The organism is Clostridium sp. C2-6-12, assembly GCF_009928485.1.
GTDB lineage: Bacteria > Bacillota > Clostridia > Clostridiales > Clostridiaceae > Clostridium.
This window is the reverse complement of sequence record NZ_JAABNP010000002.1, coordinates 115,344-173,014: the sequence shown is the minus strand read 5'-3', so window position 1 is coordinate 173,014 and position 57,671 is coordinate 115,344. Positions and strand designations below refer to the sequence as shown.

Annotated in this window: 66 protein-coding genes and 1 pseudogene (2 of these 67 cut by a window edge); 60 read left to right on the top strand and 7 right to left on the bottom strand. The window is 29.4% G+C overall.

Translation table 11 applies throughout. The features are described 5' to 3' along the window. The 5 genes from moaA to GXK56_RS02450 form a co-directional block, all read left to right on the top strand. Positions 1 to 323, top strand: the end of a protein-coding gene (gene moaA, locus GXK56_RS02470) for a GTP 3',8-cyclase MoaA (RefSeq protein ID WP_160684475.1). The gene continues 658 nt to the left of window position 1, outside the view; 323 of the gene's 981 nt are visible here — the last part of the coding sequence; its start codon lies beyond the left edge, outside the window; the stop codon is at positions 321 to 323. 54 nt (positions 324 to 377) lie between these two features. Then, complete coding sequence (locus tag GXK56_RS02465; RefSeq protein WP_160684472.1) at positions 378 to 809, top strand: MOSC domain-containing protein; 432 nt, start codon at positions 378 to 380, stop codon at positions 807 to 809. Continuing rightward, the gene (locus GXK56_RS02460; RefSeq protein ID WP_160684469.1) at positions 797 to 1,288 is read left to right on the top strand and encodes a MogA/MoaB family molybdenum cofactor biosynthesis protein; all 492 of its coding nucleotides are present in this window, start codon (positions 797 to 799) and stop codon (positions 1,286 to 1,288) included. The genes GXK56_RS02465 and GXK56_RS02460 overlap by 13 nt, the downstream gene beginning before the upstream one ends. Positions 1,289 to 1,508: 220 nt before the next feature. Further along, positions 1,509 to 2,150: a Fe-only nitrogenase accessory AnfO family protein gene (locus GXK56_RS02455; RefSeq protein WP_160684466.1), complete on the top strand. Its 642-nt coding sequence runs from the start codon at positions 1,509 to 1,511 to the stop codon at positions 2,148 to 2,150. Positions 2,151 to 2,290: 140 nt separating this feature from the next. Continuing rightward, on the top strand, positions 2,291 to 3,847 hold the full coding sequence (locus tag GXK56_RS02450; RefSeq protein WP_160684463.1) for a hypothetical protein: 1,557 nt from the start codon (positions 2,291 to 2,293) through the stop codon (positions 3,845 to 3,847). Positions 3,848 to 3,885: 38 nt separating this feature from the next. Here GXK56_RS02450 and GXK56_RS02445 read toward each other — a convergent pair whose 3' ends face one another. The 3 genes from GXK56_RS02445 to modA form a co-directional block, all read right to left on the bottom strand. Then, positions 3,886 to 4,935: an ATP-binding cassette domain-containing protein gene (locus GXK56_RS02445; protein ID WP_160684460.1), complete on the bottom strand. Its 1,050-nt coding sequence runs from the start codon at positions 4,933 to 4,935 to the stop codon at positions 3,886 to 3,888. 2 nt (positions 4,936 to 4,937) lie between these two features. Next, on the bottom strand, positions 4,938 to 5,612 hold the full coding sequence (gene modB / locus GXK56_RS02440) for a molybdate ABC transporter permease subunit (RefSeq protein WP_160684457.1): 675 nt from the start codon (positions 5,610 to 5,612) through the stop codon (positions 4,938 to 4,940). A gap of 71 nt (positions 5,613 to 5,683) precedes the next feature. After that, positions 5,684 to 6,499: a molybdate ABC transporter substrate-binding protein gene (modA, locus tag GXK56_RS02435; RefSeq protein WP_160684454.1), complete on the bottom strand. Its 816-nt coding sequence runs from the start codon at positions 6,497 to 6,499 to the stop codon at positions 5,684 to 5,686. Between the two features lie 516 nt (positions 6,500 to 7,015). Here modA and GXK56_RS02430 point away from each other — a divergent pair. The 11 genes from GXK56_RS02430 (at position 7,016) to GXK56_RS02380 (ending at position 20,011) form a co-directional block, all read left to right on the top strand. Further along, positions 7,016 to 7,963 (top strand): helix-turn-helix transcriptional regulator, encoded by a 948-nt coding sequence (locus GXK56_RS02430; RefSeq protein WP_160684451.1) that lies wholly within the window; start codon positions 7,016 to 7,018, stop codon positions 7,961 to 7,963. Between the two features lie 105 nt (positions 7,964 to 8,068). Continuing rightward, complete coding sequence (locus tag GXK56_RS02425; RefSeq protein ID WP_160684449.1) at positions 8,069 to 8,689, top strand: Fe-only nitrogenase accessory AnfO family protein; 621 nt, start codon at positions 8,069 to 8,071, stop codon at positions 8,687 to 8,689. Between the two features lie 52 nt (positions 8,690 to 8,741). After that, positions 8,742 to 9,665: a hypothetical protein gene (locus GXK56_RS02420; protein ID WP_160684446.1), complete on the top strand. Its 924-nt coding sequence runs from the start codon at positions 8,742 to 8,744 to the stop codon at positions 9,663 to 9,665. Between the two features lie 509 nt (positions 9,666 to 10,174). Then, complete coding sequence (gene nifH, locus GXK56_RS02415) at positions 10,175 to 10,996, top strand: nitrogenase iron protein (protein WP_160684443.1); 822 nt, start codon at positions 10,175 to 10,177, stop codon at positions 10,994 to 10,996. Between the two features lie 170 nt (positions 10,997 to 11,166). Continuing rightward, positions 11,167 to 11,493: a P-II family nitrogen regulator gene (locus tag GXK56_RS02410; protein ID WP_160684440.1), complete on the top strand. Its 327-nt coding sequence runs from the start codon at positions 11,167 to 11,169 to the stop codon at positions 11,491 to 11,493. A 25-nt stretch (positions 11,494 to 11,518) separates the two neighbouring features. After that, on the top strand, positions 11,519 to 11,902 hold the full coding sequence (locus tag GXK56_RS02405; protein ID WP_160684438.1) for a P-II family nitrogen regulator: 384 nt from the start codon (positions 11,519 to 11,521) through the stop codon (positions 11,900 to 11,902). A gap of 18 nt (positions 11,903 to 11,920) precedes the next feature. Next, entirely contained in the window at positions 11,921 to 13,507 is a 1,587-nt protein-coding gene (locus tag GXK56_RS02400; protein ID WP_160684435.1) for a nitrogenase component I subunit alpha, read from the top strand. Then, the gene (nifK, locus tag GXK56_RS02395; RefSeq protein ID WP_160684432.1) at positions 13,507 to 14,871 is read left to right on the top strand and encodes a nitrogenase molybdenum-iron protein subunit beta; all 1,365 of its coding nucleotides are present in this window, start codon (positions 13,507 to 13,509) and stop codon (positions 14,869 to 14,871) included. The genes GXK56_RS02400 and nifK overlap by 1 nt, the downstream gene beginning before the upstream one ends. Positions 14,872 to 15,283: 412 nt before the next feature. Further along, positions 15,284 to 16,648 (top strand): nitrogenase iron-molybdenum cofactor biosynthesis protein NifE, encoded by a 1,365-nt coding sequence (nifE, locus tag GXK56_RS02390; RefSeq protein WP_160684429.1) that lies wholly within the window; start codon positions 15,284 to 15,286, stop codon positions 16,646 to 16,648. Continuing rightward, complete coding sequence (gene nifB / locus GXK56_RS02385; RefSeq protein WP_160684894.1) at positions 16,635 to 19,406, top strand: nitrogenase cofactor biosynthesis protein NifB; 2,772 nt, start codon at positions 16,635 to 16,637, stop codon at positions 19,404 to 19,406. The genes nifE and nifB overlap by 14 nt, the downstream gene beginning before the upstream one ends. Positions 19,407 to 19,702: 296 nt before the next feature. After that, positions 19,703 to 20,011 carry a 2Fe-2S ferredoxin gene (locus GXK56_RS02380; protein WP_160684426.1) on the top strand — a complete coding sequence of 103 codons (309 nt, stop codon included), beginning with the start codon at positions 19,703 to 19,705 and terminating at the stop codon, positions 20,009 to 20,011. Positions 20,012 to 20,205: 194 nt separating this feature from the next. Here GXK56_RS02380 and GXK56_RS02375 read toward each other — a convergent pair whose 3' ends face one another. Next, positions 20,206 to 20,544 (bottom strand): hypothetical protein, encoded by a 339-nt coding sequence (locus tag GXK56_RS02375; RefSeq protein WP_160684423.1) that lies wholly within the window; start codon positions 20,542 to 20,544, stop codon positions 20,206 to 20,208. 119 nt (positions 20,545 to 20,663) lie between these two features. Between GXK56_RS02375 and GXK56_RS02370 the strand changes: the two genes are divergently transcribed. The 8 genes from GXK56_RS02370 (at position 20,664) to GXK56_RS02345 (ending at position 29,756) form a co-directional block, all read left to right on the top strand. Further along, positions 20,664 to 21,656, top strand: a complete 993-nt coding sequence (locus GXK56_RS02370) for an isopropylmalate synthase (RefSeq protein ID WP_347707929.1) — start codon at positions 20,664 to 20,666, stop codon at positions 21,654 to 21,656. A 20-nt stretch (positions 21,657 to 21,676) separates the two neighbouring features. Further along, positions 21,677 to 22,456: a homocitrate synthase gene (locus GXK56_RS02365; protein WP_202127807.1), complete on the top strand. Its 780-nt coding sequence runs from the start codon at positions 21,677 to 21,679 to the stop codon at positions 22,454 to 22,456. 189 nt (positions 22,457 to 22,645) lie between these two features. After that, positions 22,646 to 25,576: a helicase C-terminal domain-containing protein gene (locus GXK56_RS02360; protein WP_160684420.1), complete on the top strand. Its 2,931-nt coding sequence runs from the start codon at positions 22,646 to 22,648 to the stop codon at positions 25,574 to 25,576. Between the two features lie 285 nt (positions 25,577 to 25,861). Further along, complete coding sequence (locus tag GXK56_RS27650) at positions 25,862 to 26,032, top strand: hypothetical protein (RefSeq protein ID WP_207710253.1); 171 nt, start codon at positions 25,862 to 25,864, stop codon at positions 26,030 to 26,032. Positions 26,033 to 26,574: 542 nt separating this feature from the next. Beyond that, positions 26,575 to 26,703 (top strand): hypothetical protein, encoded by a 129-nt coding sequence (locus GXK56_RS28490; protein WP_279283036.1) that lies wholly within the window; start codon positions 26,575 to 26,577, stop codon positions 26,701 to 26,703. After that, positions 26,681 to 28,288: a methyl-accepting chemotaxis protein gene (locus GXK56_RS02355; RefSeq protein WP_243155992.1), complete on the top strand. Its 1,608-nt coding sequence runs from the start codon at positions 26,681 to 26,683 to the stop codon at positions 28,286 to 28,288. Before GXK56_RS28490 ends, GXK56_RS02355 begins: the two co-directional genes overlap by 23 nt. A 165-nt stretch (positions 28,289 to 28,453) precedes the next feature. Further along, a complete protein-coding gene (locus GXK56_RS02350; protein ID WP_243155991.1) occupies positions 28,454 to 28,771 on the top strand; it encodes a hypothetical protein in 318 nt (105 codons plus the stop codon). Between the two features lie 259 nt (positions 28,772 to 29,030). Continuing rightward, a complete protein-coding gene (locus GXK56_RS02345) occupies positions 29,031 to 29,756 on the top strand; it encodes a CPBP family intramembrane glutamic endopeptidase (RefSeq protein WP_160684417.1) in 726 nt (241 codons plus the stop codon). Between the two features lie 535 nt (positions 29,757 to 30,291). Here the strand turns inward: GXK56_RS02345 and GXK56_RS02340 are convergent. The 3 genes and pseudogenes from GXK56_RS02340 to GXK56_RS02330 all read right to left on the bottom strand — a co-directional run. Continuing rightward, positions 30,292 to 30,672, bottom strand: a pseudogene (locus GXK56_RS02340) (manganese catalase family protein); the annotation flags it as partial. 24 nt (positions 30,673 to 30,696) lie between these two features. Then, on the bottom strand, positions 30,697 to 32,346 hold the full coding sequence (locus GXK56_RS02335) for a recombinase family protein (protein WP_243155990.1): 1,650 nt from the start codon (positions 32,344 to 32,346) through the stop codon (positions 30,697 to 30,699). Positions 32,347 to 32,425: 79 nt separating this feature from the next. Further along, the gene (locus GXK56_RS02330; protein WP_160684411.1) at positions 32,426 to 32,812 is read right to left on the bottom strand and encodes a helix-turn-helix transcriptional regulator; all 387 of its coding nucleotides are present in this window, start codon (positions 32,810 to 32,812) and stop codon (positions 32,426 to 32,428) included. 225 nt (positions 32,813 to 33,037) lie between these two features. On the opposite strand from GXK56_RS02330, the gene GXK56_RS02325 reads away from it, so the two are divergent. The 36 genes from GXK56_RS02325 to GXK56_RS02155 form a co-directional block, all read left to right on the top strand. Further along, complete coding sequence (locus GXK56_RS02325) at positions 33,038 to 33,262, top strand: helix-turn-helix transcriptional regulator (RefSeq protein ID WP_243155989.1); 225 nt, start codon at positions 33,038 to 33,040, stop codon at positions 33,260 to 33,262. Positions 33,263 to 33,323: 61 nt separating this feature from the next. After that, the gene (locus GXK56_RS02320; RefSeq protein WP_160684408.1) at positions 33,324 to 33,506 is read left to right on the top strand and encodes a hypothetical protein; all 183 of its coding nucleotides are present in this window, start codon (positions 33,324 to 33,326) and stop codon (positions 33,504 to 33,506) included. An 88-nt stretch (positions 33,507 to 33,594) separates the two neighbouring features. Then, entirely contained in the window at positions 33,595 to 33,849 is a 255-nt protein-coding gene (locus tag GXK56_RS02315) for a hypothetical protein (protein WP_160684405.1), read from the top strand. Between the two features lie 9 nt (positions 33,850 to 33,858). Next, positions 33,859 to 34,341: a siphovirus Gp157 family protein gene (locus GXK56_RS02310; RefSeq protein ID WP_160684402.1), complete on the top strand. Its 483-nt coding sequence runs from the start codon at positions 33,859 to 33,861 to the stop codon at positions 34,339 to 34,341. A gap of 10 nt (positions 34,342 to 34,351) precedes the next feature. Continuing rightward, positions 34,352 to 34,915 (top strand): ERF family protein, encoded by a 564-nt coding sequence (locus tag GXK56_RS02305; RefSeq protein WP_160684399.1) that lies wholly within the window; start codon positions 34,352 to 34,354, stop codon positions 34,913 to 34,915. Between the two features lie 4 nt (positions 34,916 to 34,919). Then, on the top strand, positions 34,920 to 35,585 hold the full coding sequence (locus tag GXK56_RS02300) for a helix-turn-helix domain-containing protein (protein WP_160684396.1): 666 nt from the start codon (positions 34,920 to 34,922) through the stop codon (positions 35,583 to 35,585). 11 nt (positions 35,586 to 35,596) lie between these two features. Continuing rightward, positions 35,597 to 36,898 (top strand): replicative DNA helicase, encoded by a 1,302-nt coding sequence (gene dnaB, locus GXK56_RS02295; RefSeq protein ID WP_160684393.1) that lies wholly within the window; start codon positions 35,597 to 35,599, stop codon positions 36,896 to 36,898. Between the two features lie 6 nt (positions 36,899 to 36,904). Then, a complete protein-coding gene (locus tag GXK56_RS02290; RefSeq protein WP_160684391.1) occupies positions 36,905 to 37,294 on the top strand; it encodes an HNH endonuclease signature motif containing protein in 390 nt (129 codons plus the stop codon). Continuing rightward, positions 37,291 to 37,635: a hypothetical protein gene (locus GXK56_RS02285; protein WP_160684389.1), complete on the top strand. Its 345-nt coding sequence runs from the start codon at positions 37,291 to 37,293 to the stop codon at positions 37,633 to 37,635. Before GXK56_RS02290 ends, GXK56_RS02285 begins: the two co-directional genes overlap by 4 nt. An 82-nt stretch (positions 37,636 to 37,717) precedes the next feature. Then, the gene (locus tag GXK56_RS02280) at positions 37,718 to 38,422 is read left to right on the top strand and encodes a Rha family transcriptional regulator (RefSeq protein WP_160684387.1); all 705 of its coding nucleotides are present in this window, start codon (positions 37,718 to 37,720) and stop codon (positions 38,420 to 38,422) included. Between the two features lie 19 nt (positions 38,423 to 38,441). After that, positions 38,442 to 38,867: a DUF1064 domain-containing protein gene (locus tag GXK56_RS02275; protein WP_160684384.1), complete on the top strand. Its 426-nt coding sequence runs from the start codon at positions 38,442 to 38,444 to the stop codon at positions 38,865 to 38,867. A 3-nt stretch (positions 38,868 to 38,870) separates the two neighbouring features. Continuing rightward, positions 38,871 to 39,236, top strand: a complete 366-nt coding sequence (gene ssb / locus GXK56_RS02270) for a single-stranded DNA-binding protein (RefSeq protein WP_160684381.1) — start codon at positions 38,871 to 38,873, stop codon at positions 39,234 to 39,236. A gap of 41 nt (positions 39,237 to 39,277) precedes the next feature. Beyond that, the gene (locus tag GXK56_RS02265; RefSeq protein ID WP_160684378.1) at positions 39,278 to 39,757 is read left to right on the top strand and encodes a xanthine dehydrogenase; all 480 of its coding nucleotides are present in this window, start codon (positions 39,278 to 39,280) and stop codon (positions 39,755 to 39,757) included. Between the two features lie 234 nt (positions 39,758 to 39,991). Beyond that, a complete protein-coding gene (locus GXK56_RS02260) occupies positions 39,992 to 40,294 on the top strand; it encodes an HNH endonuclease signature motif containing protein (RefSeq protein ID WP_243155988.1) in 303 nt (100 codons plus the stop codon). A 126-nt stretch (positions 40,295 to 40,420) separates the two neighbouring features. Next, complete coding sequence (locus GXK56_RS02255) at positions 40,421 to 40,561, top strand: aspartyl-phosphate phosphatase Spo0E family protein (RefSeq protein WP_160684375.1); 141 nt, start codon at positions 40,421 to 40,423, stop codon at positions 40,559 to 40,561. A gap of 268 nt (positions 40,562 to 40,829) precedes the next feature. After that, entirely contained in the window at positions 40,830 to 41,876 is a 1,047-nt protein-coding gene (locus GXK56_RS02250) for a hypothetical protein (RefSeq protein WP_160684372.1), read from the top strand. A 199-nt stretch (positions 41,877 to 42,075) separates the two neighbouring features. Further along, entirely contained in the window at positions 42,076 to 43,305 is a 1,230-nt protein-coding gene (locus GXK56_RS02245) for a DNA modification methylase (protein WP_160684369.1), read from the top strand. A gap of 14 nt (positions 43,306 to 43,319) precedes the next feature. Then, positions 43,320 to 43,688, top strand: a complete 369-nt coding sequence (locus tag GXK56_RS02240; protein ID WP_160684366.1) for a P27 family phage terminase small subunit — start codon at positions 43,320 to 43,322, stop codon at positions 43,686 to 43,688. Beyond that, entirely contained in the window at positions 43,685 to 45,406 is a 1,722-nt protein-coding gene (locus tag GXK56_RS02235) for a terminase large subunit (RefSeq protein ID WP_160684363.1), read from the top strand. Before GXK56_RS02240 ends, GXK56_RS02235 begins: the two co-directional genes overlap by 4 nt. A 12-nt stretch (positions 45,407 to 45,418) precedes the next feature. Continuing rightward, entirely contained in the window at positions 45,419 to 46,609 is a 1,191-nt protein-coding gene (locus GXK56_RS02230; protein ID WP_160684360.1) for a phage portal protein, read from the top strand. Continuing rightward, positions 46,599 to 47,207 carry an HK97 family phage prohead protease gene (locus GXK56_RS02225; protein ID WP_160684357.1) on the top strand — a complete coding sequence of 203 codons (609 nt, stop codon included), beginning with the start codon at positions 46,599 to 46,601 and terminating at the stop codon, positions 47,205 to 47,207. The genes GXK56_RS02230 and GXK56_RS02225 overlap by 11 nt, the downstream gene beginning before the upstream one ends. Further along, positions 47,179 to 48,531, top strand: coding sequence for a phage major capsid protein (locus GXK56_RS02220; RefSeq protein WP_160684354.1), 1,353 nt, complete (start codon positions 47,179 to 47,181; stop codon positions 48,529 to 48,531). The genes GXK56_RS02225 and GXK56_RS02220 overlap by 29 nt, the downstream gene beginning before the upstream one ends. A 106-nt stretch (positions 48,532 to 48,637) precedes the next feature. Beyond that, a complete protein-coding gene (locus GXK56_RS27940; RefSeq protein WP_207710249.1) occupies positions 48,638 to 48,829 on the top strand; it encodes a hypothetical protein in 192 nt (63 codons plus the stop codon). Positions 48,830 to 48,989: 160 nt separating this feature from the next. Then, entirely contained in the window at positions 48,990 to 49,265 is a 276-nt protein-coding gene (locus GXK56_RS02215; protein WP_160684351.1) for a hypothetical protein, read from the top strand. Beyond that, a complete protein-coding gene (locus GXK56_RS02210) occupies positions 49,262 to 49,558 on the top strand; it encodes a phage head closure protein (protein WP_160684348.1) in 297 nt (98 codons plus the stop codon). The genes GXK56_RS02215 and GXK56_RS02210 overlap by 4 nt, the downstream gene beginning before the upstream one ends. A gap of 2 nt (positions 49,559 to 49,560) precedes the next feature. Beyond that, the gene (locus GXK56_RS02205) at positions 49,561 to 49,917 is read left to right on the top strand and encodes an HK97 gp10 family phage protein (RefSeq protein ID WP_160684345.1); all 357 of its coding nucleotides are present in this window, start codon (positions 49,561 to 49,563) and stop codon (positions 49,915 to 49,917) included. Beyond that, positions 49,914 to 50,243 (top strand): hypothetical protein, encoded by a 330-nt coding sequence (locus GXK56_RS02200; protein WP_160684342.1) that lies wholly within the window; start codon positions 49,914 to 49,916, stop codon positions 50,241 to 50,243. Before GXK56_RS02205 ends, GXK56_RS02200 begins: the two co-directional genes overlap by 4 nt. Position 50,244: 1 nt before the next feature. Beyond that, positions 50,245 to 50,811, top strand: coding sequence for a major tail protein (locus GXK56_RS02195; protein ID WP_160684339.1), 567 nt, complete (start codon positions 50,245 to 50,247; stop codon positions 50,809 to 50,811). Between the two features lie 13 nt (positions 50,812 to 50,824). Then, entirely contained in the window at positions 50,825 to 51,166 is a 342-nt protein-coding gene (locus GXK56_RS02190) for a hypothetical protein (protein WP_160684336.1), read from the top strand. 14 nt (positions 51,167 to 51,180) lie between these two features. Beyond that, positions 51,181 to 51,369: a hypothetical protein gene (locus GXK56_RS02185; protein WP_160684333.1), complete on the top strand. Its 189-nt coding sequence runs from the start codon at positions 51,181 to 51,183 to the stop codon at positions 51,367 to 51,369. Between the two features lie 112 nt (positions 51,370 to 51,481). Further along, positions 51,482 to 51,940 (top strand): transglutaminase domain-containing protein, encoded by a 459-nt coding sequence (locus tag GXK56_RS02180; RefSeq protein WP_160684330.1) that lies wholly within the window; start codon positions 51,482 to 51,484, stop codon positions 51,938 to 51,940. 109 nt (positions 51,941 to 52,049) lie between these two features. Continuing rightward, on the top strand, positions 52,050 to 52,454 hold the full coding sequence (locus GXK56_RS02175) for a hypothetical protein (RefSeq protein ID WP_160684327.1): 405 nt from the start codon (positions 52,050 to 52,052) through the stop codon (positions 52,452 to 52,454). 130 nt (positions 52,455 to 52,584) lie between these two features. Further along, positions 52,585 to 55,320, top strand: coding sequence for a hypothetical protein (locus GXK56_RS02170; RefSeq protein WP_160684324.1), 2,736 nt, complete (start codon positions 52,585 to 52,587; stop codon positions 55,318 to 55,320). 11 nt (positions 55,321 to 55,331) lie between these two features. Beyond that, positions 55,332 to 56,198, top strand: coding sequence for a phage tail family protein (locus tag GXK56_RS02165; protein WP_160684321.1), 867 nt, complete (start codon positions 55,332 to 55,334; stop codon positions 56,196 to 56,198). Further along, a complete protein-coding gene (locus GXK56_RS02160) occupies positions 56,168 to 57,298 on the top strand; it encodes a siphovirus ReqiPepy6 Gp37-like family protein (protein ID WP_347707931.1) in 1,131 nt (376 codons plus the stop codon). Before GXK56_RS02165 ends, GXK56_RS02160 begins: the two co-directional genes overlap by 31 nt. A 1-nt stretch (position 57,299) precedes the next feature. Next, positions 57,300 to 57,671 carry the 5' end (the start) of a hypothetical protein gene (locus GXK56_RS02155; RefSeq protein ID WP_160684318.1) on the top strand. The gene runs 1,449 nt beyond the window's last position, so the window shows 372 of its 1,821 coding nt (coding positions 1–372); its start codon is at positions 57,300 to 57,302; its stop codon lies off the right edge, out of view.

Below are 57,671 nucleotides of genomic sequence, written 5' to 3'. Positions count from 1 at the left end.
ATAAACCTTTGGGAAATGGTCCAAGTAGTTATTATACAATAGATAATTTTAAAGGAAAAATAGGATTTATAAGTGCAGTTACTCATAAGTTTTGTGATAGCTGTAACAGAGTGAGGTTAACTTCTCAAGGTTTTCTAAAAACATGTTTACAATATGATAAGGGGACAGATTTAAGAGCTTTAGTAAGAAATAGAATAAATGAAGAAGATCTAATTCGTATTATACAAAACACAATATACAATAAACCTCTAAAAAATAATTTTTTAGAAGAAAATATATTAGAAGATTTAGAGAAGCATACCATGTCTCAAATTGGTGGTTGAAACCCAGTTAACAGTCAACAATTTAAAGTTTAATTTAATTAGGAGGAAATACAAATGGGAAAAGTTATTGCAATATGTATTAGTGAAAAAAGAGGTACAGTAAAGAAAAATATAGGTGAATGCAATATTATTGAAGGGTTTGGACTAGAAAATGATGCACATGGTGGCGATTGGCATAGACAAGTAAGTTTATTATCTTATAATAAGGTAGTTGATTTTAATGCTAATGGTGGTGATGTTCATGATGGAGACTTTGGAGAAAACTTATTAGTAGAAGGTATTGATTTTAAAACTTTGCCAATTGGAACTCAATTTAAATGTAATGATGTTGTATTAGAATTAACTCAAGTAGGTAAACAATGCCATTCTCATTGTGAGATATTTCATAGAGTTGGAGATTGTATAATGCCAAGAGAAGGTGTTTTTGCTAAGGTTATACATGGCGGAAATATTAAAGTAGGAGATGAATTAATATGTTCAAAGTAGCAATAATTACCTCTAGTGATAGTGGATATGCAGGCGAAAGAGAAGATAAAAGTGGGCCTGTTATTAAAAAAATCGTTGAAGATAATGGATACGAAGTGATACATATGATTGTATTACCAGATGAAAAAGAAATGCTGAGTTCTGAAATGAAGAGAATTTGTGATGAAAATATTGCAGATCTTATTCTTACAACAGGAGGAACTGGCTTTTCACCAAGAGACTGCATGCCAGAAGCAACCCTGGCAATAGGTGAAAGAATTGTTCCAGGTATTCCAGAAGCTATGAGAGCCTATAGCATGCAATTTACTAAAAGAGCAATGTTAAGTCGAGCAACTGCTACAATACGAAATAAAACATTAATAATCAATTTGCCAGGAAGTCCAAAGGCAGTAACAGAATGTTTAGAATATATAATAACGGAATTAAACCATGGTTTAGAAATATTAACTGGACAAGCAAGTAATTGTGCTAGAAAGTAATTGAAATATAAATACAAAATTATTTTACTAAAAATATTGATAATAAGAGCACAAAAATTTATAATTAAGTAAGGGATTAAGCAAAATTGATTATATTACTCATAAATTAACATTATTAAATAAAGACTATGGCGTCTAATTTTTATACTTAAGGGTATAGGAATTAGACTTTTTTGTTTATATAAATATTTGAATACAATAAAAGGCGAGGAGGTTTAACATGAAGAAAGAAATTGCATTATACGTAAATAGCCTTGAGCAAATTGCAGATTTTAATAAAAGTGGATTTGTAAGAATTTTTACAAAAGATAATAATAGTTGGAAACTTAAGAAGGAAACTGAGTTTGATTTTACTCAAGTAATGGAAAAAGATAATTTAGGATTAGATGCACTGAAAATTTCAAATGCTTTAGAGGATTGCAAGGTATTAGTTGCTAAAGAAATTCCTAATTTAATATATATGCTTCTAGATAATATTGGAGTAAGCATTTGGAAAATGGAAGGGGATCAATATGAAACTCTTGAATATGTATTTGAAAAGGAGCTGGAAGAGGAGGAAGAAATTAAAATTATTAATAATGTAAAAACAGACAATGAAAAAGAAAGTTTTTTACCAAAGGAGATTGGTAGTAGTGGTTACTATACTTTAAATTTAAAAAAATTACAGGAAGCTAATATTGGAATTACAACTAAGCGGGTGTTAAAACCATTTTTATTAGAAAATAAATTTAAGGAATTAGTAGTTACTTGCAGTCATATTCCATTTTGGTTAGAAAGTGAATTGGAAAGACTGAATTTAAATTTTGAAGCTTCAAAAACTGGAGAAAATGATTATATATTAATAATAAATCACAATAGATAGATAAAATAATCGGCTATGCCACAGTGCTGAACTTTCCTGAAATATCTTTTTGGATTTTTGATATAAACTGCTAATTATAAATTATTTATTGACTGAAATTATAAATTCATAAAAACAAAATATAACGGGAGGTGAATTTAATGGAGCAAATTGAAGAGGTAAACTTAAGTAAAATGAATATAACTTATTTTTCAGAAATTATTTGTAACCAATGGGATATTAATAGTGATATATTAGTAGATTATATATTTTCTAATATAAGCCTTGGTATAGCTAATAATAAAGAAATGAGAAAGGAAGTAGATAAAGTATATAATAGTGATCCGTTGAAATACTATAATGCTGTAATTGATTCGCCTTGTGCAAATCATGTGGTTATTAAACAAGGAACCTTTGAAAATGAATTTTATGCAAGAAAAGTGTTAGGGATTCTTTTGTTGGCTGAAAGTGATAATTCTATAAGAAATAAAATCATCAAACTTTTTAGAAAATATTATCCTGTTATTTTTAATACAGTTAGAAAATTCGATAAGGAAAAATTAAAGAATAAATATCTTAAAATGGACATAATAACAAGGAATATGGAAGCTAAATTAGATGCGGCCATATATTTATATTTAGCTGTATACTTATCACCAGAAAAAGTGGATCATGGTTTTGTAACTTCAATTTTAAGTGATATTGAAGATTTTGAATTTAGAAGCTTAATAAATCAAAATGTTGAATTAGAATTAGATCGATATAAACTTCAAATTCAAGAAATAAAATCATTAATAAAAAGGGAATATGGAGCAATATCAAATTATAAAGACATTATAACTAATAGAAATATAGATATTAGTAATTCAGGGAGTTTTTTTGAAGATTTATTTGCAACTAACCAAATTGATATAAATCATATTTTTTTAGATAACAATTTTATTAATATAGATAAAATAATATTATCTTATTATAGAGCAACAAAAGATAAAAACCCAGAGAAAATAGTTTCAAGTATTATTAGCGGAATATTTATTCAAATGATCATTAATGAATACAAAGCTACAAGAAATTCTTATGTTGAAAATAGTAATGAATCATTGACATATGAATTAAAGGATATAGAACATAAAGTAAGCTTTTTAAAAAATGAGAATAATGAATTAAAAACAAAGTTAACGGAATTAAATGATGAAATAAAAAATAATGAAAAAAATTTAACATATGAAATAAATAGTTTGAATAATCTTCATAAGCAGGAACTTCAAAAAATGGAAAATAAAATTAAGGAATTAGAAAAGAAATTAAAAGAAGAAGAGAATTTAAGGACAGAAATAGAGGCTTTACGAGAATATGAGCTTAGCATAATTGAAGAAAATCATATAGAAGATTTAGAGATTAATTTATATGAATACATTCAAAATAAGAAAATTATAATAATAGGTGGGGATAAGGAATGGAGGCGTAGATTCAGAATAAAGTATCCAGAAATAAGAACCTTAAATGGATTTAATGAAAATTTTGATATAAGTATTTTAAATAATTGTGATTATATATTTTTCTATACTAAATATATGAATCATTCAACTTTTCACAAAGCTATGAGTTACATTAAATTTAATAAATGTGAATTTGGCTATATTGGAAAGACTAATATAAATCTTGTAGAAAAGGAAATAATAGATAATATAAGAAAATATAATAGTCAGAAGAATTAATACAATAGTTCTTCTGGCTATTTTACTTTAAGTTATATTTAAAAATAAAATATATTATCTTGTGGAAAAGTAAGAGCAACAGTATCGTTTATTTTAAAATTCATATTCTTTTTTTCGAGTTTATATTCGATTTGGCTTGAAAGAAGGTCTTCCTTATTTTTCATGAATAAAGTAAATTCAAATGGATTTTCTACAATATTTTCTACTGTATAAAAATATGTATTTTCACAATTATCTGTGCTGCAAACTTCCATATCATGAGCTCTTATACATATATGTGTAACAGCTTCAGGAACTTCATTATTTACTTTAAATTCATGTCCCCAATCTTCAGCATAAATAGTATGATTGTCTATTTTTTTTGCTTTAGAAATATTTTTACAGCCTGTCAAAATAGCTTCAGTAAGGGATTTTGGAGACTTAAATAAATCCTTTTTTTCTCTTTTTTCTAAAGCAGTTCCATTTTCATATACTATGATATGGTCACAAACTCTATATGCTTCAGCTATATCATGAGTTACAAAAATAACATCACCTTTATAAGTTTTCAATATAGACATAAGTTCCTTTTCTAAATTATTTCTAAGATGTTGATCTAAAGCAGAAAAAGGTTCATCTAAAAGCAATATATCAGGAGCTGTTATAAGTGCTCTTGCCAAAGCAACTCTTTGTTGTTGCCCTCCAGATAACTGCCATGGATAATGTTTTTCAAGTCCTAAGAGACCTAATCTTTCAATATATTCCATACATAAAGGTCTTCTTTTAGCTTCAGGTAAATTAGAAACACCAATTTCAATGTTTTCAATTATATTCATGTTAGGGAAGAGGGCATAATTTTGAAATAAATAGCCAACTTTTCTCTTTTGAGGGCTTAAATTTATTTTATTCTTTGAATCAAAAAAAGTTTTATCATTTAAAATTATTTTCCCACTTGAAGGAGTTTCAAGACCAGATATACATTTTAAGCTCATGCTTTTTCCAGAACCAGAGGAACCTAAAAAGCCTAAAATACCTTTTTCATGCTCAAAATTTACTTTTAAGTTAAAAGAAGAAGAAAATCTTTTTTCTATATTTATTTGAAGTGACATCTTTATTTCCTCCTTCCAATAAGTTTTAATTGAATTTCAGACCAATAATTTAAAATAACAATTAAAGCTAAGGATAAGAGAACGATTATTGAAACCCAAAGCATTGCTTTTTCCATATCTCCACCTTCAGCTGCAAAAAATATAGCTAGAGGCATTGTTTGAGTTTTACCAGGAATATTTCCTGCTATCATTAAGGTAGCTCCAAATTCACCCATAGCTCTTGCAAAAGATAGGATTAAACCGCCTATAATGCCGGGCATAGCTAGTGGAATAGCAATTTTATGAAATATTTTAAATTCACTAAGGCCAAGAGTTCTAGCAGCAGAAAGAATGTTAGTATCAATTTGCTCAAAAGCAGATCTAGTAGTTCTATACATCATTGGAAAGGAAACTACTACAGCTGCAAGTATTGTGGCACTCCAACTAAAAATTATGGAAGTATTAAAGAGTTCTAATAACTTTCCTACAGGACCATTTTTACCACAGATAAGTAATAAAAAGAAACCTACCACAGTAGGAGGAAGAATTAAAGGCAGGGTAAATAATCCATCGATTAGCCCTTTAGATTTTCCTTTGAAATTTGATACTAAATAAGATATTACGAGGCCTAAAAAGAATGTAATAACTGTAGCAACTAAAGATGTTTTTATTGAAATCCATAATGGTGAAAAATCCATATTAACTCCTCCTTCTAATCTAATTTAAACAACGGACAAGCAGTAATTATTATTACTCTTGTCCATTTTTGCTATTTCGTTGCTATTCCATAACCATATTTTTCAAATATAACTTTACAAGTATCAGTAAATAAAAAGTCTTCAAATGCTTTTGCAGCATCAGGATTTTTCGTAGCTTTTATTACTCCTATAGGATAAGTTATAGGTGAATGCTTATCAGCAGCTATGGTTTCTATAATTTTTGAATTAGGGCTGCTTAAGGCATCACTTTTATATACAAAACCAACTTCAGCATTTCCAGAAGTTGACCATGCAAGTACTTCTTTTACGTCCTTAGCAAATACAAGTTTTGAGTTTACAGAATCTTTAATTCCTAGGCTTGCGAAAACTTCATCAGCATATTTTCCAGCTGGAACACTTTTAGGTTCTCCAACAGCTATTTTTTTTACCTTATCCGTATTTAAATCTGAAATACTAGTAATAGCAGTATCCTTAGGGCCAACTAAAACTAAATCATTTTTAACTAAATCTTTTACTGTATCGTCTTGAAGCAAAGCTTTATCCTTTAATGCTTTCATTTGGCTTTGACCAGCAGAAATAAAAATATCACATGGAGCTCCTTGTTCTATTTGTTGTTGAAGGGAACCAGATGCTCCATAATTAACAGTTAAAGTTACATTAGGTTTAACTTTTTTAAATTCTGCTTGTATATCTGTCATAGCTTCTTTTAAACTGGCAGCAGCAGAAACATTTAATTCTATAGCAGGCTCTGAAGTTTTAGCTGCCTCCTTTTGTGTGGAAGTTGAATCTTTTTGAGTACCACAGCCAATAGCAAACATAGATATAACCAAAGTAGTTAAAGTAATTAATACAATATTCTTTTTCATAATAAAACCCCACATTCAATATTAAATTAATAGTTATGTTTGGTTGTGTTTTGTCATGTTTTATAATTATTTTTAATCATAGTAGCATTATTCATATAAAAAAACAATACACCAATAGAAAAAAATAAATATTTTTTATATATTGACAAAGTATATTGAAACGTTGTTATATTTATATATAGTTATGTTGCGTTTGGTTATGTTTTGTTTGGAATTAATATAAGATCTCAAAGAGGAGAATACACAAAGGTATAAAACTCTTGAGGTCTTTTTTCGTGCCTATGAAAATATAAATTTATTGAACTTTGAAAAGCTTATAAAATTAAGAGTTATCATAATTAACAAATGTACAATTGACAATGTATATTTTAGATTATAACGTGCCTAATATACTTTATTTTGAGCTATGATATTGTACTTAAAAAGATAATGATTTTTATAAGGTAGTTATTTAATTGCTAGAAATTATTGCTTCTTAATGTTAGAATAAAATATACAGAGAAGGAGGGATTTCTTATGGAGAATGAAGGCTCTCTAACGGCACTTGAAGTTGCTGATTTATTGAAGATAACTAAAAATACAGTATATGAATTAGTAAAACGCGGAGAATTACCTGGCTATAAGGTAGGTAAAAAGCTCAGAATAGATAAAGAAGATGTTGAAAATTATATAAACAGTCAAAAGATTATTAAAAATAATAAGCAGCTTAAACCGTTAACTGAGGAAAATATAAGTAATATAAAACAAGTAGAAAATACAAGTGATATTATAATATCAGGACAAGATGTGATTTTAGATGTACTTGCAGAAAATATTAGAGAAAAAGTTAGTGATATAAGAGTTCTTAGATCTAACGTAGGAAGTTATGCAAGTCTTTATGATTTATATCATGATAAAATTTCTGTTTCTTCAGTTCATTTATGGGATGGAGATACTAATGAATATAATACTGCTTTTGTAAGAAAAATGCTTCCTGGAATATCTTGTTTGCTTGTAAACTTAGCCTATAGAAATGTAGGTTTTTATGTAGTAAAGGGAAATCCTTTTAAAATAAAAACTTGGAGTGATTTATTGAATCCTAGTATTTCTATGATAAATAGAGAAAAGGGCTCTGGAATAAGAATTTTGCTAGATGAAAAATTAAGATTAAATAGCATAAACAGGGAACAAATAAATGGATACAATATAGAAAGACAATCCCACTCAGCAGTAGCAAGATCTATTGCCAGGGGAGAGGGAGATGTTGGAATAGGAAATGAAAAGACAGCAAAACAAATGGAAGGAATTGATTTTATACCAATTCAAGAAGAAAGATATGATTTGGTTATTAGAGAATCTGATTTAAAATATCCAATATATAAATTAATATTAAATACTATACAAAGTGAAGAATTTAAAACTGAAATTGAAAGTATAGGTGGATATGATTTAAAAGATACTGGTAAAATACTTGCTAAAACTTAAATAATAATATAGTATAAATTTAATAAGATATTATATAAGTGCAAAGATGCAGTAAATTTACTGTGTCTTTTTTGTTATATAAAAATAATTTAAAGGAGTGATATTATGTATGAAATAGGAGTATTTTTAGAAGAAAAAGATGTTATAAGTTCTTTTGAGGAAGCAAAGTATGTAAAGATATTTGAGAAAGACAAATATGAATGGAAAACTAAAAAAGTAATTTTAATTAACAGATCAAGTGGTAATAAAGGAATTAGCGAAATAAGGCAAGAGTACAAAAGTATAGTGGATCAAATGGAAGAGTGTAAGATTATTGTTGCTAAGAAGACATTTGGTATTCCTTATAGTGTATTTTATATGGCTGATTTTAGTATTTGGGAATTAGAAGGAAGCCCTTTACAATATCTAGATGAAATTATTAAAGAAGAAATAGAACAAGAGAAGATGGACAAGCAAGAAGAAGAGGTTGGAAAGAAAATAGATGAAGGACATTATTTTATAGATTTACAAGAGTTGGAATTAACAAATCCAGAGATGTCATCTAAAAAAGCTATAATTCCATATTTGAAGCAAGAGGATGTAAAAAAAATAGACATTCATTGCTGCCATGTACCACCTTGGTTAATTAAAGAAAGAGATAAAGGAAATATTGAAATGGAGATAAAAGAAGTTAAGGCAAATGATTTTAATGTGAGAATTGTATGTAAAAATTTAATGGCAAATTAAAATTAGTATTATAAATTAATAAAAAAGATTAAATATGGAAGGATGGATAAATATGAAAACTATAAAAACTAAATATGGATTATTAAATGATGTTATTATAGCAAGTTATTATAGTACTGGAGAACCGGAAAGCTATAAAATTGATGAGGAAAGCACTCTTGATATTTTAGGATATAAACTTACACCTTTATATGGCTTTTTTGACGACAGGCGAAAAGAATTTCCATCAGTAAAAGTATATAAAAGTGGAAATATAAAAAGTATTGGATTGAATGAAGCAACTTACATTGAAACTAAAATAGGTGCATTTGAAGTAGAAAAAATAACTTTTTATGAAGAAGGTCAAATAAAACGATTATTTTTATTAGATGGTAAGTTATCAGGATATTGGTCAGAAGAAGATGAGTACAAACTAGCTAAAGTATACGAATTTAATTTTGATTTTGCAAAATTTAAAGCTAAGGTTAATTCTCTTAATTTTTATAAATCAGGAGAATTAAAAAGTCTTACTTTATGGCCTAAGGACAGAATAAAATTAAGTATAGGAGATTATAATATTGTATGTAGAATAGGTTTTTCTTTATATGAAAGTGGAAAAATAAAATCTTGTGAGCCATTTAGACCAATGACTATAAACACACCAATTGGAGATATTGAAGCTTATGATATAAATGCACTTGGAATTCATGGAGATACAAATTCTTTAAATTTTTATGAGGATGGAAGTATCAAAGCTCTTATTACCTCAAGAAATACAATAACTATAAAAACTCCAAATGGAGATAATATTTTTCATTCACCTAAAAAAATAAGATTATATTCTAACAGCGAAGTTATGGATACTATAACATTAAAACTTGAATTTAAGGAAAATACTATAATCATAGATGGACAATATGAATATAATATAAATGAAAATCATTTTGAAATAAAGAATTTTGGAGAAAAACAGTTTACTCTTTCTGGTGATTTATAGAAAAAATATAATGATATAATTACTGTGTTTGAAAAATGCAATGTTAATATAACAAGTAAAAAGTAAAGTTGATAATATATTGTTAATATATAGATATAATAATTATTAATATATTAAATGTATGTCGTTATCATTTAAGAAAGTGTATAAATGCAAAAAGAGTTTGCAAAGTTAAATTTCTGTGATATTATAGTTTCAATAGCAAAATAAAAACAGTTGCTAAATATTATAAAAAAAGGTTGCGAAATCAAATTTTTATGATATAATAAATAAAAAACTTAATGTCCTATCATAAAGGCAATGGAGTCTAAGTATTAACTCAAAGAAGAGGTTAAGGCTTAGATTTTTTTATTTAATTAATGACGAAGGAGTCTATTTTATAATAACTATTAAAAGTTATATAAAATAGATTTTTTTTATAACTTTTTACAGTTATATTATTACATTAAAGATATAAAATCCCAACGGAGTTTATATAAAATATTTTCAAATTATAAGGAGGAGTCAATATGAGACAAGTAGCTATTTATGGAAAAGGTGGTATAGGAAAATCAACCACAACACAAAATTTAACTTCAGCTTTAGCTGAAATGGGAAAAAAGATAATGATAGTAGGATGTGATCCTAAAGCAGATTCAACAAGATTAGTTCTTGGAGGTTTAGCACAAAAAACAGTTTTAGATACTTTAAGAGAAGAAGGCGATGAAATAGAATTAGATGCAATACTTAAAGATGGTTATGGATCAATCAAATGTGTTGAATCAGGAGGACCGGAACCAGGAGTTGGATGTGCAGGTCGTGGTATTATTACTTCAATAGGAATGCTTGAACAATTAGGAGCATATACAGAAGATTTGGATTATGTATTTTATGATGTATTAGGAGATGTTGTTTGTGGTGGATTTGCAATGCCGATCAGGGAAGGTAAAGCTCAAGAAATTTATATAGTTGCTTCTGGAGAAATGATGGCTTTATATGCAGCAAACAATATTTCAAAAGGTATTCAAAAATATGCAAAGACTGGTGGAGTTAGACTTGGAGGTATCATTTGTAATAGTAGAAAGGTTGATAGAGAATACGAACTTTTAGAAGCTTTTGCAAAAGAATTAGGAAGTCAATTAATTCACTTTGTTCCAAGAGATAATATGGTTCAAAGAGCAGAAATACACAAGCAAACAGTTATAGAATTTGATCCAAAAGCTGAACAAGCTGATGAATATAGAACATTAGCTAACAATATTGAAAACAATAAAATGTTTGTTATTCCAAAGCCAATGAAGCAAGAGAGATTAGAAGAAATCTTAATGGAATATGGTTTAATGGATATTTAATAAAATTATCTATAACATGAAAGAATAAAAAAATTAAACAGTAAATTAATATTGATATTTATGAATAGTGGATAATTTAGGTTCAGTTATTAAAAAATTAAATTAGAAAAATTCTTATTAAGTTAAATGTTTAAAACCGCAAAATATAGAATAAAAGGAGATAGAGAGATATGTATATGATTCGTGCAATAATAAGACCAGAAAAGGTTAGTACTGTACTTTCAGAATTATTAGATGGTGGATTTCCAGAAGTTACAAAAATGGCTGTTTATGGTAGAGGTAAGCAAAAGGGAATTAAAGTTGGTGAAGTGTACTACGATGAACTTCCAAAGGAAATGCTGCTAATAGCAGTAAAAGATGAAGATAAAGATGATGTTATAAAGATCATAATTAAAAATTCTAGAACAGGAGAAAAGGGTGCATTTGGTGATGGTAAAATATTTGTTGCACCAATTGAGGAAGTATACACTGTAAGTAGTGGTAAAGCAGGATTATAAAATTTGATTTAGGAGGAAAAGCTTTATGAAAGAAATTATGTGTATTATTCGTTTGAATAAGGTAAATAAAACTAAAGAAGCACTTGCAGAAGCTGGTTTCCCATCAATTACTTGCAGAAAAGTACTTGGAAGAGGTAAAAAATCTATAGATAAGGCCTTAATGGAAGCTTATATGGAAGCTGGAGAAGATGTACCAGCAGCATATGGTGAAAACTTATCTGAAAGAGGCAGATTAATTCCTAAGAGATTAATTACTTTAGTGGTAAAAGATGAGGAAGTTAAAAATGTTGTAGATACAGTTATAAGCGTTAATTCAACTAGTACGCCTGGAGATGGTAAGATCTTTGTACTTCCAATTAATGAAGTATACAGAGTTAGAGATGGACAATCAGGAGAAGTAGTAATTTAAAGTGTGGAGGTGAAGGAAATGAGTAAAGTAGACAGTGTTTTAGACAAATATAGTGCTAAGGTATACAAAAATAGAAAAAAGCATATGCTTGAACTTGAGCAGGAAACGCAGGAAATAGATGCAAATAGAAGAACTATTCCAGGAGTTATGACACATAGAGGCTGTTGTTATGCAGGATGTAAAGGAGTTGTTCTTGGACCATTAAAAGATATTGTAGTTTTAACTCATGGACCAATAGGATGTGGATATTATTCATGGGGAACTAGAAGAAATAAGGCAATACCTCAAAAAGGTGACGGAAACTTCATACAATATTGTTTTTCAACTAATTTAGGTGAAAGTGATATAGTATTTGGAGGAGAAAAGAAATTAAAGGCAGCTATAAAAGAAATTGTAGAAATCTTTAATCCAAAAGCAATATTTATATGTGCAACATGTCCAGTTGGACTTATTGGTGATGATTTACCAGCAGTTGCAGCAGAATCTAAAGAATTGTATGGCATTGATGTATTATCATTCCCTTGTGAAGGATATAAGGGAGTATCACAATCGGCAGGACACCATATTGCAAATAATAAATTAATAAAATCTGTAATAGGTACCATGGAGTATACACCAAAAACTCATTCGGTAAACATTCTTGGTGAATACAACATAGGTGGTGATGCTTGGGAAATAGAAAGAATCCTAAAGAAAATAGGCATAGAAGTTATATCAGTCATGACAGGTGATGCTAGCATTGACGATATAAGAAAAGCCCATACTGCAGATTTAAATCTAGTCCAATGTCACCGTTCCATTAATTATATCGCAGAAATGATGAAGATTCAATATGGTACAGCATGGTTGAAGGTAGATTTTATTGGTGTGGATTGTACTGTGAGAACTTTAAGAGATATAGCTAAATTCTTTGATGATCCTGCGCTTACAGCTAGAACGGAAGAAGTAATAGCAGAAGAATTAGAAGATTTGAAAGATGACATGGAGTATTATAGAAGCAAATTAACAGGGAAAACTGCAGCTTTATATGTTGGAGGTTCAAGGTCTCACCATTACCAAATGCTATTAAAGGATTTTGGTGTAGAAACACTACTTGCAGGTTTTGAATTTGCTCATAGAGATGATTATGAAGGTAGAGAAGTAATACCTAATATAGTAGAAGATGCAGATTTAAAGAATATTGAAACTTTAGAAGTTGAAAAGATCGAAGAAAAGTTTAAGACTGTTAAGACAGATGAAGAATTAGAAGCATTAAAGAAAGAAATCACTAATTTAGAATACTATCCAGGTATGATGCGAGATATGGATAAAGGTACAATTGTAGTTGATGATTTAAATCATTTTGAAACTGAAGAATTCATCAAACAATTGAAACCAGATATGTTCTTCTCAGGTATCAAGGATAAATTTGCAATTCAAAAGGGCGGAGTATTATCAAGACAATTGCATTCTTACGATTATAGCGGACCTTATGCAGGCTTTAAAGGTGCAGTAAACTTTGGAAAAGATTTAACTATGGGATTATATACGCCAGCATGGAGCTATACTGTAGCACCATGGAAAAAAGAATCTATATTAGAAGGAACATTTGGAGGTGAGGTATAATGTTAGATTTAACTCCTAAGGAAATTAAAGAAAGAAGTGCCATTACTATTAATCCAAGTAAGACTTGCCAACCTGTTGGTGCTATGTATGCTGCACTTGGCGTTCATAATTGTATGCCACACAGTCATGGTTCACAAGGCTGTTGCTCATATCATAGAACTGTTTTATCAAGACATTTTAAAGAGCCAGCTATAGCAACTACTTCATCTTTTAGTGAAGGTGCTTGTGTATTCGGTGGAGGCAGTAATATTAAAACTGCTGTTAAAAATATTTTTGATATGTATGATCCTGAAATAATTGCAGTTCACACTACATGTTTATCTGAAACAATAGGTGATGACTTAAATGCATTTATTGAAGATATAAATATTCCAGAAGGTAAGCATGTAATATATGCCAATACTCCAAGTTATGTTGGATCTCATATAACTGGATTTTCTAATATGGTTAAAGGTTTTATAAACCATTTAGCTGAATCTACTGGAGTGAAGAATGGTAAAATGTGTGTTATACCTGGTTTCGTAAATCCTGGAGATATGCGTGAAGTTAAAAGATTGTTAAAGCTTATGGGTGTTGATTTTACAATGCTGCCAGATACTTCTGGAGTATTTGATGCACCAATGACTGGCAAATATGATTTATATCCAAAGGGTGGTACAAAGATTAAAGATATAATTGAATTAGGCGACTGCGAAAAGACCTTAGCCCTAGGAAGTTTTGCTTCAGAGGCAGGAGCATCAGACCTTGAAAAATTGTACAAAGTTCCTTATACAACATTAAAAATGCCAATTGGGATTGGAGCTACTGATGATTTAATAATGGAATTAAGCAGATTTAGCAAACAAGAAGTTCCATATGAAATTGAAGAGGAAAGAGGACAATTAGTTGATATAATGGTAGATTCTCATCCATATTATGATAAGAAGAAAGTTGCCTTATATGGAGATCCAGATGTGTTGATTTCTTTGTCTAAATTCTTATTAGAACTTGGAATGATTCCTAAGTATGTAATTACAGGAACTCCATCTTCAGCTTTTGAAAAAGAAATGAAAGCTTTATTTGAAGAATATGGTGTGGAAGACTGTATAGCTAAACAAGATGCTGACCTTTTTGAATTACATCAATTAATAAAAAATGAACCTGTAGATTTACTTATGGGAGGAACTCATGGTAAGTACATAGCAAGAGCTGAAGACATACCATTAGTTAGAATTGGATTCCCAGTATTAGATAGATATGTACATCCATATATGCCAACTGTAGGTTACAGAGGAGCAATGAGATTATTAGAATTAATGCTAGGTGCATTAATGGATAGACAAGATAGAGACTCGACTGAAGAAGACTTTGAATTAGTAATGTAAAAATAAGTATTAATAGTGTGTAAAATAGTATAAACCAAATTGATATTTACTAAAAATATTAGAAATTAAAAGTATGTATAAAAATAAACGCATATATAAAAAGCAGCTATGTCGCAATTATGAACTTTACTGAAAAGCAAGTGGCTTTTCTTCATTAACCATTCATTATTAACCAGTACTTCTTACACAATTTAAGTTCCGTATTGTGGCATAACCACTCTTTTTATAGGTGCATAATTAAATAATTTCAATGATGAGCAATTGAACATGTATTAATAAAAAATACATGTTAGTTGCTCATTTTATTAATAAATTTAGAATTGAGAATGTAGAATGAGAAATAATGTTAAAAACATCCTGTATTCTCAATTCCAAATTTCTAATTACAAAATAAAAAGGTGGTGTGTGACCTATGGAAATGAAAATACCTAATTCGCTTCTTGAAGAAAGAGAAGAGTTTGTATGTTTTAAAGAAGGCAATAATAAACATTCAATGAAATGTGATGGAAACAGTGTATCTGGGTCAGTTAGCCAAAGAGCTTGTGTTTATTGTGGCGCAAGAGTAGTTTTAAATCCTATAACTGATGCTTATCATATTGTTCATGGGCCTATAGGATGTGCAAGCTATACTTGGGATATAAGAGGAAGTCTATCAAGTGGCGAAGATTTATATAGAAATAGTTTTTCAACTGATTTAAGTGAGCAGGATGTAATTTTTGGTGGTGAAAAAAAATTAACATCGGCTATTGAAGGTATTATGAAAAACCATAATCCTAAATTATTATTTGTTTATGCAACTTGTATTGTTGGAGTTATAGGAGATGATATTAAAGCTGTTTGTAAAATGGCAGAAGAAAAATATAAGGTTCCAGTTATACCTGTTATGGCTCCAGGATTTTCAGGGAATAAATCTAAAGGCTATAAATTGGCATGTAATGCACTTATGAATCTATTTTCAAGAAATATTTTATCTAAAACTAAAGGCATTAATATGCTTGGTGATTTTAATTTAGCAGGTGAAATATGGATAGTAAAAGAGTATTTAAAGAAGATTGGAGTAAAGGTAGTATCAAATATTACAGGTGATTCAAGCTATGATAATTTAATTAAAGCAAGCAGTGCAAGCTTTAATGTAGTTCAATGTGCTGGATCTATGACATATTTAGCAAAAAGAATGGAAGCAGAAATGGAAATCCCTTTTGTTAAAATAAGCTTTGTTGGAATTGAAGATACAAAGAATTCACTACTTAGAATTGCAGCTTTATTTAATGATGAGGAAATGTTAAATAAAGCAAAAGCATTGATCGAGGAGGAAGAAGAAAAAGTTCTTCCTGTAATAAATACTTATAAAGAAAATTTAAAAGGAAAAAAAGCAGCAATATATGTAGGTGGAGGGTTTAAAGCAATTTCTTTAATTAAGCAGTTTAATGAACTTGGAATTGAAACTGTTATGGTTGGAACTCAAACAGGTAAAAAAGATGATTATGAAGTTATAAATACATTAGTTAATGAAGGAACTGTTATTTTAGATGATGCTAATCCTTCTGAATTAGAAAAATTTATGTTAGAACAAGAGGTAGATATTTTAGTAGGTGGAGTAAAAGAAAGACCTCTTGCTTATAAACTGGGAGTTGCTTTTTGCGATCACAATCATGAAAGAAAACATCCTCTTGGTGGTTTTATAGGAGCAGTTAATTTTGCTAAAGAAATAAATCTTTCAATAAATAGTCCTGTATGGAAATATGTAAAGGAGAGTGAAGATGATGAAGAAGATTAAAAAGAGTTATGTCAATCTTACAGTAAACCCATGTAAAATGTGTATGCCAATGGGAGTATGCAATGCTTTATATGGAATTAAGAACTGCATGACAATCTTACATGGTTCTCAAGGCTGTAGTACATACATTAGAAGACATATGGCAACTCATTATAATGAACCTGTTGATATTGCATCATCTTCACTTACAGAAGAAGGAACTGTTTATGGAGGAGAAAATAATTTGATTAAGGGGTTAGAAAATTTAATAAAATTATACAATCCAGAAGTAATAGGTATTGCAACAACTTGTCTTGTTGAAACTATAGGAGAAGATGTAGTAAGACTTTCAAAGATATTTTATGAAAAACATCCAGAAAGTAACGTAAAGCTAATTCCAATAAAATCTCCAGGTTATGGTGGGTCACAATATGGTGGACATTTTACAGCTCTAAGATCAGTAGTAGAAAATGTAGAAATGAAAGCAGATAAAAATGAAAAAGTAAATGTAGTTACAGGTCCAATAAGCTGTGCAGATACTAGAGAATTAAAAGAAATCCTAGAGGATTTTGAAATAGATTATATTTTACTTCCTGATATATCTGAAAATTTAGATGGAGGTCATAGTAAAAAATACAATAGACTGCCAAGCAGTGGCACAACAATTGAAGATATAACATACATGGGAGGAGCTAAAGCTACAATAGAGATTTCTACCTTTATAAAAGAAGAATATTCTATTGGAACTTATTTAGAAGGAAAATTTGGAGTTAAAAACTATAGGATAAATGTACCAAGAGGTCTTAGAGACACAGATAACTTTCTTAAAGTATTATCTGAGGTTTCAGAAAAACCAATTCCTAAAAAATATAAAAAGCAAAGAAGCAGATATTTAGATGCTATGATAGATTCTCATAAATATAATGCAGAAGCAAGAATAGCTATATTTGGAGAACCAGACTTTGTATATTCAACAGCAAGACTTGCAGTGGAAAGTGGAATTGTTCCAATGGTTATATCAACTGGAGATGTATGTCAAAGTCTTGAAACAAAATTAAGAGAAGAAGTAGATGAACTTTCAGAACAATTATTTGAAAAAAAATGCGTAATTATAGACGAAGGTGACTTTAAAGATATAGAAAAATATGCATTAGATTTAAATATAAATGTAATGATTGGAAGCTCTGATGGCAGAAGAATAGAAGAAAAGCATAAGATACCATTAATTCGAGCTGCTTTTCCAATTCATGATAGGATTGGAGGGCAAAGAATTTTATCTATTGGGTATGAAGGTTCCTTAAATTTAAGTGATCAAATTACAAATGTTATGCTTGCAAAAACTGAATCTACCTTTAGAGAAGCTTTATACAATGAATATTATAAAGAAGAACAAATAGAAGAAATTACAGTAAGAAACGAAGAAAGAATGATAAATAAAAAAGAATTTGTAAGTGAGAAGGCAATAATAGGTGAAGGATCATTAATTAGTGAAGAAATAGAAATAAAGGAGGCGAAAACCATGGAATTAAAAGTTATTAGCAAAGAAGAAGTAGAGGAAAAAACTAAGACGCATCCTTGTTTTAGCTGTTCTTCAGCTCATAAATATGCAAGAATGCATCTTCCAATAGCTCCTAAATGCAATATAAGTTGTAACTATTGCCTCCGAAAGTTTGATTGCGTTAATGAAAGCAGGCCAGGAGTTACAACAGAAGTGTTATCTCCAGAAGAGGCTTTTGCAAAATACAAATATGTAAAATCTCAAATGGACAATTTAAAGGTGGTTGGAATAGCAGGTCCAGGAGATGCTTTAGCTAACTTTGATAGTGTTAAGAGGACCCTTGAACTTATAAGAGAACATGATCCTGAAGTTACATTTTGTTTATCAACTAATGGTTTAATGCTTCCATTTTATGCTCAGGAATTAATAAATTTAGGTGTAAGCCATGTAACGATAACTATGAATGCAATAGATACTAAAATAACTGCTAAAGTATATAAATATGTAGATTACTTAGGCGTTACTTATACTGGAGAAGAGGCCGCTCAAATTTTATTAAATAATCAGCTGTCAGGTCTTAAGTATTTAGCTGATAGAGGAATTATGGTTAAAGTTAACATTGTAATGCTTAAAGGTATTAATGATCATCATATTGAAGAGGTAACTAAAAAGGTAAAAGAACTTGGAGCAGGAATAACAAATATAATGCAGATGATACCAGTAAAAGGCAGTGTGTTTGAAAATATGCCTCTAACAACTAATAAAGAAATAATGGATTTAAGGAAAAAATGTGGTGAGCATATAGAACAAATGTATCATTGCAAGCAATGTAGAGCTGATGCAATTGGTCTTTTAGGTGAAGATCAGTCGCAAAAATTCAATAAGCCTGTTAATAAGGCTGTAGAAGAAAAAACGCTTAAATTTGCAATAGCTTCAAAGAGTGGAATTGGAGTTGACATGCATTTTGGACATGTTACTGAATTTCTTATTTATGAATATAAAAATGGAGAAGCTAAATATTTAGAGCAAAGAAAAGTAATCAAATATTGTGATGGTAAGGAGGTTTGTGAAGAGGAGGAGGATAAATTCACTAAATTATCTAGTGTTATTTCTGATTGTAATGGGATTTTGTGTCTTAGAATTGGGGACGAGCCAAAAAAGAAGCTTAAAAATATGGGCATAGAAGTATTTATGACTTGTGAAACTATTGAAACAGCAGTTGTAAAGGCAGGAGATACTATATTAAAAGGAAGTGAGGTGAAGGAAATGCTAAGAGCCTGATTTAATTAACGGTTAACAATTTAGGAATAAGTTCAAAGAGAAAATTCATGCTTCTAATATGGATTTGGATATTAACTTCTAGAATTAGAATTTGTAAGGGACTATTAAATATACACCTATATAAGAAGCTGCTATGTACCTATGAAAGGATCAGCTATGCTAGAATACTGAACTTCTCTGAACCATAGAACTTATTCACTTTTCTTTTTGAATTATTAATAAATCGGTGTTTAGTGTAAAAGATTGAGTTGGAAATATATCTGAAAAAATTTTTTTATTAAAAGGAGTTAATTAGGATGATTAATGTAAAATATCACATTTTTGTTTGTGCAAGCTGTAGAGTTAATGGAATGCAAAAGGGAACATGTTTTTCTAAAGATTCAGTTAAGGTAGTTCAAAAATTTATGGAAGAAGTTGAAGATAGAGATTTAATTAATGAAGTGATGGTTACTAATACCGGCTGCTTAGGAGTATGTAATAAAGGTCCTGTTGTAGTTATATATCCAGAAGGAACCTGGTATGGAAATGTTAAAGTTGAAGATGTTGAAAAAATCATAGAACAACATATTGAAGGTGGAAAAGTAGTAGAAGAATTGGTTATATAAAAAATAAATTTAAACTATAATTCATAATATAAATTAAAGGACAAGTTATACTTGTCCTAAACACACCTACTATATAAGCAGGTGTGTTTAAAGGCTATATTTCATTATATTCTAATTTAATAAAAATATTTTCTTCATTACCTTTTAATATATTATTTAATTGATCTCTATTAATAGGTGTTCCTAAAATAGAATTATCTAAAGTAGAAGAGTCCAGATGTATTTGCCACAGCATGATATATATATACGTCTGTTCCAAGTTTTAAATCAATATCCTTAGTTAAATATGATTGTGAATAATTAGTTAGTTTTTCTTCTATATTACAGCTTCCACTAGAGTAACCACTATCTTCACCTAAAATAAATCGTATTTTATCGTCTTTAATATTTATAGCTATAGTTCTTTCAGCACCTGTTTTTTCTTTTGTATTATCACTAAGGATATTAACTATTATTGAGTATTGTGCATTGATATTTTTAACATATATTCTAAGGACTATATTTGAACAAGAGTATAATTTTTTTGATGGCAAAGGAGCTTAGTTAATATAACATCATATAAATAATATTAAACTAGAACTTTTATTTGAAATGAATTCCTAGAATTGAAAAAGAAACATAAAATATATATTGGAAAAGGAGTGAAATCATAATGGAAAAAAAGGTGAAAATTATAGATAAGACTATAATTGCTTTAAAGGAAGTCTACGGTGATAAATTAAATGGAAAAAGTTCTGATATAAAAGAGTTAATAAAATTGCTATATATAATAGGAAGTGATTATATAGAACTTACTCAAGAACTTTATAGAGAATTGTCTCCATTACCGAAGGATATTGAATTTAAGATATTAAGTGGTAGTACGGTGGAAAGTAGGACAATTAGGAATAAATCGGTAGAATCTAGAAAAAATCTTATTAGAGAAATGGAAATAAATGAAGTTTATGATCAAAGTAGCATTCTAAAAAATGAATTATACAATAATAAATATGAATTATATGATAAAAATAATGAAAATGTTAGAATAATTGGTTTAGAAAATATTATTTTTTATGATTATCAAAAAATCTTTTCTGAAATTGTAGATATTTTTAATCCTAATATAGAAATGTGTATTAAAGATAAATATAGTTCAGCTACAGCAATGAGCTTGGAATGGATTAAGGCAGGAGGAACTAAAGTAGTGACAACCTTTGCAGGAATTGGAGGTTATGCTAATTTAGAAGAAATTTTGGGGGGAGTTTCCTTCTTAAATGGAATGGAACAAAAGGGTAACTATAAACTTTTCCCAGAAGTACTTAAGTTATTTGAAAAAATATCAGAAAGTACTCTAAATAGCAAGATGCCCTTTATTGGGAAAAACATATTTGATGTAGAATCAGGAATACATGTAAATGGAATAAACAAAAATCCAGCTACTTATGAGCCATATGATCCAAAGGAAATTGGCAGGAAAAGAAATATTGTAATAGGAAAACATTCTGGAATTAATGCGTTGGAAACCAAATTAAAAGAATTAAATATTCCATATACTAAAGAAAATTTAAAAGTTATGCTGGAGGATGTTAGAAAGCTTAGTACAGAAAATAGAAGAGGTTTGGATAATAAAGAAATAGAAGAAATCTATAAGAAATGCAGTATATAGGAATAAAAGGAGGACAAATAATGAGATTGCAGGAAGAAAAAATAAATATAGTTGACACTACTCTTAGAGATGGTGAGCAAAGCGCTGGGGTAGCCTTTTCAATAGATGAAAAAGTTGAAATAGCAAAATACATGGATGAAAATAATATATATCAAATTGAAGCTGGAATTCCAGCAATGGGAGATTTAGAAAAGGAAGCAATTAAAAGAATTCTATATAATAGAAAAAAATCTTTGATTTCCACTTGGAATAGAATGAATATACAAGATATTAAGCATTCAATAGGATGTAAGCCGGATATAATTCATATAAGTGTACCAACTTCGGATATACAAATATTTTCAAATTTAGGCAGGGATAAAGAATGGGTAGAAAAAAATCTTGCAAAATGTGTTTATTTTGCAAAAGATAAAGGCTATGAGGTTACAATTGGATTTGAAGATGCATCAAGAGCAGATATTAATTATCTTATTAACTTATGTAAAATAGTAAAAAAATTTGACGTTAAAAGAATAAGGTATGCAGATACGGTTGGAATATTAATGCCTTCCACAACAGGAGAAGTAATTAATACAATAATAAATAATACTGAGATGGAAGTTGAAATACATGCACATAATGATTTTGGAATGGCTATACCAATTTCGCTGGAAGCAGTTAAATGGGGCGCAAAGTATGTGGATTGTACTATAGGAGGCATTGGTGAAAGAGCTGGCAATTGTAACTTAGAAGAATTTTTAAAAGTATCAAATGCTTACCTAGAAATAGATAAAATCTTAAAAAAAGCTAAGGCAAAATAATCTTTTGTGGTTATTTTGTTTTAGCTTTTTTGTATTTAGGGTTCTTATTTTAGATTAAATATTTAAAGTAAAGCACATAATTAATTATATAAATGATTAAATATAAAAATTATGTTATAATTGGTTACAGAACATAAGTTTGTTATACGGATTATTAATTTTATATAAGAAAGAAAATTAGGAGAAGTTATGGTACAAGAATTATATAGCATTTTAGATAATGTAATATATTTAGATATTGAAACTACAGGGTTAGATGAAAAAAGCTCTGAAATTATAGAAATTGGTGCAGTTAAGATCAAGGAAGGTGTTATTACTACCTATAGCACTTTAATAAGACCAAGAGGTCGTGTGCCTGTTGGGATTTTTAATCTTTGTGCTGGATTAACTGAAAGAGATTTGTTAAGTGCAAGAAGTTTAAATAATGTTAAAGAGGAGGTTCTCGAATTTTTAGAGGATCTTCCATTAGTATGCCATAATTCTAATTTTGAAAGAAAATTTTTATATTATCATTTTCCAGAAATCAAAAATGAAATAATGGATTCTATGGAATTTGCAGCGATTTTAGAACCCTGGAGAAAAGAGTTTAATTTAGAAGCATTAATAAAGGAAATTACTAATATAAAAAAGACTGAAGCACATAGAGGGTTAGAGGATTCAATTGATACATTAAAGGTAGTGAATTCACTTATTTTAAGGCAATGGGCAAGAGAAGAAATAAGCAGAAAGAAAAATAATTCTTTATACACGATTATAAATAAAGATTACTCTTATTTAAAAAAATGGCCCTGGACTAAATATTTATTAAAGCCTCCATTTTTTTCAGCTGAAAATTATCCATATGTAAACTATGAGGAAAACAAAAAGGAGGAAGAAGCCCTTAAAAAAATAAAAATTGATTATTCTCTTTATGAAGACTTACTGGAAAATGAGGAGATTTGGAATAATGGCGGAGATTTTGGATATCAATATAGAAAAGATCAAAAAGAATTTTCAAAGAAAATAAGAGAAAACTTTCAAAGATCAGAAAGAATATTTATTGAAGCACCAACAGGAAGTGGGAAAACTTTTGCTTATGTAATAATAGCAGCAATAGGAACTTATTTAAATAAAGAAAAAGTAAGAAAAGATGATGCAAGCTTTATTATATCTACAAATACAAAAGAACTTCAAAATCAGCTTATAGAAAGAGATATTCCAACCATTTTAAAAAAGCTTCAACTAAATGATAAGCTTAATTATGGTGCTATGAAGGGGAAAGGAAATTATCTTTGTATTGAAAGGTTAAATAGATGTGAAAGTTTAGAATTTGATGAAAAAGGTAATTTAGCATTGCTATTTTTAAGAAGGCTTTGCGAAACAGGAGAATATGGCGATATAGAAAATATAAATTACTCAGCACAAAAACATTTTGAACTTGATAAATACATAAGAGAGGTAAATTGTGATAGTGAAAAATGTAAATTAGATAAATGCACAAGACCTTGTTATTTAAGAAAAAGATATAATGAACTTCCAGCAGAAAATATAACAGTAATAAATCATTCACTACTTGCCTGCTGGCCATATGGTGAAAAAAAGAAAATAAATCACATAATAATTGATGAGGGGCATAACTTAATGGAAAAGTGTTATGACTTCTTTGCAGAAGAATTTTCTTATTCAGAATTTATAGAGTTATTAGATATGATAGAAAAAGGTCATCCAAGCGTAATAGCTATGCTTTTAAGTTTAAATGCAAGTTATGGTTATAGAGAAACCATAGAAAAAGATAAAATAATGTATTTAGTAAATGAAATCATAGTAAATATAAATATGCTTATAAATAACTTTAAAAGTATGAGGCTTGTAACTGGAGAATATAGTTTTTCAACTGAATTTTTTATTCCAAGAGATGACTTAAAGGATATAACAAGGGTAATTGGCGCAGAAATCTCAGTTATAAAAGAAAGTATATATCCTTTGTATAAGCTTTTAAATGATTATCTTTATAATATAACTTTAGATGATGAAGTTAATGGAGATAATGATCATAAGAATTTATCAGATTATATAGCAAAGGTTAAAGGAAATTTTGATGTTTTAGATAGGTTTTTAGAAAGCTCGGTTTTCTATGCCAAAGTATTAGAAGTAGATGCTGAATACAGAGATTTCAGATTTAAGAATGTGCCTTTAAATGTTGGTGAATTAGTCAATGAACATATGCTAAAGGAAGTTAAAAGCACAACCTTTTTATCAGCAACCCTTAGAATTGAAAACTCCTTTAATAGAATGAAAAAGCATTTAGGTCAAGAAAAGGCAAAGGAATTTCTTATACCACCAACTTTTGATTTAAAGAAAAGGACTAAAATCTTTGCATTAAATGATGTTGGGAAATATGATGAACTATCTTATATTAAAAATGTTTCTAAATTTGTATTACAAACAGCTCAAAAATTAAATGGTCATGTTTTAGTACTATTTAATAATAATGCTAGGAGAACTGCGGTTCAAGAGGAATTAGAGCTGCTTACAAGAGGAACAAAAATTGAGGTACATACAAGTAAAAAATTAGTATCGGCTTTAAATGATAAGAATAGGCAAGTAATAATATTGGGAAGTAAAGGCTTCTTTGAAGGAATAGATGTACCTGGAGATGCATTATCTTGTGTAATGCTAGATAAAATACCTAATTATAGTCCAGAATATCCTATATTAAGGGCTGTTACAACATATCAGAAAAAAGGGTACCAAGATGTAAATTACCCTCAATTATGTATAAAAACTAAGCAAATATATGGAAGACTAATACGAAGCACTTATGATTATGGTTATTTTATTATTTTAGATCCAGGACAAAATTCCTATACACTAAGAAATCTTGAAAGAGATTTAGGTGGACCTAATATTGAAATTACATCAACGGGAAAAGTACTTTCAGAAATGGAGTTTGATTATAATAACTGGAAGAGAAATAATATAAACATGCTAATACAAAACATAAAAAAAGATAATAAAGATATTTCAAAGGATTTTAATAATGAGGCTAAAAAGCATAAGTTATTTTGGGAATTAGATAAGGTTGAAAATGAAGAATATCATTTTAAAAATATTAATTTTAAACTGAGTGGTAGAATATAAAAACAATCATTAATCCAAAATATTCCAAGAAAAATTATGCGATATAGTAAGAATAATGAATAAAAATATCGTTATTTGATTTATTTTCTAGAAAAAAACTTTCTATTTTTATTTCTTAAATATGTAATTTATATGTAATATATGGTATAATAAGTTCATAAAAATATATAAGTCTTTTAAAGATAATTATATTTTTAGGAGGTGTTGGGAATACTATAGAAGTAAAAGATTATAAAATTTGGTAAAGAAATAGTATTACCAATTAAATAAGAGAGGGAAGTGGTTTTGGGTATGGTAGAAAACGTAGCACAATTATTACAGGAGTACAGAAGTACAAAGGAATCATTAGAATGTGGGTTAAAATGGTTACCTAAGAATGAATATGCTAAATCTAAAATCGAAGTCATTAACATGGTTATAAGGGACTTAGAACAATTAGAAAAACAACTAAGTTAATGACTTAACATAAGAACTGCCTTGAGTAGATACAGCTACTTGGGGCAGTTCTTTTTTGCAATAATTTTAGGATTAGTAGGTTGTTTTAAAAGTACTACTTTGAGATTAAAATAATAAGTAAAACAGAAAAAAGACTGTAAAATCAAAAAACATTTATTTAAGAGAAAAAGATCTAACTCTCAATGCATACTTTGTTTTTTGTAAGTAACTTTTTGTAATAGTCACTAAATATGAATAACTTAACATAAATAATAAATATTATTTTGTAAATTAAAATTTTATATATTTTGACAAAAAAAGTGTTGTTTTTATAAAAATTTCATGTTATTATGTATATAATCAATAATTAATATTATTTAACAATAATTATTGAAATAAAAAAAGCAAAAATAGTAATTATTATAGAACCACAATAAAATTGTATATAGTTGGATTTAAATATATAGAAAAATGAAATAATGCAAAAAATTTCAACTTAGGAGTGATATAAGTTGAAGTTAAACTTAAAAATGGATAGTTAAATATAGGGAGGAATGGTTATAATGAATAATTTAAAGGTTAAAAATAAACTTTTCTTATTTTCATCAGTTATGATTTTACTAATTATCTTTATAGGTGGGGCAGGATACTATTATAATTTAAAAGCACATGACAGTATTACAAATTTATAATGAAGAATTATTACCAATACAACAGTTAAATGAAAATAGAGCTAATGCTAGAGCCATAGAAGGCGATTTATTTTATATAATTTTAAGTACAAATAACAAAGAAGAACAAAATAAAAAGATAAATGATATTCAAGAGAGAACTAAAATATTTGATGAAAACTGGCAAATGTATAAAAAAACTAAGCTAGATAAATTTGAATCAGATAAAGTATTAACTATTGAAAATGCTCTGAATAAATATAGAGAAACAAGAAATGAGATAATAGAATTAGCTATGGAAGGAAAGCAAGATGAAGCTTTTCAAAAATTCAAAGCTATTGAAAATACTGAAGAAGAATATCAAAGTTCTCTAAAAGAATTAGGTTTATATAATGCTAAGAGTGCAGCTGAAATTAATGATAAGAATAATAATGATTTTAATGCTTCAATAAAAATATTTATATTCTTAGGTTTAATATCATTAATAATAGGAAGTATTTTATCAGTAGTTATTTCAAGAACAATATCAAACCCACTTAAGGAAGCTGTAGAATCAATAAAAGTTTTAGCTAACAGAGATTTTACAGAGATTATTCCAGAAAGACTTTTAAATCGCAAAGATGAAATTGGTGAATTAACTAATGCATTATTTTTAATGAAAAATGACATCAGTGTTTTAATAAAAGAAATTATTGAAAAATCTCAAGATATTACTTCATCAAGTGAAGAACTCTTTGTTACAGTTCAAGAAATTTCTGCAAAAGCAGATAATATAGAATTGGCATTAAGAAATATTAAAAATGATGTACAAGAAACAAGTGCTGCAGCAGAAGAAATAAGTGCTTCAATTGAAGAAGTTGAATCTAATGTTACAATATTAGCTAATAAGGCAACTCAAGGCAACAGTAATGCTAACGAATCTAAAGAAAGAGCTGTAGATGTTAAAAGTAAAGGTGAATTATCGGTTAAAGAAACAAGAAAGCTATATGAAGAAAAGAAAGAAAAGGGATTAAAAGCTATTGAAGATGGAAAGATAGTAGATAATATAAAATTAATGGCAGATACTATAGCTAGTATAGCTGATCAAACTAATTTACTTGCACTTAATGCAGCTATAGAAGCAGCAAGAGCTGGAGAAAAGGGACGAGGATTTGCAGTTGTAGCTGATGAAGTTAGAAAACTTGCAGAACAATCGTCAGAAGCAGTAACAAATATAAAAGATACAATTACAAAAGTGCAAGAAGCATTTAAAAATCTTTCTGATAATAGCAAGGATGTCTTAAATTTCATACTTGAAAATGTATATCCACAATTCGAAGAAATGAAAAATATAGGAGATCAATATTATAATGATGCAGATTTTGTAACAGTTATGTCTGAAGAAATAGCATCAATGTCAGAGGAACTTACTGCAACAATAAATCAAGTAAGTGAGGCAATACAAAATACAGCAGAAACTGCTCAAAAATCATCAGAGAATACTGAAACTATAAATGAGAGCATTAATGATACAACAAAAGCAATAGAACAAGTAGCAAAAACAGCTCAAAATCAAGCTGAACTTGCGGAAAAACTAAATGAGATGATAAATAAATTTAAAGTATAATTTAATAACTAGTAAACTTTTAAACATAAGAACTGACCCAAACAGACACAGTTGTTTGAGGCAGTTCTTTTCTTTATATAGTGACTTTCTGATTTATAAGATGGTTTAAATTCGAAAGCTTTTTGTAGTATAATTTGGTTAGTAATATTGAAGGAAGTGATTATCATGTCAATGGATAAGTTTGATTCAGAAAAAGCAACTAAATCTGAGAAGATAATAGGTACAGAATTTAATAAAACAATAATAAAAATGACATTACAATATAAAGATGAAATATATAAAGTTGAAGATGTTATTATGTGCAATCTTGAAAAGGAAGTAGCTATATTCTTATATAAAGAGGGAAATAATTCAGATGATACAACTAGAGCTAGACTGATAAATAAAACTTATGGTAATGATACTATTTTAGATTTGCCAGTAGGTAGTGGTGAAATAGAATTGATAAGTATTGAAATAGAATATAAACAATTATGCACTTAAGTTAAGTTTATTATATTTTCATAAAATGCTCTAGCTTTTGCTCTACTGCAATCATATAAGAACAACAAGGTGATGTGTATGGCTCTAAACTGTACATACCAACAAATTATTTAGTTGAATTCCTTATAAATCAATCCTTTGCAGAACTAAGAATCAAGGCCTATGGATGTTTTATTGGTGACTTGTTAATTACTCTAGAAATGTGGGACTATAAGTGCTACTATATTATGGTAATTAAAAATTTAAGGAGAAATGACGTATGAACGTAGATAAAGAAATCAGAAGCATATGGAAACTTATATTTCTTCATTTGTTTCCTGGCATTGTGCTAAGCATTATGTATATATTTTTTTCAAAGATGGGAATTTTAGAGGAATATCCCAAGATAGTTATATTATGCTTTTCTACAATTTTCTCAACAATTCCTATAGAACTTGGATATCTGTTTTATGTGGCAAAGAAAGAAGAAGGAACTTTTAATATATTTAAAATACTAGGTTTAAAAGGTACGTTGAAGTTTAAAGTATTTATACTTTACTCTCTTTTATCGCTTATAGTAGGAGGGATACTTTTAATTGCTGTAAAGCCACTTGAAAATTATTTATTAAAAACTGTATTTTGTTGGATTCCAAGTTGGTATAATTTTGTCCAAGATATGAGTCTGTTTAGTAAAAAATATATCATTATAGCAATTTTAGTAAACTTTTTCATTCTTACACTTATAGTACCAATTATTGAGGAGCTTTACTTCAGAGGATTTTTACTAGCTCGAATGAAGTGGATGGGAAAATATAGTGTCCTATTTAATGTTATATTATTTTCAGGTTACCATTTTTATTCACCTTGGTCTATTATTACAAAGATTGCTACAATGTTACCATTATACTATTTTGTATATAAAAAAGACTCTCTAAAATTAGGAATATTAGTCCATTGCTTAGCTCAATTTATAGATGTGGTGTCATATATGACACTATTGATATAAGTACATATCAGGTGTAATAGATATATAGATTAGTGGATTGCATTAATGGAGTTTGCTAGCTATCTTGTGGCACTTAATGCAGTAAAACATAATAACACTCATACTTACACACCACTGCTATATATTTTATCAACGAATGCTGGGAGAGCACTATTACTACTTATGTTTATAACTTCAGCGTTAGGTTAACCTACTAGCACATTCTGAACAAAGGGAAAACACAGTAGGTTTTATCAGAAGTGTTCTACGGTTAGTAATGGTAATATAATGGTCTCTTGCTTACAACAGCCACTACTTGTGATTTAATTTTTAGCACTCACTATAAGAGCTTTCTAGTTCTAATGGGTTCTTGTTCTGTTTACAAACTTTTTTGAATGTGCCGTCAGAGAATACCCCCAAAACTCTATATTATTATTCATAAATTAAGAACTGCCTCAAACAGATACAGCTATTTGAGGCAGTTCTTTCCTTTAAAACAATTTCATTATCATATAATCTTGTTTTAAAATGAATATTTATCATTAAAGAATAAAACTTATTTTTTCATCATACATCCAGAGTCTTCTACATGCTGTAAGCATTCTCCAAATCTTTGGTAATGAACAACTTCTCTTTCTCTTAAGAATTTTAAAATTTCTTTTATTTCGTGTTCATCAGTTAAGTTAATTAAATTTTCATAAGTTGCTCTAGCTTTTTGCTCAGCAGCCATATCTTCATGTAAATCTGCAACAGCATCGCCTTTGGCTTGAATGTAAGTTGCTGTCCATGGGTTGCCTGTAGCATCTGTATAGAATAAAGCTTTTCTGTGATCAGCATAGTGTCCAGCAAGACCAGCCTTCTTTATTTCTTCAACAGTAGCATTTTCCATTAGTTGATATACCATAGTTGCAATTATTTCTACGTGTGCCATTTCTTCTGCTCAGGCGACCTAAATGCAAAGTTACCCATAGTCCTTACGCGTGAGATTAGAACCTACAGGGATTAATTCTAATTTGTTGGCATCACTATCCCAAACTACAAATTTAACAACACTAGCTATAAGTCTTTTTTTATCATCAAAATCTTCAGTAAAGTCATAAAACTTTTTAAAATTATCATATAGTTCAAATATTTTAGAAATGTCTTTTTTAACGTCAAGTATGTTTTCATTTTCGGATTCTAGTTTTATAATTTGTTCTTCTAATTTTTTATTTTCTTTACGAATTGCTTTTATTTCATCTTCATAAGTAGCGATTATTTCTTTATCATCATCGTTATCTTCATCTAATTTTGCTACTTTTCTAGAAAGGCTACTCAAAGCTTTTTTATTATCTTCAATTTGCTTTTTTAAACTATTAATCAAACCGTTGTTATTAGTTTTTATAGTAGCTTTATGTTTAGAATCTAAATAAATATCTAAAATTTCAGCCTTTGTTATATTTTTAATTTTATTAACTACGTAATCCTCAGCATCATATGCATTCAATGATATATTATCGCATCTAGTTCCAGATTTATTTTTTAAGTTGCAACTATAGTATCTATACATACCTTTATCACCATTTGCAGCTTTATATACTTGTTTTCTTGGAGCCATACCTGAGCCACAATGTCCACAAATGACCAAACCACTTAATAGAGCATTTTGACTTGTGCATTGCCTATTTGATGCTTTTAATTTAATTTCTTTGCATATGTTCTGACATTCAATCCAATCAGAGCTAGATATAATTCCAGGGTGTTCACCAATAGCGATTATCCAATCATTAATTGGAGCATAACTGCCATTTTCTTTACGACGATTATAGGGCATGATACCATTTAAACCATTAAGAGAATTGCTTAAATAAATTTCACAATTATTCTCTTTAAAAAAGTCAAGAATAGTATTATCAGCTATAACATACACAGGACTATTTATAATTTGTCTGACAAGATCTCTAGAAAATAAGCTGCCTTTACGACTATAAATACCCTGTCTATCTAATACTAAGCTTACTCCTTGAAAACTCTTATGTTTAATAAATAATTGAAATACTAGTTTAACTATATTGGCTTTATTTTCAACTATTTGAAGTATGTGTTTCTTTCTACTTTTCCCTCGTAGATCGTTATTTTCGACTTCAATAGATTCATATCCAAGGGGAGCAGGACCACCAAGCCATCTGCCAGTTTTGCTTAATTCTTTAAGATTATCTCTTATACGCTCAGCTGTTGTTTCTCTTTCAAGTTGGGCAAAAGTAGCTGAAACATTCATCATAGCTCTACCCATTGCGGTAGTTGTATCAAACTGTTCTTTTATGCTAATAAAGTCTGTATTGTACTGATTAAAGACATTCATATTATGTGAATAGTCTGCTACATTTCTAAATGCTCTATCAAGTCTATAACATATGAAATGTGAGTATTCTTTGTTTTCGATTTTTCGCATCATTTTTTGAAAGTTAGGTCTATCCGTATTTTTACCACTGAAACCTTCATCTTCATAAATATCATATTCCGTTATACCTAGATTTTTTTCAGCATATTCAATACACATTTTAATTTGGTTTTCTATACTTTCGCCTTCTTCTTTAAACTTCGATTTACGTGAGTAAATGGCAGCTTTCATAATGCACCTTCCTTATCTAGTATTTTTTAAAATGAAATGTGTAAAACAATTCTATGAGCTGATTGTATTTGCTTTATATTTAGTCATTAAAGTATTCTTCAAAAGCAACCTTAAGAATATCGAGCATTTTTTGTTTATCTTTTTCATTCATTTTTTTCCTAGCACGCTCAATAAGTACTAAGCCTTCATCTATAGTATTATTTTCACTATCTAGTTTATTACTTACTGTATCTATTTGATCATCTTGTTGAAATTTTAATAATTCAGAATAATTTATATTAAATATTTCAGATAATTTATGCAAGATTTCATCGCTAGCATTTGTTCTACCGCTTTCTATATCTCCTAAATACGAACGAGACAAACCTAATTTATCTGCTAAGTCTTTCTGGGTTAATTTTATACCAGTATTAAAGCTATAATCGCTTCTTAATTGTTTGATTTTTAAACCTAGTTTTTTACTCATTGAAAATGCTCCTTTTCTATAAGTTACTTTTATAATAGTATATTACGTCATTTACGTCATTATGTCAATAAACTAATAGAAATATAAGAAAATAAGAGAAATACTACAATTCACCATATAAATGACGTAATATGACGTTGGAGCAAATTTGTATTTTGCGACAAAAAGACGTAAAGTGTATTTGTAAGTCAATGACAAGTAAGTAAACAGAAAAGAGGTGAAAAAATGATAGAGGATTTAATAAAGAACTTACCTTGGTATAAAAAATTAGAAGTCCTTAGGACAATAAAAGGATGGAGTCAAGGTGAAACAGCGGAAAAATGTTTTACAGGACAAAAAGCATATTGGGCATGGGAAAAGGGAAATATTTATCCACGTAAAAATAGCAGACGAGCTATATCTCAAGCTTTCAATATTGGAGAAAAAGAAATTTTTGGAGATGAATCGTAAGTTGTTAACAAAATGATTAAAAAAACATATTATATAATGCACAAATTAAAAGGTGACTGTTATGAATAATAAAACTAGGACTAAAAATAAAAGAATAATCACTGTAATTATGCATCCAATAGATGATGAAAAATTGTATTTCAGAAGTCTTGGAACGACAATGCTAGATATAATGGACAAGCAATTAGGTCAAGATGGACTAGCATTAGTAATGGAAGAATTAAGAAAACAATTAATAAAATAACGAATGATTAATAGGCTAAAAAGCCTAAATTTTCTAACTAACATAATGATATTTAAGTATGACCATAACACATAATGGAGGAAATTTAATGATAGATAAAGATATTGTTAAATTAATTTTAGAAATTGAAGAATTGGCTCTAAATATATCAGCTAATACAGAACATGACATATTCTTCAATTATAGTGGACACGTTAAAAAAATTGAAGTTGGTTACTGTGAACATGGATGGACAAAAGACAAAAAAATAATGAATATTTTAGATATATTTCTAGACATTAACGAAGATCCAGAAAAAGAATTAATTAATGCTAAAGAATTTTTGAAAACTTTATTAAGTTAGGAGAAAGAAATGAAATTATATGAACTCACTCAAAACTATATGAATTTACAGGCTCTTTTAGAAGATGAAACAATTAGCCAAGATCTTATTGATGCAGCGATGAAAGAAGTTGGAGAAGATATTGAAGAAAAGGCTCAAAATTACGCTGTAATAATGAAAAATTTAGAAGCAGAAGCAGATGCATTAGAGAAAGAAGAAAAAAGACTAGCAGCAAGAAAGAGCAGCTTAAAGAATAGAAATAAAATTTTAAAAGATAATTTAGAAAATAGTATGAAAGCAATAGGAAAAACAAAATTTAAAACTAATTTGTTCTCATTTAATATATGCAAAAATCCGTCTAGCGTAAATATAGATGATGAAAATCTAATTCCAGATCAATATATTGTATACACTAAATCAGTAGCTAAAAAAGCCATATTAGATGATATTAAGCAAGGTGTAATAATTCCAGGTGTTTCATTGAAACAAACAGAATCATTAAAAATTAGATAGGGAGGATCATATGAGTGTATATGAAAAATTATTAAATGTTCAAGCTAAATTAAAAGCTCCTAAATCTCAATTTAATAGTTTTGGAAAATATTCATATAGAAGTTGTGAAGATATTTTAGAAAGTGTTAAGCCGCATCTATTAGATAATAAATTAACTTTGCAATTATCAGATGAAGTTGAGCTTATAGGAAATAGATTTTATATGAAGGCAACCGCAACAGTTACAGATGTTGAAACAGGTGAAAAAGTTTTTACTAATGGGTTAGCTAGAGAAGATGAAGCTAAAAAAGGGATGGATCTTTCTCAAGTAACAGGGAGTGTTTCTTCATATGCCAGAAAATATGCTTTAAATGGACTTTTTTGTATAGATGATAATAAAGACAGCGATAGCACAAACAAACATGAGAAAGATAAGCCTGTAAATAATATATCTAACAAGCCACAGGAAGGCAGTAAGCCTAAACTATATACATGCACCATATGTACTAAACAAGTGGCAGAAAATGTTGCACAGTTTAGCCATAGCAAGTTTAAAAAAATACTATGTATTGAGTGCCAGAAGAAACAAGGGTGATTAAATGGATAGATCTTATTATGCAATAATACCTGCAAATGTAAGATATGATAAAAATCTAAAAGATAAAGCTAAATTGCTTTATGGAGAAATAACAGCTTTATGCAATGAACAGGGTTATTGTTGGGCAACAAATTCATATTTTGCTGAATTGTATGGAATATCAAAAGAAACAGTTTCAAGATTAATTAAAAACTTAGCAGACCAGAAATATATATACATACAGTTAGAGTATAAAAATAAGCAGATAATAAGAAGAAAAATATATTTAGGTTCATTTATACCTATTGACGAAAAGATCAATACCTATTGTGCAAAAAGTCAAGAACCTATTGACGATAAAATCAAAGATAATAATACACTTAATAATACAATTAATAATAAAAAAGAAACGGAGCTTGATAAAGCTATAAATATTTATACAGATAATAAAGAGCTTAAGGAAACAATAAAAGATTTTTTAAAAATGAGAAAGTCAATCAAAAAACCAATGACAGGTAAAGCACTAATATTATTGCTAAATAAGTTAGATAAAATGTCAGATAATAATGATTTGAAAATAGAAATATTAAATCAAAGTATTTTACATAGTTGGCAAACTGTATATCAACTAAAAGATTCAGTAGCACTAGAAACAAATAATAAATATCAAGAATTTCAATTTGATTAGGAGGGCGAGAGATGCAGGCGTTGCCACAAAATATAAGAGTAGAGCAGGAAATACTGGGTGCAATATTATACAACCCTTCTATATTTGCAGAAATAATTGAAAACTTAAGAATAGATGATTATTACAATACAAAGCATCAATTAATATTTGGATCTATGTGTAAATTATTTGCACAAGGAAAGGATATAAACATAACATTGCTAATTAATGAAATAGGGAAAGATAATATAGCAAGTGCAGGGGGAATAACGTATATAACAGAGTTATCAATTGGCGGATTAAGTATAAACCCGAAACCATATATAAAGATGCTTAAAGATACAGCTTTTCGAAGAAGATCCATTAAGTATATGAATGAAGCAATTCAAAAAATGTATGATGAAAAAGAAGACCCTAACACAGTAGCAGGGGATTTAAACAACATTTTGACAGATAATGCAGAAAATAAAACATCAATAATGGATGAAAGTAAATTGCTAGGAATCACTTTAAAAGAAATAGAAAAAAGATGCCAAGCAGGAGGAGAAATACCAGGGATGCAAACAAACTATACAGACTTTGACAGGGCTACAAATGGACTTAAAAAAGGTGAACTGTTTGTAATTGGTGGAAGACCAAGCATGGGGAAGACTTTAATGGCTTTAAATATTGCAGATGGATTAGGCAAAAACGGATATAAAGGATTAATCATAGAATTGGAAATGACAGCAGAAGGGCTAGGAATGAGAAGGCTTGCTTATAATTCAAACATTGAATCACAGAAACTGCAAACAGGAAAACTCACAGAATCAGAATTTATAAAGTTAGCTCAAACCTATAATGATTTATCCATTAAAAATAATGTTTTTACAGATTGCAGCAGCTATCAAAGTATATTAACTATAAAAGCTAAAGCGAAGGCTATGAAGCAAACTCATGGATTAGATTTTTTAGTAGTGGATCACTTAACATTACTAGAAATAAATGATAAAGGAAATAGAAGTCATGAAATAGGAGAAGTAACAAGGCAATTAAAATTATTAGCGAAAGAATTAGATATAAATATTATTTTATTATGCCAGTTATCAAGAGCTGTTGAAATGAGAACGGATAAAAGACCTATGATGTCAGACTTGAGAGAAAGTGGCAATATTGAGCAAGATGCAGATCTTATTGTATTTGCGTATAGGGATGAATATTATCATCCGGAATCACAAGATAAAAATATTATGGAATGGATCATAAGCAAGCAGCGTAACGGAAAAACAGGAACTTTAAAATTCTATTATATAGACAAGCTTCAAAAGATAGGAAATTTAGATTATAGGAGGTAATATGGTTTGATATATGGCTGTGTATGTGGAGTATGTGGAACAACTGCAACGGAATTACATCATATAATATTTAGAAAACAAAATAAGCAGTTAGAAAATTGTAAGTTAAATTTTATGTTTTTATGTCGTAGGTGTCACAGAGGAACAAATGGAGTGCATGGAACTAATGGACATGAACTTGATCAAAAATTAAAATTACATTTCCAAAATAAATTAGAGATTTTATTTGTTAAAGAATATTTAGATACAAAAGAAATTAAAGCAGCGTTAGGTATTAAAAATGAAGCAGTATACAGGCTTTTAAAGACATTACAAACCAATACAGGCAAATACTTTAGGGAAGATGTAATAAGGGCGTGTATGGGCGGAAAAATTATAGTGGAGGAAAGGGAATGAATCCACAGGGAATAATGGATCAGATAAAAATAAATAGAATTGCATTAACAAAAGGAAATGATGAATTAAGAACGTTAGGTGTAAAAAAAACTAATGCAGAAAGAGAATATAAAATTGCATTAAGAAAAGAATTATTAAAATTAAGGTTAGAAAAATATCCAATTGCAATTATTCAAGATTTAGCAAAAGGAGAAGAAAAAATAAGTTTTTTGAGATTAGAAAGAGATTTAGCAGAAAATGCTTATACAGTATGTCAAGAAGGGCTTAGAAACATAAGATTAGAACAAGAAATATTAAGATCTTTATTAGCATGGCAAAGGGTAGAATTCGGAAATTCATAATATATTGAGAGAAAAACACACTAAGATTATGAAATTTCATTATCAAATGAAATCAATTGATAATAAAAAGGAGCGTAAACTAATGAATAAATTAACAATATTATATGAAAATGGACAATTAGTAACAGATAGTAGAGAAGTTTCTGAAATGGTAGGTAAACAACATAAAGATTTATTAGAAAGTATACGAGGGTATATCAAATATTTAATAAGCGGAAATTTCCGCCCATCTGACTTCTTTATAGAAAGTAATTATATAGATGGAGCAAATAGAAATAAACCTTGCTATTTATTAACTAAAAAAGGTTGTGATATGGTTGCTAATAAGATGACAGGAGAAAAAGGAGTTTTGTTTACAGCTGAATATGTAACAAGGTTTGAGGAAATGGAAAGAGATATTAAAAATCCAGTGAAAAATTTATCTAAAGAACTTCAAGCAATATTTACATTAGATTCAAAACAACAAGAATTGGAAAATGAAGTAAGGGAATTAAGGGACAATATGCCACTTTTAACAATAGATTGTGAAGAACTTCAAAAAGCGGTTAAGAAAGTAGGTATTAGAGCTTTAGGAGGTAAAGGATCAAATGCATATAAAAATAATTCAATTAGATCACAAGTATATGGAGATATTCAACAGCAAATAAAAAGAGAATTTGGTGTAAGAAGTTATAAAGCAATTAAAAGATGCCAACTTAATATAGCTATAGAAATAGTTAATAAGTATGAAATTCCGTTTATATTAAAAGACCAAATAATTTTATTAAATAATCAGATTGTGATGTAAGAATCGGAGGATTTAGAGATTGAGTAAATACAATAATGAAAAAGTTGTATGTGATGGTATATATTTTGCTAGTAAAGATGAAATGGCATATTACGAAGCATTGAAAACCAGACAAGCTAAAGGAGAAATAAAGAGTTTTGAGTTACAGCCTAAATTTGTACTTATGAAAGGTTTTAAAAAATTTAATAAAACATATAGGGCAATGACTTACACACCAGATTTTTTAATTTATCATAACGATAACAGCGAGGAATATATAGACGTGAAAGGTCAAGCAACACAGCAGGGAGAATTGAGGATCAAGTTATTTAATGAAAGATATAGAGATCTTAAATTAAGTATTGTTGCAAGATCAATAAAATATGGTGATAAATATGGATTTATAGATTTTTATGAATTAAAGAAAATAAGAAATAAAAATAAAAAGAGAAAGAATGGTAAGTAACATATGAATAAAGTTATAGAGATTGGAACATTAACAAGGGATAGCGAACTTAAGTATTCACAAAATGGAAAGTCGATTTGTACTTTTTCAATTGCAGTAAATGAATTTATAAAAGGAGAGAAAACAGTACAATTTTTCAATATAGTATCATTTGGTGCTGAAAATTTAAGTACATATTTAGTTAAAGGAACTAAAGTTGGGATAGTTGGTAAACTATCGAATAGCAGCTATGAAAAAGATGGACATAAGATCTATAAAACTGAAATAATTGCAGATAGTTTTGGAGGTATAGAACTATTAAGCAAAAAACAATCTGATAACGAGGATTTAATAACAGTTAGCGACAATGGAGAGCAACCTTGGGATTAATAACTAATAAATCGCAATCCAGTAATATATAGGAGGAAAGGATGAATAATTTATTTAAGAAAACAGAAAAAACATTATATGATTTTAAAAATTTGGATTTAAAAATTGAAAATATAGAATTACATATAAATAGATTAGTTAATGATGTTTCATATGCAGGAGTTTCATTTGAAGAAAGAAATTCACCAACGAATGCTTTTAATAGTTCAGTAGAAAATGAAGTCATTAAAAGGGACGAACATATGTCAAAAGAGTTGAACCATTTAAGAAAAATGAAAAGCGACACTATTATGCTCAAGACATTAGTAACAAATGCGCTTGATATATTAAAAGCAGAAGAATATAAATTAGTTGAATTAAGATATTTTCAGAAGGAAAAGAAAACATGGATTGAGATAGGAATGACTTTAGGAATAGATAAAGATAATTGCTGTAAATTAAAAAATGAAATTATAAATAAACTAACGGAGTTTATTTATCCCAATGCACCAGTTTTTGACCAATTTTACACCAATATTTGACCAGTTTTTCACCAAGAAGTAATCAGTTTTTACTACGAAAATGATGTTATTATTTTATTATAGCAAAAGGCGTTAAGTTAGATAATAACTCAATATAAGCACCCGATATATTTTTGTCATTAAATTTGTAACTCCTTTTAGATAGATGATAATTTTGTTTTTAGTTTTTTGTTTTACATGTTTTGCTCTTACATCATCGGGTGTTTACCTTGGGTTATTATTTTTCATATTGAAATGAAACGAGTGAATCAAATGAAGAATGGCTTTTATAAGTCTAGCAAGTGGAAAAGTAAAAGGGAACGGATACTAAGAAGGGATGAATATAGGTGTAGGGAATGCAAGCGTTATGGCAAGAGTGTGTTAGCTGCAACTGTACATCATATTATTCCTTTAGAGCTAAGAGAAGACTTAAAACTTGCTAGTGATAATCTACTAAGTTTGTGTATCAAATGCCATGATAAGATGCATGATAGAACAAACAATCAATTAACAAAGGCAGGGGAAGATTGGGTTATTAGAATAACAAAGAATAGATAATATTAAATTAATTTTTGATAACTATAAAATGACAAGTAATTTAAATAACTTTGCAATAATTACATTTTTGGTATATAATAACAATAAAGAAGTTGGGGAAATATTATCAAATAAGAGGGAAAATATTTGGAAGAAATCAGAGAAGAATTAATAAAACTTATAAATGAAAAAGGTTTATTGCATGAAAGTACAATATTAGTTAGTCAAGAATTAGACAAGCTTATTGTTGCTCATTACGAATCAAAAGAGAAGGTATATAAGAATTAAATATTATTTAGAAGGATTACTTATTTTTAGTAGTCCTTTTCTACTTCTAAGCAGCCCCCCATCTTTGAATGAATAAAAATATACCTCAGGGGACCGAGGGGAGGCACCTTTTCCAATAGAGAGAAGTTTTTAGAAAGGGGGGAAGTGCTTATAATATTTAAAAAGTTAAAAATTCTATATTTACAAAATATGATATAATTGATTAAAAGACAAATTGTAATTTGGTATGGAAGGTGTCTATATAGATGTTGTCAGGAGGTACATTGATATGAAAAAGGATATTATAAGTGTTGTTGAAAATTCCAAAGTTACGCACCCGATAGCAACGGCTGCGGTTAAAGGTAATCGCTATTGGAAAGACTTTTTTATGCTTTCAGAAGATTATAAGAAAACTTTAAGTGAGACAGATTATGAAATGTTCTTGAAGAAATCACATCTAGATTGTGAAATCAGCATGGCTCAATATTTGCAATTTGCTTCTGAAGTTACCGTTGTAGATTATATTATTAGGAATTATAGTGGATTTAAGAACGAACCAAAATACAATGGCAAGAAAAATCCTGAGTGTTCATTTGAATATGATGGTAGGACTATTAATATTGAAGTTAAATGTCCAGACCTTTTTAAAAGGATAGAGCAGGAGAATTCAGAAGGCATTAAAGTATTTGCAGGTGAGCGTTTTCCAGATAGGAATGATTATATTAAGTCCAAGGAATTTATAGAATCAAATATTAGGGACGGACAAAGTATACAAAATATCGATCGGTTGGATAATAAGCAGAAGAGTTATCTTATAGATGCGCATAAAAAGTTTCCAGTTTCAAATTCATCAAATTTTAATATCCTCGTAATTGCACTGGATATAATTCAAGATATGGATGAGTGGTATTCCTATCTTTTTGGAGAAAATGGGGCATTTACAGATAGAACGTATATCACTGATGACTATAGCAATGTTGATGCGGTGATGATTACAAATGTTCAACATGGACATATGGCTGATGACGTCAATTTAAATATAAATTGTTGGCAATTGGAAAACTACGTTTCATTATTATTTTTAGATCCCCGAAAGGAGAAATGTAATGGATTGGGTGAATATTATTCGAATGTAGCACTTAATTTGTTCGAAGGATTGACTCGCAATTTTCTGTCTTTTCTGTTTAAGTTGGATCAGGATAATGATATACGTGAAGATAAGATTAAAGATTTTGAATTAGATGAAAATCAAAGGAAAGAACTATCTCATATTTTCTATATAGGAGATAAGATCACTAATCTTCATATTATATCAGAGTGGATTAAAACATTGTAATATATATAGTAAACATGGAGAAAGATAAAATCCAATTTATAGACGAGCTTTAAATATTCTTATATCAAAAATTTAATAGTAAATTAGAATATCGCACTATTCAGAAATAAGAGTAGACTTGCGATATTTTTTATTTGTAATACTAAATTGTGAAGAAGTGTTATGACCTTATTCATTTTATTAGAAAGAGGAAAAACGAATGATAAATAAATTAAATATAGAGTACATCAAAATTGAAACATTAATACCATACATAAATAATCCAAGAAAGAATGACAAGGCAATTGATATGGTTGCAGGTAGTATTAAAGAGTTTGGATTCAAAAATCCGATTATAGTGGATAAAGATAATATTATTGTTGCAGGTCATACTAGATATGAAGCTAGTAAGAAATTAGATTTAAAAGAAGTTCCAGTGATAAAGGCTGATGACCTAACTGAAGAACAAATCAAAGCTTTTAGAATAGCAGATAATAAGACAGCTGAATTTGCAGAGTGGGATATGGATTTACTGGCTATTGAATTAGAAGGCTTAGATAAGATATTTACTGGTTTTGAAGCAGTTGAACTAGAAGATATTATGGGGACCGATGAAGTTCTAGAAGATGACTTCGATGAAGAAGAAGCATTAGAAGAAGCAACGGTTCCTTTTTCTTTGAGGGGAGATGTTTGGCTTCTTGGAAACAATAGATTGATGTGTGGAGATAGTACGGATGCAGCAGATGTTCAAATTTTAATGGATGGAAACCTTGGAAATATGATTTTTACAGACCCACCATACAATGTGGCTTATGAAGGCAAAACAAAAGATAAACTAGTTATTGAAAATGATGATATGAGCCATGATGAGTTTTATGAATTCTTGAAAAAAGTATTTGATAATTACTTTAATATAATGGCTGTTGGAGCACCTATTTATGTTTGTCATGCAGATTCTGAAGGTGAAAACTTTAGAAGAGCATATAGGGAATCTGGACTTAAACTTGCTGAATGTATTGTTTGGGTAAAGAATAGCTTTGTTATGGGAAGACAGGATTATCATTGGAGACATGAACCAATTCTTTATGGTTGGAAAGAAGGAGCAGCTCATTATTTTGTTAATGATAGAACTCAAGATACAGTTTGGGAAATTGCAAGACCTCAAAGAAATGCTGAACATCCAACAATGAAGCCTTTGGAGCTTTGTGTAAGGGCAATAAAAAATAGCAGCAAGCCTAAAGACTTAGTTGTTGATTTATTTGGAGGCAGTGGCTCAACTTTAATTGCAGCAGATAGTATTAATCGTATTTGCTACAGCATGGAATATGACACAAGATATGTTGATGTCATAGTTAATAGATATATTAAAACTAAAGAATCAAGTGATGATGTTTATTTGATTAGAAATGGTGAAAAGATAAAATACAGCGATTTAAGAACAGAAGAATAGAAAGGAGTGAGTACATGGTTGATAAATCACAAGAGAAGTATAAAAAAGATATAGTTAATAAGATGAAAGAAGTTGGAACTTATAATGTGAGTTTTATCTATACAATAAATGTACTTGCTAAAGTTTTAATGGATTATGAAATAACCACAGAGCAGTTTGCTAATACTGGTGGTCATATAGTTATAAAACATACAAATAAAAATGGTTCAACTAATATTGTGAAAAATCCTTTATATTTAGCATTAGAAAAGTTAAGAGATGATATTATTACATATTCAAGGGAATTAGGTCTTACACCTGCAGGATTAAAAAGAATTAATCAAGAAGGTGCAAAGATTGAGAAGAAATCTAAATTGGAGCAAATATTAAGTGATTTCAAATGATAAAAGCTAAAAATATAGATACAGTAATGGAATATGCAAATAGCATTGTTGAGGGAAGAAAAGTTGCTTGCAGAGAACAAATACAATGCTGCAATAGATTTCTAAGGGATTTAGATAATCCTGCCTATGAGTTTAACCCTAAGGATGCTGAATTTGTTATTCAAATCATAGAAAAAACTTTTGTTCATGCTCAAGGAGAAAAGCTAGATGGAACTCCACTTAGAGGAACACCATTTTTATTAGAACCCTTTCATAAATTTCAAGTTTATAACCTGCTTGGTTTTTACCATAAAGGAACTAAGATAAGACGCTTCAAAGAGGCGTTTATTTTTATACCCAGAAAAAATATTAAAACATCATTTGCAGCTGCACTTGCATGGGCACTTGGTTTACTAGAAAGAAGAAGTGGAAGTAAGGTTTATATTACAGCTGCAGCTTTAAAGCAATCATTAGAAAGTTTTAATTTTATAAACTTCAACTTAGAGGAAATGGGAGAAAAAAATAATTTTAGAGTTATTGATAATAATCAAGAGCATTCAATCCGAGGGGACTTAGGTGATGGAAGTATTTTTATACAAGCCTTAGCTGCAAGTCCAGATAGGCAGGATTCATTAAATTGTAATATAGCAATAGCTGATGAAATTCATGCTTACAAAACACCAAAGCAATATAACATTATCAAAGAAGCTATGAAAGCTTACACAAATAAGCTAATGATTGGGATTACTACAGCTGGAGATAATATGAACTCATTTTGTTATCAAAGGCTTCAATATTGCAAAAAGATACTTGATGGAACTGTAAAGGACGAAGCTTATTTTGTTTTTATATGTAAAGCAGATGAAGATGAAAGCGGAGAAATTGATTATACAAACCCAATAGAGCATGAGAAAGCAAATCCAGCTTATGGGGTGAGTATAAGACCAAATGATATTATGAACGATGCTTTGCAGGCACAGAATGATCCACAACAAAGAAAAGACTTTCTTGCTAAGTCAATGAACATTTATACCAGTGCTATGAAAGCTTACTTTAATTTAGACGAATTCAAAAGGTCAGATAGAAACTATAACTGGACATTAGAGGAGCTTGCAAAAATTCCGATTACTTGGTATGGAGGAGCTGATTTGTCAAAGCTTCATGATTTAACTGCAGCAGCTTTATATGGCGAATATAATGGCGTTGATATTATTATCCCTCATGCATGGTTTCCTATAACAGCAGCCTATAAGAAAGCAGATGAAGATGGTATTCCACTATTCGGATGGAAAGATGATGGCTGGCTTGATATGTGTAATAGTCCAGTTAATAACCATGCTGATGTAGTAAATTGGTTTATTAAAATGAAAAAGTTAGGATTTAAAATTAAGCAAGTTGGTCATGATAGAAAATTCTGCAGAGAATATTTCTTTGGAATGAAAAAAGCAGGATTTAATGTAATTGACCAGCCACAATACTTTTATAAGAAATCAGAGGGATTTAGGCGAATTGAAGCAAAGGCAAAGGAAGGAAAATTATATTATTTACATTCTGATGCTTTTGAATATTGTCTGCAAAATGTATTAGCGATAGAAAAAACAGATGACATGATTCAATATGAAAAAGTTATGCCAGAGCAGCGTATCGATATATTTGACGCTGCTGTTTTTGCGTGTGTAAGAAAATTAGAAAATATAGAAAAGGCAACTTCAGCATCTAGATGGCTAAATAATGAATAGAGGAGTAAACCAATGAAAAAGAAAAATAAGAAAGCAAAGAAAATTAGGTCAGAACCAAATGAAACATTAAATTGGTTTTTATCAAGTGAAGCATATGAAACATTATCAGTTGCTGGATATACAAGGCTTTCAGATAATCCAGAAGTTAAAATGGCAGTTCATAAAATATCTGATTTAATATCATCAATGACCATTCATTTAATGAAAAATACCGATAATGGAGATGTAAGGGTTAAAAATGAATTATCTAGAAAGATTGATATTAATCCATATAACCTTATGACTAGAAAGGCTTGGGTTTATAACATTGTTCATACCATGCTTTTAGAAGGGCAAGGAAATAGCTTGGTATATCCCAAAATAAGTGGTGGATTAATTGATGACCTTATTCCTTTAAAGCCATCACAAGGACATTTTCAAGAAACAACTATAGGTTATCAAGTTGTTTATGGTAACAAAATATATATTCATGATGAATTATTGCATTTTAGTATTAATCCAGACCCAGAAAAACCTTATATGGGTCAAGGATATAAGATTGTATTAAAAGATATAGTAAATAATTTGAAACAGGCAGCTAAAACTAAAAATAGTTTTATGTCTGATAAGTGGAAGCCATCATTAATTATTGCAGTTGATGCAATGACAGATGAATTGGCAAATGAAGAAGGAAGAGATGCAATCCTTAATAAATATATTTCAGAAACTGGTGGAGGCAAGCCTTGGGTAGTTCCAGCAGATTTAGTTAAGGTGGAGCAGGTCAAACCATTAAGTCTTAATGATTTAGCTTTGAATGATGCAATACAATTGGATAAGCGAACAGTAGCAGGTATTTTTGGAGTGCCTGCTTTTTTCTTAGGAGTTGGAAATTACAGCAAGGATGAATATAACAATTTTATTAATTCTACTATTCTTCCTATTGCTAAAGGAATTGAACAGGAGCTCACTAGAAAGCTTTTATATAGTCCAGATTTATATTTTAAATTTAATTCTCGAAGTTTATATTCCTATGATATGAGCGAACTTGCTGCAGTAGGAGGAGATATGTATGTTAGAGGAATAATGACAGGAAATGAAGTCAGAGATTGGCTTGGAATGTCACCACTTGAAGGCTTAGATGAAAGGGTTATCCTTGAAAACTATATTCCAGCTGGAATGATAGGAGATCAAAAGAAATTGAATGGAGGTGGTGATGGTGAGTAGGGATACAAGGCAAACAAGAAGCCTAAATGCAGAACTAAAAATTAGAGAAGTTGCAAGTAATAATGATGAAATGTGTATTGAAGGATATTTTATTGTATTTGGTCAGCAAACTGAATTATGGGCAGGAGCTTATGAAGAAATAGCACCTAATGCATTAGATAAAACTTTGAATAATGATATTAGGGCATTAATAAACCATGATACAAGGTTGGTGCTTGGAAGAAATAAATCTGGAACATTGGAATTGAGGGTTGATGGCAGAGGTCTATTTGGAAAAATAAAAATTAATTCCAATGATACTGAAGCGGTTAATTTATATGAAAGAGTTAAGCGGGGAGATGTAAGCCAATGCTCCTTTGGTTTTAATATTATTTCTGAAGAAACTGAGTGGCGAGATGATGGAACTGTTAAGTGGATTATAACGGAAGTCGACCTTCACGAAGTTTCTGTAGTTACTTTTCCAGCATATGAGGAAACTGGTGTCCAAGCCAGACAAGCAAGCGTTGAAGCGTATAGAGAGAAACAAATTTTACAAAAGAAAAATAACTTAAAAGTGAGGTTAAAAAATTATGGCATTGAAACAACTATTGTTAAATAAGAAAATTCAGCAAAGGAAATCAAATTTAGAAGAATTACTTACTCAAGAGACTAATTTAAATAAAAGAGCTGCTGATTTGGAAGTATCAATTGAAGAAGCTAAAACAGATGAAGAAATTGCTCTAGTAGAAGAAGAATTTACAAAGCTAGATTCTGAAAAAGAAGAGTTAGAAGGAAAGAAAACAACTTTAGAAGGTGAAATTGCTGAATTAGAAGGCGAACTTGAAGAGCTAAATAGCAAAGAGCCAACAAATGAACCTGTAGCTGAAAAAGAAACTGAAGAAAAAATAGAGATAAGCAAGAACATAGGAGGAGAACAAAGAATGGGAGCAAAGAAATTAACTACTAGAGGACAAATCATAGAAAGATTAAATAGGGAAGAAGTAAGAAGTTTCTATTCAAGTTTAAAACAAGCAATAGAAAAGAGAAGTATTACTGGATTAGACCTTACAATTCCACAAATATTACTTGAAACAATAACTGAAGATTTAGGTAGATATTCTGTATTTTATAGTTTAGTAAGAGTGGCTAGATTAACTGGTACTGGTAGAGCAATAGTTGCAGGAGAAGCACCAGAAGCAGTATGGACAGAAATGATTGGCAAAATAAATGAATTAAGTAATTTATTTAGCGATATTGAAGTTGATGGATACAAGGTTGGTGGATTTATTCCACTTCATAATTCTTTAATTGAAGATTCTATGATAAATTTAGCTGCCCATGTTGAAGAATTATTAAAAGAATCAATTGCAATTGCATTAGATAAAGCTATTCTTTATGGTACTGGTACAAAGATGCCTTTAGGGATAATACCAGCTTTAAATGCAAATGCAGGATTAAAGGCTACTAATATTATAACTCTTACAACAACAAACACTAAATTCGATAAAATAATCGAAACTATGAAAAATATTAAAAGAGGAAGAAGAGGCAGAGGTCCGATTACAGTGGCAATGAATGAAGCAACATGGCTTGGTACAATCGTTCCAATGTCATTAGCAACAAATTCTAATGGTGGGTTTGTAACAGTAAGTAATCAAGCATTCCCAGGGGTTGGATATAAGGTTGTATTCAGCGAAGAAATTCCTGACAACAATGTTTTAGTTGGAGATTTTTCAAAATATCTCTTAGCAGAAAGATCCGATGTTAAATCTGCAAGTTCAACTGAATTCTTATTTACAGAGGATAAAACTGTATTTAAGGCAACAGCTAGATATGATGGAAAACCAGTAAGACAAGAAGCATATGTGCTAATTGGGTTAAATGGTGCAATTCCAGAAGTATCAAAATCTTTTGCTGTTGATGAGGCTAATGCAACTGCATAAATAATGAGTTGTAAATAAATGCAATTAGAGATATTATATGTATATGAGATGATACAGCATAGTAATTTATTGTACAAAAACTATATTAAAATATGGGGGTGGTTTGATGTCTGACAAAAAATATTTCATACTTAAGATTATTGCTACTATACTCTTTGTTCTTACAGCATATTTACCTAATACAAACATTATTAAAATAGTTGCATTGATAACTTATCTTATTGTGATGAATTTAGAATTCATAATTAAATTATGGTCTAAGTATAAAACACCCAAAAATGACAATTCCCAAAAGTGATGTAAAAAACTTAGATTTTTTTACATCAAGTACGCGTATATTTTAATGAACAATTTTCTTAATCTGTGCATAAATAGATAGTTTTATTAAATGTGAACTATCTGTTTTTTTATAAATATAAATATTCTAATTACAATAAAACAAAATAAGGAAGGTAAAAATGAATATATCAATAGTCCTCCAGTTAGTAAAAGAGGCAATAGGTATTAAAACTGATGTAAGGGATATATACCTCACAGCAATTATAAAAGGAATAATTAAAGAGTTAGAAGATGAGAAAGGATTGATCCTTGATGGGGTTAACGATTATCATCTTCTTTTTGTTGTAGATTATGTTGCTTGGTCATATAAAAATAAGGATGGAGCTGGTATGCCACGCCATTTGCAATTTAGATTACATAATATGATTATTCATGCAGGAGTGAGTAGTACATGACATATGATTATGAAATAACTTTAATAAAGCAAACATTTATTGAAGATGAAATATGCAATCAAATTCCACAGGAAGTTAAAACAGATATTTATTGTGCAATAAAATCTATAGGAAGAAATGAATTCTATACTGCTTCAAAAGGTGGATTAATGCCAGAAGTTATATTTGTAATTAATAATTATGAGTATAGCGGTGAAAAGGAAATCTTATTTGAAGGTAAGAGATATAAGGTAATTAGAACTTATTTAATAGGCTTTGAAGAAATAGAGTTAACCTGTGAAAGGGTGATTTAGGAATGTCAAAAATACAGGATTTTTCAAAAAAATTGACTAATACTTTGGCAAACTACTCAAAAGAAGTATCAGAAGGATTAGAAGAAGCGAAGGTAAAAGCAGCAAAGGATGTAGTAAAGATTCTAAGAGAGACTAGTCCTAAACAAACTGGTGCATATGCCAAAGGGTGGAGAGTTTCGAAAGTTGGAACAACTCAAGTAATACATAATAAAACAAAATACCAGTTAACTCATTTACTGGAGCATGGTCATTTAAAATCTATAGGTGGAAGAGTTGGAGCAAAGGTTCATATTAAACCAGCAGAGCAGCAGGGAATTGATCAATTTGTAAGTGATGTTGAAAGGGTAGTTAAAAGATGAACCTATCTGAATTAGTACAAGTATTAAAAGCAACTGGATATCCAGTTGTTTATTCTCACTTTACTGTAACAGAAAATAACCCAATGCCTGTTCCACCTTACATTGCTTATATATTTACTTATTCATCAAATATGTATGCAGATAACAAAGTATATCAAAAAGTAAATAATATTCAAATAGAATTATATACAACAAAAAAGGATTTGCAAGCTGAGGTAAGGCTTGAACAAATATTGGATGCAAATGAAATTACTTATGAAACTAGTGAGGCTTTCATTGAATCCGAAGGACTATATCAGAAAATTTATGAAACGAGGTTGATTTAGAATGTCAGAAAATAAAGTTAATTATGGTTTGACCAATGTACATTATGCTCCTTTTACAGTTGAAAATGGAGTGATTACATATGGAACACCAATACCAATTCCAGGGGCGATTAATTTAGTTCTTGATCCTAGAGGAGAAATGACAGAATTCTATGCTGATAATATACTCTATTATTCAGCAAGCAATAATCAAGGGTATGATGGAACATTAACTATTGCAAATATTCCAGAGCAATTTGCTATTGATGCACTAGGTGAAGAAAAAGACTCAATTGATTTAGTTATAACTGAAAAAGCAAACAAAGTGGGTAAGCCCTTTGCACTTATATTTCAATTTGAAGGAGATGTAAAAGCAACAAGAGTTGTTTTATATAATTGTACTGCATCAAGGTCAAAAGTTGGTTCAAATACAAAATCAAATAAAACTGAACCAAATGAAAATGAATTAACTTTCATAGCATCGCCAAGAGCAACAGACTTAGCTGTAAAAACAAAAACTACTGTTGGAACACCATCAGCTATTTATGATGCATGGTTTACAAATGTTTATGAAAAAATAATAGCTTAAGGAGTAAATATAGATGGAAACAACTATAGTTATAGATAATAAGGAAGTTAGATTTAAATCTACAGCGGCAACACCGTTAAGATTTAAGGCTCAATTTGGACGAGATTATTTTGCAGAAATAATTAAGTTAAATAAACTAAGTAAGTTTAAAGCAGATGAAAATAATTATGAAGTATTAGAAAATGCCGACTTTGAGATTTTCTATAATATAATTTGGACTTTGGCTAAAACTGCTGATAAAAATATTCCAGAGCCACTTACATGGCTAGATAGTTTTGATGAGTTTCCTTTGTTTGAAATAATTCCACAAGTACAAGACCTTATTGCTGCAAGTATTAAAAGTAAAAAAAAATAGAAAATGTTGATGAAATGAATGACGAGGTAATAACTACTGAAGCATTCATTTTATTATGTAGAAAATGTGATTTATATAGGGAAGATTTTGAGGATATGACTATTGGAATGTGCCTTGATTATATAGAGGAATATATAGAAATTAACAAGCCAACGAATCAAAAGGTAAGAAGAGCTAGTCAAGTAGATTTTGATAATTTTTAAGATGTTGCATTATTTCAAGATATGATATAATAAACCAATAAATAGAAAAAATATTAGATAATCAACACTAATTTATAAACAATGTATAAATAAGAATTTGTTGGAGGATATTATGAAGGATATTATGCGATTGGCAAAGCAGTTTCGAGATGCTATAGATGCGGCTAGGAAGGCAAGGGATTTTGACAAGGATTTATCATTTAATGAATTCCCGCGTGGATGCTGTGGTGATACTAGTGATTTGTTAGCTCAATATTTGTTGGAAAATGGTATCGAAACAAATTATGTTTGCGGCACGTATAGAGACGGTTCTTTTGAAAATAGTCAGACTCATGCGTGGTTGTTGACGGATAATAATATTATTATAGATATTACTGGCGATCAGTTTAAATATGATGCGGATTTTTTGAATTATAATGAATCAGTCTATGTTGGAGTGGAGGATGATTTTCATAGACTCTTTGAAGTTGAAAAAAGGGATTGTCATGATAATTATGGTGTAGATAACTTAGGTTGTTTTAGCCAGCCGAGGCTAAACAAGTTGTATAGGAAAATAATTAAATACATTTAAGAAAATATCGCATTTTTATATAATTCTAATTTAAAGATGAGTAATATAAATTGGAGCTTAATAAAAAATATAACAATGCAAATTTTGGTTGATGAAAGGAGATAGAGATATGGAAATAATACAACGCGGTGGATGGGTTTATTATGTTGGTGATAATAATCAATTTGATTCTAATAAAGTTGGAAAGTGGATGTATTTTTTTAAGGATAAGAAATTTGTAGCTAAAATATGTGAAGATGCAGTGAAAAAGAATATTGTTAACCAATCAAAACATAGTGATGAAGAAACAGGTGTTGCATGTTTTTATCTTAACTGTGATGATATTGAGACACATAATAAAATTATATCGTACTTTATCGAAAATAATCTTATTCAGAAAACTAAAAGTGGCCGTTTGTACAATATATCATTCAAATTAAATACTCAAACTTCAGCAGGCGAGTATGGTGATGAATTTAAGTCAGAAATAAAATTATCGAAATTCATAAATTTAGATACAGGAAAATGGTTGTAAGATATAGATACTTAGAGCGAAATATAAATATATATTAATTAATTTAAGAAATCATATTATTCAGTAAATGAATTTGTGATTTTTTTTTGTTATCTAAATATATTTAGTTTAAGCTAAGGGAGGTGAGAAATTGGCGGATAGCAGAATTAAAGGAATTACAATTGAACTTGATGGTGAAACAACTGGACTTCAGAAAGCATTATCTGACGTTACAAAGCAGAGTATAGATATCCAAAAAGAATTAAGAGATGTTGATAGGCTTCTAAAATTTGACCCTAGTAATATCGAGGCTATGGCTCAAAGGCAAAAATTACTGGCTTCACAAATTGAGGTTACAAGTGAAAAACTAAACAGATTAAAATCGGCAGAGCAGCAAGTCAATGAACAGTTTGAAAAGGGAGCTATAGGTGAAACCCAATTTAGAGCTTTTAGGCGAGAAATTGAATATACAGAAGGTTCATTAAATAAATTAAAACAATCTCTTTCTAAGGTTGATGATGCAGCATCTTTAAAAGAAGTTAAAATAGATTTATCTAAAATACCAGAAGAAGCTGAAAATGCTGAAGAATCTATTAAAGGTCTAGGTGGAGAATTAACAGGTATTTTAGCTGGAGCTGTTGCAGCAGGTGGAATTCATGAAGTTATTGAAAAGGCACTCGATGTAGGGAGTCTCAATACAAAAATTAACGTATCAATGGATGTTTCAGAAGAATCTATTGATTCAATCAAGGATGTTATTATTACAATTCAAGCTTATGGGTTAGATGGGGAAGCAGCACTTGAAGGAGTTCGTAGGCAATGGGCATTAAACAAAGATGCAAGTGATGAAACTAATGCCGCTGTAGTAAAAGGTGCTGCAACAATCGCAGCAGCATATTCTGGAGTGGATTTTACAGAATTAATTCAAGAAGTAAATGAAGTTTCAAAGTCATTAGGAATAACAAATGAGGAGGCTTTGGCTCTTACAAATTCATTATTAAAAGCTGGTTTTCCACCAGAGCAGTTAGATATTATAAGTGAATATGGAACTCAGCTTAAAATGGCTGGTTACAATGTTGAAGAAATACAAGCCTTATTTGCTGCAGGTGTAGATACTGGAACATGGAATATTGATAATTTAATGGATGGACTTAAGGAAGGTAGAATTAAGGTTGCAGAATTTGGTCAAGGAATATCTAATTCAATGACAGCACTACTTAATGGAACTAATATTTCAGCAAACCAAATGCGAGAATGGGGTAAAGCGGTTGCTGCTGGAGGAGAAGGTGACTCAAAAGCAATGAATGAAATTGCTGCTGCCTTAAATCAAGTTGATGATCAAACAAAAAAGAATGCCTTGGGTGTAGCAATTTTCGGGACTAAATATGAAGACCAAGGTCAAGCTATAATTGACACATTACTTAATGCAAAGAATGTAACTATTGATTTAGAGGCAAGCCAAGAAGAATTGAATAATACTACAGCTCAATTAAAAGCTGACCCAGTCATTGCTATGAAACAAGCTATGGCTGATTTGACCTTAGCATTGACACCATTACTATTACAAATTGCTGGAATAATATCAGTAATTGCATCATGGATATCAAATAATTCAACGCTTGCAGCAATAATAGCAGCTATTTCTACAGCTATAGGAATATTGGTTGGATTATGTGCAGCTCTAGCACCTATATTTTCAGCACTTTCAACGATAGCGGAAGTATTGGGGGTTGGACTTGGAGTGATTGCAGGAACAGTTGGAGTTATTGTTACAGCTATTGCAGCCTTGATTGTCATAGGAGCTTTACTTTATAAAAATTGGGATGAAATAAGTGCAAAGGCTATTGAAATTTGGTCTTTTCTTAAAGAATGGATACCTCAAGCCTTGCAACAAATATCAGCTATAGCTATCTCAGTTTTGTCTAGCATGAAAGAATTCTTTTCTCAAATATGGGAAGATATAAAATCTAATTCAATAGAAATCTGGAATTCAACAGTATTATTTTTTACTCAAAGTATTCCAGAATGGATTAATAAAATTGGTGAATGGTTTTTAAAGCTGCCCAATAAAATTGCTTATGCATTAGGGTTTGCTCTAGGAACTATAATTCAATGGGGAATTGATGCTTGGAACTATTTATCAACTAATGTACCAGTTTGGATTGAGAATATAGGAGTGTTTTTTTCAGAATTGCCTGAGATCATTTGGACTTGGTTAATAAATGTATTAACTAACTTTGTTAAATGGAGTGGTAATATAATTAGTTGGATTGCTACAAACGTGCCTGCTTGGATTAATAATATAGTTTCATATTTTACTTCATTACCAGAAGCGATTTGGAGTTGGTTAGTTCAAGTTGTAAGTAACATAACAACTTGGGGAAGTAATATGCTTACTGAAGCTGTAAAAGGTGCACAGCAAGTCTTTGATGGGGTGATTAATACATTTGCAAATTTACCTAGCAAAATGCTTGAAATAGGGACTAATATCGTTGAGGGGATTAAGCAAGGGATAAGCGATGCATGGGAAGGCATGACTGGTTGGATTGGTGATTTATGCGATGATTTTATTGATGGAGTTAAAGAAACCCTAGATATACATTCACCAAGTAGAGTTATGATGAAGCTTGGGGTATATACTGGAGAAGGCTTTGGATTAGGAATTAAATCAACCATTGGTCAAATATCAAGACAGGCAGAGGCGATGGCAAATGCAGCAATTCCTAATGTAGACACATCAAGTGCAGTAGCTTCATTAAGTGGCAGTAAAGTTGCAGGTACTGGTATAAATCAAACTGTAAATATCTATAGTCCAGTAGCATTAAGTCCAGCAGAAACAGCAAAACAAAATAAAAGAGTATTACAAGAACTAGCACTTGGATTTTAGGAGGATAGCAATTGAAAAAGTTAAAATATATAAATAAACTAGGAGCAGAATTAGAACTTAATAATTTTGCTCCATTTTTACTTTTAAGTTTTACCGAAAAAGGAAAAGTGTCTATTTATAATAATAAAGGTATGAATCAAGATGGTTCAACTTATTTAGGAAACACAATTGATACCAGCAGCAAGTCAATGGAAGTTGCTATTATTGCTGATAGTGAAGAAGAATTAATAAATTATAGAGATAAATTTAATAAGGTTTTTAATCCTAAACTTGGTGAAGGATATTTAGTTTATATAGATAGTATAAAAGAAATTAAAACAAAATGTTTAGTTGATGCTTTGCCTTACTTTTCATCAGTAAATAGCAACGCAAATAAATGCTTATTAACATTTACTGCAAGTAATCCTTTTTGGATGGATATTGAAGAATCAAAAGCTGAGGTTGCCTTATGGAAAGGTGATTTTAGTTTTGACTTAGAAATACATGAAGATACAGGAATAGAAATTGGACATAGAGAACCTTCCCTTATAGTTAATGTATTTAATGATGGGGATGTTGAATGTGGAATTAAAGTTGAATTTAAAGCATTAGCAACAGTTATAAATCCATCAATAGTAAATGTTGATACACAAGAATTTATGAAGATAATTAAAGTCATGGAGGCTGGAGAAATAATGACTCTGACCACTGGATTTGGTGATAAAAAAGTGGAATCAAGTTTAAATGGAATTACTACCAATGCATTTAATTATATAGATTTTCAAAGTACATTTCTCCAACTAAATACAGGTGATAATTTGTTTAGATATAATGCAGATGAAAATATAGATAATTTAGAGGTAACTATATACTATACACCTCAATACTTGGGGGTGTAATCATAGAAATATATATATTTGATAGAGAATTAAATTTCAAAGGGATAATAGATAAATTTATTTCTTTAAGATATGTTAGAAGATATTACAGGAGTGGAGAGTTTGAGCTGCAATGCAGTTTAACACTTGAAGCACTTATTTTATTAAAAAGAGAAAATATTATTTATATTAAAGGTGATGTTGAAGCTGCTTACATTGAATACATAAATTTAAAGCAAGATAGCGAAGGCAAGGAAATAATTATTGTTAAAGGTAAATCCCTTACTGGATATTTAAACAGACGTATTATTTGGGGAACTGAAATAATAAATGATACAGCAGAAAAAGCTATGAGGCAACTTGTAGAACATAATTGTATTAACCCAACAGATATAAATAGAAAGATAAAAAATATAATTTTCGGAAGTTTGAAAAATTATTCTGAAGCAGTTAATTATCAAGTTTCCTATAAAAACTTAGGTGATGAAATTGAAAACCTAAGTAATATAAGTGATTTAGGACATAGAATAAATTTTGATATAGGAAATAGAAAATTAATATTTGAAGTATACCAAGGTATTAATAGAAGTATAAATCAGAATGTTAATCCTAGAGCAATTTTTAGTAAAGAGTTTGAGAATGTTCTAGAGCAGGCGTTTACTGATAGCCTTAATAATTATAGAAATATTGCTTTGGTAGGTGGTATTGGTGAAGGCACAAATAGAAAATTAGCTGTAGTGGGTAATGCTGAAGGATTAGATAGATTTGAAATATTTGCAGACCAAAAGAATTTATCTAATGCGGATGAAGAGAATAATCCGATAAGTGATGCAGAATATATGAATTTACTTATAGAAAAAGGAAATGAGGTACTTGCAGAAGCTAAGGAAATCCTAACTTTTGATAGTACCATAAATAAAAATTCCAATATGGAATATAAAAAGGATTTTGACTTAGGTGATATTGTAACTTGTATATCAAAAAAGTGTAATTTAGTCATAAATACAAGAATCACAGAAATAGAGGAAGTATATGAGGAAAAGGGTCAAAGTATAAATGTTACTTTTGGTAATAATGTGCCTACATTAATAGATAAAATAAAGCAGAAATTGAGGGGATAGAATGGCAGAAAAAAGTGGATTTTTTAATAGTGTAAATGGAGATAGAAAATATAAAGCTGATTTCTTTGCGGAATACTTTGCAAGTTTTATAGGTAATGGTATATTTCCAAACCCTAGTACAAGCCTGCAGGCTATTTCAAATTCAAATATGACTGTAACAATAAACTCTGGAAAGGCATGGATTAATGGCTATTATTATTTTAATGATAGTAATCTAGTTTTAACCATAGATACAGCTGATGGGGTATTAAATAGAATAGATAAGATTGTTTTGCAGTTTGATACATTGAACAGAACTATTAATTTAAAAGTAAAGAAAGGCTCATTTGCAACCAATCCTACAGCACCAGTACTGCAGAGAGATGCTAATGCA

Bases quoted from the DNA above. Each gene is read 5' to 3' on its own strand.
- GXK56_RS02465 (WP_160684472.1), top strand. From the start codon at position 378: ATGGGAAAAGTTATTGCAATATGTATTAGTGAAAAAAGAGGTACAGTA.
- GXK56_RS02460 (WP_160684469.1), top strand. From the start codon at position 797: ATGTTCAAAGTAGCAATAATTACCTCTAGTGATAGTGGATATGCAGGC.
- GXK56_RS02455 (WP_160684466.1), top strand. From the start codon at position 1,509: ATGAAGAAAGAAATTGCATTATACGTAAATAGCCTTGAGCAAATTGCA.
- GXK56_RS02450 (WP_160684463.1), top strand. From the start codon at position 2,291: ATGGAGCAAATTGAAGAGGTAAACTTAAGTAAAATGAATATAACTTAT.
- GXK56_RS02445 (WP_160684460.1), bottom strand. From the start codon at position 4,935: ATGTCACTTCAAATAAATATAGAAAAAAGATTTTCTTCTTCTTTTAAC.
- modB (WP_160684457.1), bottom strand. From the start codon at position 5,612: ATGGATTTTTCACCATTATGGATTTCAATAAAAACATCTTTAGTTGCT.
- modA (WP_160684454.1), bottom strand. From the start codon at position 6,499: ATGAAAAAGAATATTGTATTAATTACTTTAACTACTTTGGTTATATCT.
- GXK56_RS02430 (WP_160684451.1), top strand. From the start codon at position 7,016: ATGGAGAATGAAGGCTCTCTAACGGCACTTGAAGTTGCTGATTTATTG.
- GXK56_RS02425 (WP_160684449.1), top strand. From the start codon at position 8,069: ATGTATGAAATAGGAGTATTTTTAGAAGAAAAAGATGTTATAAGTTCT.
- GXK56_RS02420 (WP_160684446.1), top strand. From the start codon at position 8,742: ATGAAAACTATAAAAACTAAATATGGATTATTAAATGATGTTATTATA.
- nifH (WP_160684443.1), top strand. From the start codon at position 10,175: ATGAGACAAGTAGCTATTTATGGAAAAGGTGGTATAGGAAAATCAACC.
- GXK56_RS02410 (WP_160684440.1), top strand. From the start codon at position 11,167: ATGTATATGATTCGTGCAATAATAAGACCAGAAAAGGTTAGTACTGTA.
- GXK56_RS02405 (WP_160684438.1), top strand. From the start codon at position 11,519: ATGAAAGAAATTATGTGTATTATTCGTTTGAATAAGGTAAATAAAACT.
- GXK56_RS02400 (WP_160684435.1), top strand. From the start codon at position 11,921: ATGAGTAAAGTAGACAGTGTTTTAGACAAATATAGTGCTAAGGTATAC.
- nifK (WP_160684432.1), top strand. From the start codon at position 13,507: ATGTTAGATTTAACTCCTAAGGAAATTAAAGAAAGAAGTGCCATTACT.
- nifE (WP_160684429.1), top strand. From the start codon at position 15,284: ATGGAAATGAAAATACCTAATTCGCTTCTTGAAGAAAGAGAAGAGTTT.
- nifB (WP_160684894.1), top strand. From the start codon at position 16,635: ATGAAGAAGATTAAAAAGAGTTATGTCAATCTTACAGTAAACCCATGT.
- GXK56_RS02380 (WP_160684426.1), top strand. From the start codon at position 19,703: ATGATTAATGTAAAATATCACATTTTTGTTTGTGCAAGCTGTAGAGTT.
- GXK56_RS02370 (WP_347707929.1), top strand. From the start codon at position 20,664: ATGGAAAAAAAGGTGAAAATTATAGATAAGACTATAATTGCTTTAAAG.
- GXK56_RS02365 (WP_202127807.1), top strand. From the start codon at position 21,677: ATGAGATTGCAGGAAGAAAAAATAAATATAGTTGACACTACTCTTAGA.
- GXK56_RS02360 (WP_160684420.1), top strand. From the start codon at position 22,646: ATGGTACAAGAATTATATAGCATTTTAGATAATGTAATATATTTAGAT.
- GXK56_RS28490 (WP_279283036.1), top strand. From the start codon at position 26,575: ATGAATAATTTAAAGGTTAAAAATAAACTTTTCTTATTTTCATCAGTT.
- GXK56_RS02355 (WP_243155992.1), top strand. From the start codon at position 26,681: ATGACAGTATTACAAATTTATAATGAAGAATTATTACCAATACAACAG.
- GXK56_RS02350 (WP_243155991.1), top strand. From the start codon at position 28,454: ATGTCAATGGATAAGTTTGATTCAGAAAAAGCAACTAAATCTGAGAAG.
- GXK56_RS02345 (WP_160684417.1), top strand. From the start codon at position 29,031: ATGAACGTAGATAAAGAAATCAGAAGCATATGGAAACTTATATTTCTT.
- GXK56_RS02335 (WP_243155990.1), bottom strand. From the start codon at position 32,346: ATGAAAGCTGCCATTTACTCACGTAAATCGAAGTTTAAAGAAGAAGGC.
- GXK56_RS02330 (WP_160684411.1), bottom strand. From the start codon at position 32,812: ATGAGTAAAAAACTAGGTTTAAAAATCAAACAATTAAGAAGCGATTAT.
- GXK56_RS02325 (WP_243155989.1), top strand. From the start codon at position 33,038: ATGATAGAGGATTTAATAAAGAACTTACCTTGGTATAAAAAATTAGAA.
- GXK56_RS02320 (WP_160684408.1), top strand. From the start codon at position 33,324: ATGAATAATAAAACTAGGACTAAAAATAAAAGAATAATCACTGTAATT.
- GXK56_RS02315 (WP_160684405.1), top strand. From the start codon at position 33,595: ATGATAGATAAAGATATTGTTAAATTAATTTTAGAAATTGAAGAATTG.
- GXK56_RS02310 (WP_160684402.1), top strand. From the start codon at position 33,859: ATGAAATTATATGAACTCACTCAAAACTATATGAATTTACAGGCTCTT.
- GXK56_RS02305 (WP_160684399.1), top strand. From the start codon at position 34,352: ATGAGTGTATATGAAAAATTATTAAATGTTCAAGCTAAATTAAAAGCT.
- GXK56_RS02300 (WP_160684396.1), top strand. From the start codon at position 34,920: ATGGATAGATCTTATTATGCAATAATACCTGCAAATGTAAGATATGAT.
- dnaB (WP_160684393.1), top strand. From the start codon at position 35,597: ATGCAGGCGTTGCCACAAAATATAAGAGTAGAGCAGGAAATACTGGGT.
- GXK56_RS02285 (WP_160684389.1), top strand. From the start codon at position 37,291: ATGAATCCACAGGGAATAATGGATCAGATAAAAATAAATAGAATTGCA.
- GXK56_RS02280 (WP_160684387.1), top strand. From the start codon at position 37,718: ATGAATAAATTAACAATATTATATGAAAATGGACAATTAGTAACAGAT.
- ssb (WP_160684381.1), top strand. From the start codon at position 38,871: ATGAATAAAGTTATAGAGATTGGAACATTAACAAGGGATAGCGAACTT.
- GXK56_RS02265 (WP_160684378.1), top strand. From the start codon at position 39,278: ATGAATAATTTATTTAAGAAAACAGAAAAAACATTATATGATTTTAAA.
- GXK56_RS02260 (WP_243155988.1), top strand. From the start codon at position 39,992: ATGAAACGAGTGAATCAAATGAAGAATGGCTTTTATAAGTCTAGCAAG.
- GXK56_RS02250 (WP_160684372.1), top strand. From the start codon at position 40,830: ATGAAAAAGGATATTATAAGTGTTGTTGAAAATTCCAAAGTTACGCAC.
- GXK56_RS02245 (WP_160684369.1), top strand. From the start codon at position 42,076: ATGATAAATAAATTAAATATAGAGTACATCAAAATTGAAACATTAATA.
- GXK56_RS02240 (WP_160684366.1), top strand. From the start codon at position 43,320: ATGGTTGATAAATCACAAGAGAAGTATAAAAAAGATATAGTTAATAAG.
- GXK56_RS02235 (WP_160684363.1), top strand. From the start codon at position 43,685: ATGATAAAAGCTAAAAATATAGATACAGTAATGGAATATGCAAATAGC.
- GXK56_RS02230 (WP_160684360.1), top strand. From the start codon at position 45,419: ATGAAAAAGAAAAATAAGAAAGCAAAGAAAATTAGGTCAGAACCAAAT.
- GXK56_RS02225 (WP_160684357.1), top strand. From the start codon at position 46,599: ATGGTGAGTAGGGATACAAGGCAAACAAGAAGCCTAAATGCAGAACTA.
- GXK56_RS02220 (WP_160684354.1), top strand. From the start codon at position 47,179: ATGGCATTGAAACAACTATTGTTAAATAAGAAAATTCAGCAAAGGAAA.
- GXK56_RS27940 (WP_207710249.1), top strand. From the start codon at position 48,638: ATGTCTGACAAAAAATATTTCATACTTAAGATTATTGCTACTATACTC.
- GXK56_RS02215 (WP_160684351.1), top strand. From the start codon at position 48,990: ATGAATATATCAATAGTCCTCCAGTTAGTAAAAGAGGCAATAGGTATT.
- GXK56_RS02210 (WP_160684348.1), top strand. From the start codon at position 49,262: ATGACATATGATTATGAAATAACTTTAATAAAGCAAACATTTATTGAA.
- GXK56_RS02205 (WP_160684345.1), top strand. From the start codon at position 49,561: ATGTCAAAAATACAGGATTTTTCAAAAAAATTGACTAATACTTTGGCA.
- GXK56_RS02200 (WP_160684342.1), top strand. From the start codon at position 49,914: ATGAACCTATCTGAATTAGTACAAGTATTAAAAGCAACTGGATATCCA.
- GXK56_RS02195 (WP_160684339.1), top strand. From the start codon at position 50,245: ATGTCAGAAAATAAAGTTAATTATGGTTTGACCAATGTACATTATGCT.
- GXK56_RS02190 (WP_160684336.1), top strand. From the start codon at position 50,825: ATGGAAACAACTATAGTTATAGATAATAAGGAAGTTAGATTTAAATCT.
- GXK56_RS02185 (WP_160684333.1), top strand. From the start codon at position 51,181: ATGAATGACGAGGTAATAACTACTGAAGCATTCATTTTATTATGTAGA.
- GXK56_RS02180 (WP_160684330.1), top strand. From the start codon at position 51,482: ATGAAGGATATTATGCGATTGGCAAAGCAGTTTCGAGATGCTATAGAT.
- GXK56_RS02175 (WP_160684327.1), top strand. From the start codon at position 52,050: ATGGAAATAATACAACGCGGTGGATGGGTTTATTATGTTGGTGATAAT.